The 55,902-nt window shown below is 66.1% G+C and carries 53 protein-coding genes (1 of these 53 only partly in view); 25 read left to right on the forward strand and 28 right to left on the reverse strand.

Annotation, left to right across the window (positions count from 1 at the left end):
• Window positions 1–95 precede the first annotated feature (95 nt).
• Complete coding sequence (locus tag ACNSTU_RS13550; RefSeq protein WP_418212476.1) at window positions 96–302, reverse strand: hypothetical protein; 207 nt, start codon at window positions 300–302, stop codon at window positions 96–98.
• Window positions 303–424: 122 nt separating this feature from the next.
• Between ACNSTU_RS13550 and ACNSTU_RS13555 the strand changes: the two genes are divergently transcribed.
• Complete coding sequence (locus ACNSTU_RS13555; RefSeq protein WP_418212477.1) at window positions 425–1,498, forward strand: hypothetical protein; 1,074 nt, start codon at window positions 425–427, stop codon at window positions 1,496–1,498.
• 55 nt (window positions 1,499–1,553) lie between these two features.
• On the opposite strand, the gene rfaH is transcribed toward ACNSTU_RS13555, so the two are convergent.
• From rfaH to rraA, 4 genes are all read right to left on the reverse strand, one after another.
• Complete coding sequence (rfaH, locus tag ACNSTU_RS13560) at window positions 1,554–2,057, reverse strand: transcription/translation regulatory transformer protein RfaH (RefSeq protein WP_418212478.1); 504 nt, start codon at window positions 2,055–2,057, stop codon at window positions 1,554–1,556.
• A gap of 221 nt (window positions 2,058–2,278) precedes the next feature.
• On the reverse strand, window positions 2,279–2,668 hold the full coding sequence (locus ACNSTU_RS13565) for an RNA-binding S4 domain-containing protein (protein ID WP_418212479.1): 390 nt from the start codon (window positions 2,666–2,668) through the stop codon (window positions 2,279–2,281).
• A complete protein-coding gene (locus ACNSTU_RS13570) occupies window positions 2,665–3,126 on the reverse strand; it encodes a CBS domain-containing protein (RefSeq protein ID WP_418212480.1) in 462 nt (153 codons plus the stop codon). The genes ACNSTU_RS13565 and ACNSTU_RS13570 overlap by 4 nt, the downstream gene beginning before the upstream one ends.
• A 50-nt stretch (window positions 3,127–3,176) precedes the next feature.
• Window positions 3,177–3,662: a ribonuclease E activity regulator RraA gene (gene rraA, locus ACNSTU_RS13575; RefSeq protein WP_091642274.1), complete on the reverse strand. Its 486-nt coding sequence runs from the start codon at window positions 3,660–3,662 to the stop codon at window positions 3,177–3,179.
• A 204-nt stretch (window positions 3,663–3,866) separates the two neighbouring features.
• Here rraA and ACNSTU_RS13580 point away from each other — a divergent pair, with 204 nt between their 5' ends.
• From ACNSTU_RS13580 to ACNSTU_RS13605, 6 genes are read left to right on the forward strand one after another with little or no spacing between them, the layout of a single operon-like run.
• A complete protein-coding gene (locus ACNSTU_RS13580; RefSeq protein ID WP_418212481.1) occupies window positions 3,867–4,892 on the forward strand; it encodes a phosphoribulokinase in 1,026 nt (341 codons plus the stop codon).
• Between the two features lie 2 nt (window positions 4,893–4,894).
• Window positions 4,895–5,137, forward strand: a complete 243-nt coding sequence (locus ACNSTU_RS13585; protein WP_418212482.1) for a hypothetical protein — start codon at window positions 4,895–4,897, stop codon at window positions 5,135–5,137.
• Window positions 5,134–6,198 (forward strand): GGDEF domain-containing protein, encoded by a 1,065-nt coding sequence (locus ACNSTU_RS13590; protein ID WP_418212483.1) that lies wholly within the window; start codon window positions 5,134–5,136, stop codon window positions 6,196–6,198. The genes ACNSTU_RS13585 and ACNSTU_RS13590 overlap by 4 nt, the downstream gene beginning before the upstream one ends.
• 49 nt (window positions 6,199–6,247) lie before the next feature.
• Complete coding sequence (locus ACNSTU_RS13595) at window positions 6,248–7,126, forward strand: DMT family transporter (RefSeq protein WP_418212484.1); 879 nt, start codon at window positions 6,248–6,250, stop codon at window positions 7,124–7,126.
• A gap of 4 nt (window positions 7,127–7,130) precedes the next feature.
• Window positions 7,131–8,237: a RuBisCO large subunit C-terminal-like domain-containing protein gene (locus ACNSTU_RS13600; RefSeq protein WP_418212485.1), complete on the forward strand. Its 1,107-nt coding sequence runs from the start codon at window positions 7,131–7,133 to the stop codon at window positions 8,235–8,237.
• Between the two features lie 16 nt (window positions 8,238–8,253).
• Entirely contained in the window at window positions 8,254–8,700 is a 447-nt protein-coding gene (locus ACNSTU_RS13605) for a cupin domain-containing protein (RefSeq protein WP_418212486.1), read from the forward strand.
• Here the strand turns inward: ACNSTU_RS13605 and ACNSTU_RS13610 are convergent, their stop codons facing one another.
• From ACNSTU_RS13610 to dctP, 3 genes are all read right to left on the reverse strand, one after another.
• Window positions 8,701–9,231: an REP-associated tyrosine transposase gene (locus tag ACNSTU_RS13610; RefSeq protein ID WP_418212487.1), complete on the reverse strand. Its 531-nt coding sequence runs from the start codon at window positions 9,229–9,231 to the stop codon at window positions 8,701–8,703. It abuts the gene before it with no gap.
• An 82-nt stretch (window positions 9,232–9,313) separates the two neighbouring features.
• Window positions 9,314–9,880 carry a thioredoxin family protein gene (locus tag ACNSTU_RS13615; protein WP_418212488.1) on the reverse strand — a complete coding sequence of 189 codons (567 nt, stop codon included), beginning with the start codon at window positions 9,878–9,880 and terminating at the stop codon, window positions 9,314–9,316.
• A 229-nt stretch (window positions 9,881–10,109) separates the two neighbouring features.
• Window positions 10,110–11,147: a TRAP transporter substrate-binding protein DctP gene (gene dctP / locus ACNSTU_RS13620; protein ID WP_418212489.1), complete on the reverse strand. Its 1,038-nt coding sequence runs from the start codon at window positions 11,145–11,147 to the stop codon at window positions 10,110–10,112.
• A gap of 256 nt (window positions 11,148–11,403) precedes the next feature.
• Here dctP and ACNSTU_RS13625 point away from each other — a divergent pair, with 256 nt between their 5' ends.
• Both ACNSTU_RS13625 and ACNSTU_RS13630 read left to right on the forward strand, forming a co-directional pair.
• The gene (locus ACNSTU_RS13625) at window positions 11,404–12,009 is read left to right on the forward strand and encodes a TRAP transporter small permease (RefSeq protein ID WP_290633483.1); all 606 of its coding nucleotides are present in this window, start codon (window positions 11,404–11,406) and stop codon (window positions 12,007–12,009) included.
• A gap of 60 nt (window positions 12,010–12,069) precedes the next feature.
• Entirely contained in the window at window positions 12,070–13,356 is a 1,287-nt protein-coding gene (locus ACNSTU_RS13630) for a TRAP transporter large permease (RefSeq protein WP_290633485.1), read from the forward strand.
• A gap of 139 nt (window positions 13,357–13,495) precedes the next feature.
• Here ACNSTU_RS13630 and ACNSTU_RS13635 read toward each other — a convergent pair whose 3' ends face one another.
• The 5 genes from ACNSTU_RS13635 to ACNSTU_RS13655 all read right to left on the reverse strand — a co-directional run bounded on the left by ACNSTU_RS13635 (window position 13,496) and on the right by ACNSTU_RS13655 (window position 18,130).
• On the reverse strand, window positions 13,496–14,440 hold the full coding sequence (locus tag ACNSTU_RS13635; protein ID WP_290633487.1) for a ketopantoate reductase family protein: 945 nt from the start codon (window positions 14,438–14,440) through the stop codon (window positions 13,496–13,498).
• Between the two features lie 133 nt (window positions 14,441–14,573).
• Complete coding sequence (locus ACNSTU_RS13640) at window positions 14,574–15,029, reverse strand: universal stress protein (protein WP_290633489.1); 456 nt, start codon at window positions 15,027–15,029, stop codon at window positions 14,574–14,576.
• Window positions 15,026–16,573 (reverse strand): DHA2 family efflux MFS transporter permease subunit, encoded by a 1,548-nt coding sequence (locus tag ACNSTU_RS13645; protein ID WP_290637853.1) that lies wholly within the window; start codon window positions 16,571–16,573, stop codon window positions 15,026–15,028. The genes ACNSTU_RS13640 and ACNSTU_RS13645 overlap by 4 nt, the downstream gene beginning before the upstream one ends.
• Complete coding sequence (locus ACNSTU_RS13650) at window positions 16,557–17,669, reverse strand: HlyD family secretion protein (RefSeq protein WP_418212490.1); 1,113 nt, start codon at window positions 17,667–17,669, stop codon at window positions 16,557–16,559. Before ACNSTU_RS13650 ends, ACNSTU_RS13645 begins: the two co-directional genes overlap by 17 nt.
• Entirely contained in the window at window positions 17,666–18,130 is a 465-nt protein-coding gene (locus tag ACNSTU_RS13655; RefSeq protein ID WP_290631049.1) for a MarR family winged helix-turn-helix transcriptional regulator, read from the reverse strand. The genes ACNSTU_RS13650 and ACNSTU_RS13655 overlap by 4 nt, the downstream gene beginning before the upstream one ends.
• 182 nt (window positions 18,131–18,312) lie before the next feature.
• On the opposite strand from ACNSTU_RS13655, the gene ACNSTU_RS13660 reads away from it, so the two are divergent.
• The 4 genes from ACNSTU_RS13660 (at window position 18,313) to ACNSTU_RS13675 (ending at window position 24,885) form a co-directional block, all read left to right on the forward strand.
• On the forward strand, window positions 18,313–19,467 hold the full coding sequence (locus ACNSTU_RS13660; protein ID WP_418212491.1) for an alpha-hydroxy-acid oxidizing protein: 1,155 nt from the start codon (window positions 18,313–18,315) through the stop codon (window positions 19,465–19,467).
• 95 nt (window positions 19,468–19,562) lie between these two features.
• Window positions 19,563–21,539, forward strand: coding sequence for an acetoacetate--CoA ligase (locus ACNSTU_RS13665; protein ID WP_290631045.1), 1,977 nt, complete (start codon window positions 19,563–19,565; stop codon window positions 21,537–21,539).
• Between the two features lie 84 nt (window positions 21,540–21,623).
• Window positions 21,624–22,787 (forward strand): TAXI family TRAP transporter solute-binding subunit, encoded by a 1,164-nt coding sequence (locus ACNSTU_RS13670; protein ID WP_418212492.1) that lies wholly within the window; start codon window positions 21,624–21,626, stop codon window positions 22,785–22,787.
• A gap of 97 nt (window positions 22,788–22,884) precedes the next feature.
• Complete coding sequence (locus tag ACNSTU_RS13675) at window positions 22,885–24,885, forward strand: TRAP transporter permease (RefSeq protein ID WP_418212493.1); 2,001 nt, start codon at window positions 22,885–22,887, stop codon at window positions 24,883–24,885.
• Between the two features lie 87 nt (window positions 24,886–24,972).
• On the opposite strand, the gene ACNSTU_RS13680 is transcribed toward ACNSTU_RS13675, so the two are convergent.
• The 7 genes from ACNSTU_RS13680 to ACNSTU_RS13710 form a co-directional block, all read right to left on the reverse strand.
• The gene (locus ACNSTU_RS13680; RefSeq protein ID WP_418212494.1) at window positions 24,973–25,806 is read right to left on the reverse strand and encodes an alpha/beta hydrolase; all 834 of its coding nucleotides are present in this window, start codon (window positions 25,804–25,806) and stop codon (window positions 24,973–24,975) included.
• Window positions 25,807–25,865: 59 nt separating this feature from the next.
• The gene (locus ACNSTU_RS13685; RefSeq protein ID WP_418212495.1) at window positions 25,866–27,467 is read right to left on the reverse strand and encodes an alpha/beta fold hydrolase; all 1,602 of its coding nucleotides are present in this window, start codon (window positions 27,465–27,467) and stop codon (window positions 25,866–25,868) included.
• A gap of 13 nt (window positions 27,468–27,480) precedes the next feature.
• Window positions 27,481–28,338 (reverse strand): alpha/beta fold hydrolase, encoded by an 858-nt coding sequence (locus tag ACNSTU_RS13690; protein ID WP_418212496.1) that lies wholly within the window; start codon window positions 28,336–28,338, stop codon window positions 27,481–27,483.
• Between the two features lie 142 nt (window positions 28,339–28,480).
• Window positions 28,481–29,887, reverse strand: a complete 1,407-nt coding sequence (locus ACNSTU_RS13695; RefSeq protein WP_418212497.1) for a hypothetical protein — start codon at window positions 29,885–29,887, stop codon at window positions 28,481–28,483.
• A gap of 1 nt (window position 29,888) precedes the next feature.
• Window positions 29,889–30,356, reverse strand: a complete 468-nt coding sequence (locus tag ACNSTU_RS13700) for a PaaI family thioesterase (RefSeq protein ID WP_418212498.1) — start codon at window positions 30,354–30,356, stop codon at window positions 29,889–29,891.
• Between the two features lie 11 nt (window positions 30,357–30,367).
• The gene (locus ACNSTU_RS13705; RefSeq protein ID WP_418212499.1) at window positions 30,368–31,951 is read right to left on the reverse strand and encodes a class I adenylate-forming enzyme family protein; all 1,584 of its coding nucleotides are present in this window, start codon (window positions 31,949–31,951) and stop codon (window positions 30,368–30,370) included.
• 61 nt (window positions 31,952–32,012) lie between these two features.
• Entirely contained in the window at window positions 32,013–33,167 is a 1,155-nt protein-coding gene (locus tag ACNSTU_RS13710; RefSeq protein WP_418212500.1) for an acyl-CoA dehydrogenase family protein, read from the reverse strand.
• Window positions 33,168–33,324: 157 nt separating this feature from the next.
• On the opposite strand from ACNSTU_RS13710, the gene ACNSTU_RS13715 reads away from it, so the two are divergent.
• The 3 genes from ACNSTU_RS13715 (at window position 33,325) to ACNSTU_RS13725 (ending at window position 37,543) form a co-directional block, all read left to right on the forward strand.
• The gene (locus ACNSTU_RS13715) at window positions 33,325–34,533 is read left to right on the forward strand and encodes a 3-oxoadipyl-CoA thiolase (protein ID WP_290635636.1); all 1,209 of its coding nucleotides are present in this window, start codon (window positions 33,325–33,327) and stop codon (window positions 34,531–34,533) included.
• A gap of 82 nt (window positions 34,534–34,615) precedes the next feature.
• Window positions 34,616–35,794 (forward strand): acyl-CoA dehydrogenase, encoded by a 1,179-nt coding sequence (locus tag ACNSTU_RS13720; RefSeq protein WP_290635634.1) that lies wholly within the window; start codon window positions 34,616–34,618, stop codon window positions 35,792–35,794.
• An 87-nt stretch (window positions 35,795–35,881) separates the two neighbouring features.
• Window positions 35,882–37,543 (forward strand): electron transfer flavoprotein-ubiquinone oxidoreductase, encoded by a 1,662-nt coding sequence (locus tag ACNSTU_RS13725; protein ID WP_290635632.1) that lies wholly within the window; start codon window positions 35,882–35,884, stop codon window positions 37,541–37,543.
• A 158-nt stretch (window positions 37,544–37,701) separates the two neighbouring features.
• Here ACNSTU_RS13725 and ACNSTU_RS13730 read toward each other — a convergent pair whose 3' ends face one another.
• From ACNSTU_RS13730 to ACNSTU_RS13745, 4 genes are all read right to left on the reverse strand, one after another.
• Window positions 37,702–38,217, reverse strand: coding sequence for a PaaI family thioesterase (locus tag ACNSTU_RS13730; protein ID WP_290635630.1), 516 nt, complete (start codon window positions 38,215–38,217; stop codon window positions 37,702–37,704).
• A 13-nt stretch (window positions 38,218–38,230) separates the two neighbouring features.
• Window positions 38,231–38,710, reverse strand: coding sequence for a hypothetical protein (locus ACNSTU_RS13735; RefSeq protein ID WP_290635628.1), 480 nt, complete (start codon window positions 38,708–38,710; stop codon window positions 38,231–38,233).
• A gap of 93 nt (window positions 38,711–38,803) precedes the next feature.
• Window positions 38,804–41,125, reverse strand: coding sequence for an EAL domain-containing protein (locus ACNSTU_RS13740; RefSeq protein ID WP_290635626.1), 2,322 nt, complete (start codon window positions 41,123–41,125; stop codon window positions 38,804–38,806).
• Window positions 41,126–41,345: 220 nt separating this feature from the next.
• Window positions 41,346–42,557: an argininosuccinate synthase gene (locus ACNSTU_RS13745; RefSeq protein ID WP_290637133.1), complete on the reverse strand. Its 1,212-nt coding sequence runs from the start codon at window positions 42,555–42,557 to the stop codon at window positions 41,346–41,348.
• A 137-nt stretch (window positions 42,558–42,694) separates the two neighbouring features.
• Between ACNSTU_RS13745 and ACNSTU_RS13750 the strand changes: the two genes are divergently transcribed.
• Window positions 42,695–43,798, forward strand: a complete 1,104-nt coding sequence (locus tag ACNSTU_RS13750) for a Zn-dependent alcohol dehydrogenase (protein WP_290635622.1) — start codon at window positions 42,695–42,697, stop codon at window positions 43,796–43,798.
• A gap of 130 nt (window positions 43,799–43,928) precedes the next feature.
• Here the strand turns inward: ACNSTU_RS13750 and ACNSTU_RS13755 are convergent, their stop codons facing one another.
• The gene (locus ACNSTU_RS13755) at window positions 43,929–44,426 is read right to left on the reverse strand and encodes an acyl-CoA thioesterase (RefSeq protein WP_290635620.1); all 498 of its coding nucleotides are present in this window, start codon (window positions 44,424–44,426) and stop codon (window positions 43,929–43,931) included.
• A gap of 60 nt (window positions 44,427–44,486) precedes the next feature.
• Here ACNSTU_RS13755 and ACNSTU_RS13760 point away from each other — a divergent pair, with 60 nt between their 5' ends.
• The 6 genes from ACNSTU_RS13760 to ACNSTU_RS13785 all read left to right on the forward strand — a co-directional run bounded on the left by ACNSTU_RS13760 (window position 44,487) and on the right by ACNSTU_RS13785 (window position 49,750).
• A complete protein-coding gene (locus ACNSTU_RS13760; RefSeq protein ID WP_290635618.1) occupies window positions 44,487–45,008 on the forward strand; it encodes a gamma carbonic anhydrase family protein in 522 nt (173 codons plus the stop codon).
• Window positions 45,009–45,151: 143 nt separating this feature from the next.
• The gene (gene pyrC / locus ACNSTU_RS13765; protein WP_290635616.1) at window positions 45,152–46,183 is read left to right on the forward strand and encodes a dihydroorotase; all 1,032 of its coding nucleotides are present in this window, start codon (window positions 45,152–45,154) and stop codon (window positions 46,181–46,183) included.
• Window positions 46,184–46,229: 46 nt separating this feature from the next.
• Complete coding sequence (gene rnt, locus ACNSTU_RS13770; protein ID WP_290635614.1) at window positions 46,230–46,880, forward strand: ribonuclease T; 651 nt, start codon at window positions 46,230–46,232, stop codon at window positions 46,878–46,880.
• Between the two features lie 102 nt (window positions 46,881–46,982).
• Complete coding sequence (locus ACNSTU_RS13775; RefSeq protein ID WP_290635612.1) at window positions 46,983–48,212, forward strand: hypothetical protein; 1,230 nt, start codon at window positions 46,983–46,985, stop codon at window positions 48,210–48,212.
• Window positions 48,209–49,327: a hypothetical protein gene (locus ACNSTU_RS13780; protein WP_290635610.1), complete on the forward strand. Its 1,119-nt coding sequence runs from the start codon at window positions 48,209–48,211 to the stop codon at window positions 49,325–49,327. The genes ACNSTU_RS13775 and ACNSTU_RS13780 overlap by 4 nt, the downstream gene beginning before the upstream one ends.
• A 15-nt stretch (window positions 49,328–49,342) precedes the next feature.
• Window positions 49,343–49,750: a hypothetical protein gene (locus tag ACNSTU_RS13785; RefSeq protein ID WP_290635608.1), complete on the forward strand. Its 408-nt coding sequence runs from the start codon at window positions 49,343–49,345 to the stop codon at window positions 49,748–49,750.
• Between the two features lie 218 nt (window positions 49,751–49,968).
• On the opposite strand, the gene ACNSTU_RS13790 is transcribed toward ACNSTU_RS13785, so the two are convergent.
• Both ACNSTU_RS13790 and grxD read right to left on the reverse strand, forming a co-directional pair.
• Window positions 49,969–50,595, reverse strand: a complete 627-nt coding sequence (locus tag ACNSTU_RS13790) for a superoxide dismutase (protein ID WP_290635606.1) — start codon at window positions 50,593–50,595, stop codon at window positions 49,969–49,971.
• 204 nt (window positions 50,596–50,799) lie between these two features.
• Window positions 50,800–51,132, reverse strand: coding sequence for a Grx4 family monothiol glutaredoxin (gene grxD / locus ACNSTU_RS13795; protein ID WP_290635604.1), 333 nt, complete (start codon window positions 51,130–51,132; stop codon window positions 50,800–50,802).
• Window positions 51,133–51,358: 226 nt separating this feature from the next.
• On the opposite strand from grxD, the gene gdhA reads away from it, so the two are divergent.
• On the forward strand, window positions 51,359–52,708 hold the full coding sequence (gene gdhA / locus ACNSTU_RS13800; protein ID WP_290635602.1) for an NADP-specific glutamate dehydrogenase: 1,350 nt from the start codon (window positions 51,359–51,361) through the stop codon (window positions 52,706–52,708).
• Here gdhA and ACNSTU_RS13805 read toward each other — a convergent pair.
• On the reverse strand, window positions 52,701–55,352 hold the full coding sequence (locus tag ACNSTU_RS13805; RefSeq protein ID WP_290637135.1) for a PEP/pyruvate-binding domain-containing protein: 2,652 nt from the start codon (window positions 55,350–55,352) through the stop codon (window positions 52,701–52,703). The genes gdhA and ACNSTU_RS13805 overlap by 8 nt on opposite strands.
• Window positions 55,353–55,546: 194 nt before the next feature.
• Between ACNSTU_RS13805 and ACNSTU_RS13810 the strand changes: the two genes are divergently transcribed.
• On the forward strand, window positions 55,547–55,902 hold the 5' portion of the coding sequence (locus ACNSTU_RS13810) for an aspartate aminotransferase family protein (protein WP_290637137.1). It continues 826 nt past the right edge of the window; the window shows 356 of its 1,182 coding nt (coding positions 1–356); its start codon is at window positions 55,547–55,549; its stop codon lies beyond the right edge, outside the window.

The following is a 55,902-nucleotide window of genomic DNA, read 5'->3' on the forward strand; positions in this document are numbered from 1 at the left end:
GGCTGCCGCGCCTGCTCGACCGCGCCGCGCTTGAACTCTTCGCTGTATCGTCTTCTCTTCGACATGAACACTCCTTTTGCCCAGTATCGGGCTTTTTAGAAGCGTCCGTAAAATCGGGGTAGAACCCGGTTGAGCTTTTCGCCGTTGACCTCGACCGCCCGGTTGCCGAAACGAACCTCCATCGCGCGGTCGTCCGCGTTGACGGCTGTCACGCGGCCGGTGTCGCCGTTCATGACGTCGATGCCGTAGTTGTTCTTGATCTGCATCACTTTGTCGCCTTGCCGGTACACAGTGCTGCTCATCGGGCTCACCCTTTTGTGTCATTGGCCAATCTGGCAAGACGTTAACAGGCCGCAACGAACAACCAATGCCACGAGACCACCCCGTCATTGGCTGTAGAAGTGAGTCACTAAATAATAAGTCCATGGCACAGAAAGCGAACGAAAATGGAAAGGCAACAGCCAAGACACAGGCGGCGTACCGCGACCGCGGCGAGTGGCTGTTGTCGCGCTACGAGCGTGAAAGCGATATGGAGTGGCGCGATAACCCGGATGCTTTCAAGGAGTGGGCGAGTGCGCTTGCAGGGAAAACAAGCCCCTCCACGTGGCGGCTCTACCGCCGGGGACTGGTTGCAATCCTCGGGGATGTCGCTCCGATCGACCTGCTACAGCATCTCGATGCGCTGACTGGCGGCCGCGTTGCAACGAGCGAGCGCGAAGGGACCGCGCATCGCCTCCGAAAGTTGCCGGATGATGATCTACGTGAGTTGCTCCTGTTCCTTGAGAAACAGGAGCTGCGCTTAGAGCGAAAGAACAGCGATCCAATCCGGTCCATCATCATCTGCTGGCTCATCGCAGGTAGGGCGTTCGGGCTGCGCCCATCGGAGTGGTGGGGTGCAAAAATCGACGGCGACTGGATGATGGTCAAGAACAAGAAGTATCGTGCCAGTGATGGCGCGAATGAGTCAGGGCGCCGTGCGTTCGGGCCCTTCCGGCATGTCTTTATCGCGGACATGTCCCAGGAAGAGTTGGACGCGGCAAACCTAATGATCGATGCTGTTGCGGGCACTTTTGAGTACGAATCCATCCGCCAGCGGTGTTCTCGATACCTCCAGGATGCACATAAAAAATTGTGGCCGCGGCGCAAGCAGTTTTACTCGCTCTATAGTGCCCGTCACCAGTTCATCGCCGACGCCAAAGCGAGCGGCCTGTCTCCGCTGGAGATCGCAGCCCTCTCCGGGCATTTATCCATCGAGACTGCCCGCACGCACTACGGGCATCGTAATAGCGGGCGCCGGTACAGGGCGCCCGATGGGCCGGTGGAGATCGCTCTGAATACCGGCGTCGACGCACCGCTGTCGCACTCGATTGCGGGCTTCCGCGTCCTCCCGTCTCAAGACGACATCCGGGCGGTGGCAGCGCACGCCCCGAACCTTCGCCGCTATTCGGAAATGGGGTGGGACCTGCCAGAGCACCTGCACCCCAAACCCTTTGGCTGAATAGGGGTAGAGTCCATCTGCCTCAGCAGCAGCCCAGCACGCCCCCCTTTGAAAGTCAGGAACGACTAATCGCCTGTTCGGGCAACGTGATGCGCTGGGACTGCTGCATGACGTCCAGCAGCACGATGACCCGCTCTTCACCGTTACGCGCCTGGAACAGGCCCTGGTAGCCGGCGAAGGGCCCTTCGGTTATCTGCACGGGCTCGTTGGGTTTGTAATCGGTCGTCTGCGTGAGGTCCACGCAGCCGGTCTCCGGGTCGAGCTGGCGGGTGAGGGTGTCGATGATGCTGGACGGCACCGGGGTGGGATAGGTGCCGAATCGCACCAGCCCCAGCACTCCGCGGGTGGAACGGATCGGCGCCCAGTTGTCGGTGACATCGTCGAGCTCGATAAAGAGATAGCGCGGAAACAGGGACTCTGTCACGGTCGCCATACGGCCGCTGCGTCGGCGGCGTTGCCGAAGCATGGGGCGGAAGACGTGGAAGCCCTGGTTGTTGAGGTGCTCTTCGGCGCGGTGGTCTTCCTTGGCTTTGCATTGGACGGCGTACCAGTGCCGCATGGGTGCCTCTCCTCCCGGGCTGGTTGTTCTGTTTGTTCAGCGGGCTTACTTGAACTGTAGTTTTGCCGGACCTGAAGGTCCAGCCTTCGCGTGAGCGATCGTCGGGGGGACGTTTACGTCCGCCAACGCCGCCAGGGTGCGATGGGATGGTGGACCTGAAGGTCCACCCTACTGGGCTTCTCAAACCATTAGCGTCTGAGCACCATCGTTCCAACACCACATCATTCCGTGTTGCGCTTGAATCGGGCGAGCTGCTTGCGGTCGTGTTTATCGGGGCGGGACTTCGGCAGGGGGAATGCGGCGTTCTGAGCCTTGAGCTGCTCGCGGGTCTCTTCGCGACGGGCGATGCTCTCGGAGGTTTCCTCGTAGAGGCTCTCAGCCACTTTGGCGGGGCCGCGTTTGTCGGAGAGGTCGCGCACGATGATGTGGAATTCGTAGGCGTCCTTGCGCACCCGTAGCTCGTCGCCGGGGCGCACGAGCTTGGCGGGCTTGGCACGGGTGTCGTTCAGCTCGACCTTGCCACCCTGGATGGCCTCGGTGGCCAGGCGGCGGGTCTTGAAGAACCGCGCCGCCCAGAGCCATTTGTCCACACGGACGCCGTCGTCACTCATGCATCGACACGGGCCTGCAGGCCGTAGCCACCATAGATGTAGTCGGTGAGCTCGGCGATGCGGTGTTCCTGGCCGTCCACCACGGCACCGATGAGGTCGCGCACCGAGACCATGCCCACCAGCGTGTCGCCGTCCATCACCGGCAGGTGCCGGCAGTTGCGGGTGTTCACCAGCACCATGGCATGCTGCAGGGTGTCCGACGGGCTAATGACCACCACGTCGCTGGTCATGACGTCCGCGACCGGCGTCTGTGAAGGATCCCGGTGGCTCTCCACGACACGGCGCAGCACGTCGCGCTCGGTGAAGATGCCTGCGAGGCGGCCGTTGTCCATCACGGCCACACAGCCCACGTGGGCCTGGTTCATGGTGCGGACTGCGTCGGCGGCGCTGGCACCCACATCCACGGTGTGGATATCGCCTGGGCGCTTGTCGAGCAGTGTGCTGACGGGCTGATCCATGGACTTCACCTCCCCGGCGGTGCCGGTTGTTGTTGGCTTTTGTTGTTGCTTCAGGCCTGGTGCAGCGCCTCCTGCGCGACGATCAGGCCATCTTCGTCAGCATACAGATACTGACCGGCGCGGATGGTAATCCCGGCAAATGTCACCGACACATCCCGCTCGCCGACGCCCTTTTTGACACTCTTGAGCGGATGGGTGTTCAGTGCCTTGACGCCGATATCCATGGTCGCGATGTCGGCGGAATCGCGAATGCAGCCGTATACCACGACACCGTTCCAGCCGTTGTTTATGGCCAGCTCGGCGATGTTGTCGCCCAGGAGGGCGCAGCGCATGGAGCCGCCGCCGTCCACCACCAGCACCCGGCCCTCGCCGGGCTCGCTCAACGCCTCGCGCACCAGGGAGTTGTCCTCGAAGACCTTGACCGTGCTGATCGGGCCATGAAACTCGCGCCGGCCGCCGAAGTCGCGGAACATGGGGCTGGCGATGCTGAGGTTGTCCGAATGGTCGTCGCACAGGTCGGTTGTTTTCAGGCTCATGAATCCCCCGGGTTTTGCGGTATTCTCTATGGATCAGGCGCAGCGGCCGCGGGTCCTCCCGGCGCTCGCCCATGAGTCTCAGTAAGGTAAGAAACCTGCGCCGAAATGTCACCATCGCGGGAGTGACAGGCGTTTGACAGGCCCTCGGGTCCGTCGCCACTATCCGGCCGCCTGCGGCCCCACTCTGCACGGAGATCCGGCTTCATGACGCTGCCTGCCGACGCCATTCCATCGGACGACCTCCGCACCCTGCTCCAGGGCGCGCGGCGGCCCATTCTGCTTGGTGTGGCGGGGGACAGCGGCAGCGGCAAGACCACCTACACCCACGGCATACGGCGGCTGCTGGGCAACGACATGGTCACCTCCATCCCCCTGGACGGTTACCACCGGGAGGACCGCGCCCAGCGGCGGCGCAGTGGCCGCCTGCCGCTTGATCCCGCCAACAATCACCTGGACCTGGTGGAGGAGCACCTGCGCGCGCTGCGCGCGGGCAAGCCGGTGGAAGTACCAGTGTACAACCACCAGACCGGCTGCTTCGACGCGCCGCAGATCGTGCGCCCGGCGCCGGTGGTGGTGATCGAGGGGCTGCACGCGCTGTATCAGCATCTGCTGCCCCAGCTCGATTTCGCGCTGTACGTGGACACCGACCGGGACGTGAAGTGGCGCTGGAAGTTCGAGCGCGACGTCTCCTACCGCGGCCACGATCCGGCCGAGCTGGAGAGCGAGATCCAGCGGCGCGAGGCCGCCTACAAGCAGTGGATCGATTTCCAGAAGACCAGCGCCGACGTGGTGGTGAAGATCCATGAAAGCGACCTGGGCGAGCTGGCCCACCAGCAATACGACGGGCCGGTGCCGGACAACTGCTACCACATGGAGATCGTGACCGCGCCGGTGGACCTGCATCTGCCGCCGCTGCATCTGCCGATGAACCTCAACGCGGCCATGGAGGCGGACGCACGGCCGTTCATGCTGGCCATGGTGCCAAGCAGTTACTGGGGCAAGCACGTCAACGTCACCCACATCGACGGCGTCACCCCCATTGAGGCGATTCAGCAACTGGAAGATGACATCATGGCACTCACCGGCATCGCCCGGGATCTGGATTCCTGCCTGATCAGCGACGAAGCGCAGAACTCCACCATGCGGCTGGCCCAGTCCCTGGTTGCATGGCCATTCCTCGGCAAGGTGCGCTGCCTGCTCAACGAGTGGCACAACGAGGACCTGAGCTGAGCATGGGCCGATTGCTGCTCGCGGCAGTCGGCGCGGGGCTGGTGGTGGCCGCCTACGTCACGCTGCTGTACGGGTTTTTCGTCTGGATCTGGCCTGTCCTGCCCGACTGGGCGATGCTGATCGCGTTCGTGCTGATCGCCGCCGCCGTGATCGGCTCGCCCATCATGGCGCTGAAGTACTACGGTACGGTACGCTCGGCGGCGCGCAGGGCGCGCGGAGACCACACAGAGGACGACCGGCGATGACGGATGCCAAGGACCCCCGCGATCTGGTCACGCTGCTGGCAGCGGCTGCCGACGCCCAGGCGGAGGCCACAAGACGGCTGGACGAGGCGCGCGCCCGCGAGGCCGACCGCCCGCTAACCGGCGACCCGGCGCTTCTCGCCACCGTTGCTGAAGTCATCACGGCCATCGCCCGGCAAACGGACACGCGGGGTGTGCTTGAGCGCATGGCCGGCGCGGCGCGCCGCATGATGCCCGCGGCTGGCTGCGTCGTGCTGCTGCGCGCACCGGAAGGTGGCGGCGCCAATCTCGCCGCCTACTGGGACGCCGCCACGCTCTGGATCGAAGGCGCCAGCCGCCCGCAGACCATGCCCGATGCGCTGGATCGCATCAGCCGCGGAGACACCTTCCCTGCCCTGCAGCTCGACCTGGCCGGCGCGGGGGTTGCCGTGGGCGAGTTCCGCGTGTGGCTCGACCACAGCAGTGCAACTGAGGCGGACACGGCGTCTGCGCATATTATCGCGGAAGCGGCCGGCCTCGCCCTGGCCGGCCTCGCCCTGCAGACCAACGCCCGCCACCGCTCCGTGCGCGAGCCGTTGACCGGGCTGTTCAACCGTCGTTACCTCGAAGACACCCTGCAGCGGGAGCTCCACCGCTGCAGGCGCGTGAAACGCCCTCTTGGCCTGATCCAGCTGGACCTGGACGGCCTCTCCGGATTCAATCTGGAACACGGCCGCACCGCCGGCGACCGCCTGCTGCAGGCCGTGGGCGGGCTGCTGCAGTCAAGCTTCCGCGGGTCCGACGCCGCGTGCCGCATTGACGATGACACCTTCGTGGTGGTCATGCCGGACGCCGACCTGAACGACACGCGGCTGCGCGCCGAGCATCTGCGCGACCAGATCGCGGCGCTGGAGTTTCCCCTGGGGCAGCAGGTCATCCAGGGGGTGCCCGCCTCCGTCGGCGTCGCCGGCTACCCTGATCTCGCCATTACCGCGGACGAACTGATGCTGGCCGCCGACAGCGCGGTGCAGCTCGCCAGGGGCGCAGGCGGCAACACCGTGGAGATCGCTCAGCGGGCGGGGTGACCCGTTTTGCGGTACACTCGCCGGCCCATTCCGCCGCCGCCTGCCCTCAATGCAACGTAACCTGCTGCTCGGTGCCCTGTTCATCGTCATCTCCGAATTTCTGCTCGCGAGCATGAGCGCGGCGGTAAAGGTGCTGGCGGAGACCATGCCCGAGGCGATGCTGGTGTTCTTCCGCAACCTCTTCGGCCTGGCGGTGCTGATGCCGCTGGTGCTGCGCAACGGCTGGGCAAGCCTGAAAACCACCGTGCCGCACCTGCACTTCATGCGCGCGGCGGTGGGTGTGGCGGCGATGTACTGCTTCTTCTACACCATCGCCCACATGGCGCTGGCGGAGGCGCTGCTGTTCAAGCTGACGGCGCCGTTCTTCATCCCGCTGATCGCGCTGCTGTGGCTCTCCGAGACCATCCCCAACAGTGCCAAGGTGGCCATTGCGGTGGGATTCATCGGCGTCGCGTTCATTCTGCAGCCCGACGCCGACGGCATTCAGCTGGTGGCGGTTGTGGGCCTGCTCGGCGCCGTCCTGGCGGGTCTCGCCAAGGTGACGATCCGCCGCATGAGCCGCACCGAGCCGGCGGTGCGCATCGTGTTCTGGTTCGGCGCGTTCGCCACACTGATCTCCGCCGTGCCACTGCTGTGGACATGGCAGACACCCGAACCACGCGCACTGCTTTGGCTGCTGGGCATGGGGCTTTGCGCCACCACCGCACAGTTACTGCTCACCCGCGCCTACGCGCTGGCGCCCGCCGGACAGATCGGGCCATTCACCTACGTCTCGGTGGTGTTCGGCGCCATCTACGGCTGGCTCTTCTGGGACGAATACCTGGACACGCCCACATTCATTGGCATGCTGCTGGTGGTGCTGGCGGGCGTTCTCACCACCCGCGGTGGCCCAGGAAAACCGGCCACCCGGCCCGCAAAGGAGACCTGACATCATGGCCGACCGCATGCAGGTGGATTACCTGCTCACTTGCCAGGCAGACGAAGACGCCGACACCAAGGCCCGTGACATCGCCCTGGAGCAGACCGTGGAGCTGCCGAAAGACTGTGTCCCCGATGCCATCCGCGACCGGCTTGTGGGCCGCATCGAGCGCCTGGACCCTCTGCCCGACCACCGGTTCCACTGCACCATCAGCTTCGACAGCGCGCTGTTCGACGGCGAACTCACGCAGTTGCTCAACACGCTGTTCGGCAATATCTCCATGAAGGACGGCATCCGGCTCACGGACATCCGCTGGCCCGACAGCGTGCTGGACGCCGTTGGCGGGCCTGCCCACGGCATGGACGGCATCCGCCGGATGGCCGGAGCACCGGCGAACCAGGGGCTGCTGTGTACGGCACTCAAGCCCGTTGGGCTGAGCGCCCGCGCGCTGGCGGAGCGGGCCTACGCGTTCGCCCGCGGTGGCATGGACATCATCAAGGACGACCACGGCGTGGCCAACCAGGTGGACGCCCCCTTCGCCGACCGTCTTGCCGCCTGCCAGGAGGCTGTTACCCGCGCCAACGCGGAAACCGGCGGCAACAGCCTCTACTTCCCCAATGTCACCGCACCGTGGCCGGTGCTGGAAGAGCGCCTGCAGGCGGCGAAGGACGCCGGCTGCCAGGGCGTGCTGATCAGCCCGTGGATTACCGGGCTGGACGCCATGCGCTGGGCACGGGACCGTTTCGGCCTGGCCCTGATGGCGCATCCGGCGCTGACCGGCAGCCATTTCCGGCCGGAGCACGGGATATCGCCGGAGCTGCTGCTGGGTGACCTGTTCCGGCTGGCCGGCGCTGACGCGTCCATCTACCCCAACACGGGCGGCCGGTTCGGCTTCAGCCTGGCCACCTGTGAGGCGATCAACCACCGCCTGCGCTACGCCCTGGGCGGCCTGCCCGCCGCCGCGCCCACGCCGGGCGGAGGCATGGATGCCGCCCGCGCCCGTGGCTGGCTTGACCAGTACGGCACCGATACCATATTGCTGATTGGCGGAAGCCTGTATCAGCAGGGCGACCTCACCGCCGCAACCGAGACGCTGCGGGCAGCGATCGGGCGAACCTGAATCAACCGGAGTCACCATGGCCAGAATCGTTCGCGCAAATGACTACCGCTGGGATGTGCCGGTGAAGGAATACAAGACCGACGGCACCGGCTTTCGGGATATTCACCGGCAAACGCTGCTGGGTGAGGAGGCGGGCGAGGAACGGCTGAATTTCATTACCCGCTATTTCGAGATCCAGCCGGGCGGCTATTCCTCGCTGGAACACCACGAACACCCCCATTCAGTGGTGATCATCCGCGGCGCCGGAGAGGTTGTGCTGCACGATCGTGTGGAATCCATTGGTCTTCACGATTGCGTCTACATTGCGCCCCATCAATGGCATCAATTCCACGCCACCACCGATGAACCATTAGGGTTTCTCTGCATCGTCGACCGGGGGCGGGATCGCCCGCAGGTGCCTGACGAAAGCGACCTGGAGGCGCTGCGGGAGAATCCGGAGATCGCGAAGCGGATCAAGGTCTGATCACTCGAACTCCACGCCAACCACGGTCTGCGGCTCCGATGCACCCCAATCCGGTGGGTACCACCCTCTTTCCACGGCTCGGTGGAAGCTGCTGTGCGGCCATGCGCCGGGGTGGGCGACCAGGCCGTGCTTCACCGGGTTGTAGTGGATGTAGTCCCGATGCCGCCGGAAGTCGGTCTCGTCGCGAATGAGGTGCTCCCGGTACCGGCGCTGCCACACCGGTGCACCGCCTGCGCGGCGGGCGTATTCACCGGGAAGATCCGGCTGCGACTGGGTGAACAGCGCCTTCAGGATCTTCCATCGGCGCGGATAGTCCGCGTCGTCCGCGGGCAGCGTCCAGAGTGCGTGCAAATGGTCGGGCAGAACGACCATGGCGTCGATGCGGAACGGATGTGCCTGGTGGGTACGCCGGAGCGCGGTGCGCAGCCGCTGGACGTTGGCGTCACTGGTGAACAGCGGGAGGCGGTCGTGGGTGACGACGGTGAAGAAATACGTGCCACCCGGCACGCGGGTGCGGCAGTAACGGGACATGATCGGCCTCCTTGCCAATCGATGGTTTTTGTTTGAGGGGGAGAGGTTAGTCGATGGTGGGCGTGAACGTCCACCCGGCGGGTTACGGGGCGTTGCCGGGTTTCCACTTGATGCTGCACCCCATGCTCGGCACCTGCTCCGCATCGACTTCATTACCGGTGAGTGCGGCGGTTACTGCGGCACGCAGGTCATCCCCGGTCACCGGTACGCCATTGCCCGGGCGACTGCCGTCGAACTGACCCTGATAGACCAGTTCGCGCTCACTGTCGAAAAGGAAGAATTCGGGCGTGCAGCGCGCACCGAATGCGTGCGCCACCGACTGATCCTCGTCGTGGAGATAGGGGAAGGGATAGCCCACCCGCGCCTTCTCGCGTTTCATGGCGTCGAAGCTGTCATCGGGGTAGCGCTGGGCATCATTGGCATTGATGCCGACCACCGCCAGACCACGGGGCATGTATTCCCGGGCAAAGCTGGCCAGCTGCTGGCTGAGGTGGCGCACAAACGGGCAGTGATTGCACATGAAGATCACCAGCAGGGCGTCGTCGTCGGCGAAGTCGGTGCTTGCGACGATGTTGCCGTCGGTATCCCGAAGTCGGAACGGGGGTAGCGGCGTACCCAGTGGCATTGTCCCGGACGTCTTGGCAACCATCGTAATGGCTCCTTTGGCGGTTGAGTCGGTGGCTGTCTATGGTGGATCTGAAAGTCCACCCTACGCCGGGGCCGGGCCCAAGCCATCGCCTGTAGGGTGGACGTTTACATCCACCATCATCCACCGTTAAGCATGGCACGGACGGATGGTTTTCGCCGCCGGGAACGAAAACGGCCCGGCCATGAATCATGACCGGGCCGCCGTATTGAGGATGGAACAGCGTAGGGGCTTATTCGTCCTCTTCTTCCAACTGTGCTTCCTGCACAAGGTTGAGAAGCTTGTCGAGCATACGCTCACCACGCTCCCCCGTCATGTCGACGAAGGTCTGACGCACCGGGTGGGCGAGTTCGGCGAACGCGTCGCGCTCGTCCTGGCTCAGCTCAATGATCTCGATGTCGCTGTTTTCCTTGATGGTGTCCAGCCGATCGGTGTTGAGCTCCTGCTGCTTGTCGTGGATGTACTCAACCAGCTCCTGACGGGCTTCGTGGATGATCTCACGCTCTTCGTCAGACAGGCCGTCCCACCAGTCACGGTTGCCCATGAACGTAGCGATGAACTGGGCGTGATTGGCGAAGATCATGTAGTCCTGCACTTCGTAGAAGGCCATCTCTTCGTGGGCGAACACCGGCTGGATGTTGCCTTCGGCCTGCCCGAGCTGCAGGGCGGAGTAGAGTTCGCCGTACTCGACGGTGACCGGGTCCGCGCCATAGGCCTGATACGTCTCACGCAGCAGACGGTTGTCCATGGTGCGAATGGCCAGGCCGCTCATGTCGTCCGGCGTGCGGATTTCCTGGTTGGCCGTCCAGACCTGCCAGCCTTCCGGCACCACGGCGATGGGGTGCAGGTCGCGATTGCGGAACGCCTCCTGGAAGTCCTCGTTCATGAGGAATTCGTCGGAGTTCAGCACCTGCGTGTTGGTCCACTCATCGTCGGTGAGCACGAAGTTCAGGCTAAAGATCTGGCTCTCGGGCACGGTGCCGCCCAGGAAGCCGGAACCGAATGCGAGCTGGATGGCGCCACTTTGCGCGGCGTCGTAGATGTCGGTCAGGCCGCCGAGCTGGCCGTAGGGATAGAGTTCAACGGTGATGGCACCGTCGGATTTTTCGTCCATGAGCTCTGCGAACTTCGCCGCATACTCGTACTGAACGCTGCCCTCGATTTCTTCAAGGCCAAATCGCCAGGTCTGACTCTCGAATGCCGCGGCCTGCGTGCCCGCCGTCGCAAGGCCAAGCGCCACCGCCGCACAGAAACTGTTTCTCCAGAGCATCAGTACCTCCCGTTTCTACGTTAGTGTTGTCTCCAAGGGATTTAGCTGCGATCCACCTGTAACATTAACACAGCGGAAAGGGCTGTCTATCTTCCAGCCGGCAAGGGATTCGACGGCGCAGGCCGCACCACCAAAGGGCTTCAATGCACTCCAATGAGGCGCACGGAAGTTGCGGCCGGGAAAGTGTGCAAAGCCGTTCAAGTGCGTTATTGTCAAAAGGGTGTCACCGCCGAACAACCATATGACGAGGGGCGCCATGGGTGCTGGTTCACCGGGACAGACGCGGCCGCGGTCGCTGGCAGAGAAGGCGATTCGGGTAATCGACCGCACGCTCGAATACATGGAAGTCACCATCGTCGCGGGCTCCATTATTCTCATGGCCGTGCTCATGGTGTCCCACGTACTCGGCCGCATGTTCTTCCGCATCGGCGTCCCCGGCCGAACGGAAGTCACTGAACTGCTCATCGTGCTCATCACCTTCGTGGGGGTGAGCTACGCGGTCCGCCGGGCCCGCCACATCAGCATGTCAGCCATCTACGACACCCTCCGCGGCATTCCCCGCAAGGTGCTGATCATCACCATCTCCCTGGGCACCGGTGCCCTGCTGTTCTACATGGCGTGGGAGGCTGCCGGTTACGTGGAGACCACCTACAATCGCGGTCGTTCCACGTCGGCACTAGGCATCCCGCTGTGGATGATCTACATCTCCATGCCCATCGGCTTCACGCTTGCGGGCATCCAGTACTGGCTCACGGCCTTCCGTAACCTGACGACGCGCGAGTTCTACCGCTCGTTTACGGAGCTTGAGGGCTACGACGAAGTCCCTGACGGCGATCAGGGCGAAGAACAGCAGAAACAGTAGCCAGCGGGCAGGAGCACGGCACATGCGGCCAACCCCCGATTCCACAAGAGGGCACGCGGAATGCTGACTTGGATGGTCATCCTCATGGTAGTCCTGCTGTTGCTGGGCTTCCCCATGATGGTGCCGCTGCTTGCGGCAACCCTGTTCATGATGTTCACCGGCATGACCTTCTTCGGGCCGGACCAGGGAGTGAGCTGGATGTTCTCGGGGGTGGAACAGTGGGTGCTGGCCGCGGTGCCCATGTTCATCTTCGCCGCCGACATCATGACCAAGGGGCATACGGCCAACCGGTTGCTCGACCTGGTCAGCGCTTTCGCCGGGCACCTGCGCGGCGGCCTGCCCATCACCACGGCGGCGAGCTGTACGCTGTTCGGCGCCGTGTCCGGCTCCACCCAGGCGACCGTGGTCGCCATGGGCGGACCCATGCGCCCACGACTGCTGAAGAAGGGCTATTCCGACAACTTCTCACTGGCGCTGATCATCAACGCCAGCGACATCGCGCTGCTGATTCCGCCAAGCATCGGCATGATCGTCTACGGTGTGATCGCGCGCGGCGCCTCCATTGGCGACCTGTTCATCGCCGGCATCCTGCCGGGGCTGATGATTCTGGTGATGATCTCGGCCTACTGTTACGTGTATTCGCGCATTGCGGGCATCGAGCCCGAGGAGCGCACGCCGTGGCGCGGCCGGCTGACGGCGCTCAGGGGCGCGATCCTGCCCCTGGGCTTTCCGATCATCGTGGTGGGCGGCATCTACACCGGCACCTTCAGCCCGGTGGACGCGTCGGCCATGGCCGTGCTCTACGCCTTCATCCTCGAGGTGGTCATCTACCGCAAGGTGAGTCTGAAGGACATCGGCTCCATCGCCCTGTCCACGGGCATGATCACCGCCGTCGTGTTCATCCTCGTGGCCATCGGCTACGCCTTCTCGCAGGCGCTGTCCACGGCCGGCGTGCCGCAGCAGATTCTCACGCCCATCGTGCAGACGTTCGGCGACAACCAGTACGCGGCGCTGGCGCTGATTGCCGTGGCCTTCTTCATCGGCTGCATGTTCGTCGACCCGATCGTGGTGATCCTGATTCTCACCCCGCTGTTCCAGCCGCTGGTGCAGGCCGCCGGCCTGGATCCGGTGCACGTGGGCGTGATCGTCACGCTGCAGGCGGCCATCGGGTCGGCCACACCACCATTCGGCTGTGACATATTCACGGCCATGGCCGTGTTCCGAAGGCCGTACTTTGACGTGATTCGCGGCACGCCGCCGTTCATCTTCATTCTGCTGCTGGCGACGGTCATCCTGATCATGTTCCCGCAGATTTCGCTGTGGCTGCCGTCGATGGGGGCGCAGTAGGCCGGTAAGGTGGTGGGACGGTGGACCTGAAGGTCCACCCTACGCATGACCCAGGCACCACCGTATCATCGACGTAGGGTGATCCGGGTCACACGGCGTGATCCGGCGTAGGGTGGACGTTCACGTCCACCACCCCACTCTACCCCTCGGTGGCCACGCGGTTCTGCAACATCTTGGTGACGCGGTACACGCTCTCGAGATGCGGCACGGACACGCCGTGGCTCTCGGCGGCGCGGATGACGTTGCCGAGGATGGCTTCCACTTCCATGGGCCGGCCGTTGAGGTAATCCAGCGCCATGCTGTTGTGGTACGGCGGCATCTTGCGGGTGCCGCCGATGCTCTTCACGGGCAGGTCCCCGGGCATGGGATGACCGGCGGCGGCGGCCACGTCACAGACCTCCTGCATGAGCGTGACCATGAAGTCCTCACCACCGGGGGCGTCGAGAATGGTGGTGGTGGTGGCGCCGCCGGCAATGACGGACACCGGGTTGAACGCCGCATTCCACACCGCCTTGCGCCAGCGCTCGGTGACCAGATTCTCGGACACGGGGCACTCGATGCCACCGGCGGTCAGCAGTGCTGACAGCCGCTCGGCCGCAGTACCCGCGCCAGAGGGGTATTCGCCGATCACGAGCCGCCCGTAGGCCTTGTGCTCGGCCTGGGCCTTGCCGGTGCGGCTCACCGCAACGAACGCGAGGCCGCTGACCAGCGGATTGTCCGGGAACGCTTCGTGGATGGGGCGTTCGATATCGATGCCGTTTTCCACCAGCACGATGACGGTGTTCGGCCCCACCGCCGGGCGAATCAGGGCCGCACGGTCCAGGTCGTCCAGCACCTTGACGCTCAGCAGCACGAAATCCTGAGCCTCGGCCACATCCTCGACCCGTTCGTGGACGGCGGCGGGCCGGAACGAGAGATCGCCCATGTCGCGGCTGTGCAGCTGGAAGCCGTGTTCGCGGATGGCGTCAGCCTCGGAGCGGCTGACCACCTCCACCTGCGCACCACCGCGGTGCAGGATGGCGCCGTAGAAGCTGCCGATGGCGCCGGCGCCAACGATCAGTACGCGGGGTGTGGTCTCGGGCATTGGGTCCTCCTCATCGAATTTCAGGTGTTGTGTGTTGTTTTATGGTGGACGTGAACGTCCACCCTATGCCGGACGACGCCGTGTGACCCGGATCACACGTAGGGTGGACCTTCAGGTCCACCACCGCACGCCACTACTCCTCGTCCTCTCCTTCTCGCGGCACCACGACGAGAATGCTGCACCGGAGCTCATCAAGCAGAGTCGTGCCCACGGAGCCGTGCCACCATCGGGCGAGCCGACCGCGCGGGGTGTGGCCCACCACCACCAGGTCGGCGTCGAGCTCCTTCGCCAGGTGGCTGATCTCGATCACCGGCTCGCCCTCGCGGCGGTGCCCGGTGACGTCCAGCCCGCAGCCGCGCAGCCGCTCCACCCCCTCGTCGAGACTGGCCTGCACTTCGGCCATCTGCTCGTCGATCCAGTTCTGGGGGTAGCCTTCCTGCATGAATCCCAATGACGCGGGCAACCGCAGGACCGCCAGCAGGTGCACGTGGGCCCCGGTCATCTTCGCCACCTCGGCGCCCTGGTCCAGGGCAAGGCGGCCGGCCTCGGTGCCGTCGTAGGCCATCAGTATCTGTCGATAGAGTGTCATTGCTTGATCAACCTCCCCATGAGCCACGCCGGGATCAGCGCCAGCAGGAACACCACGCCCAGGACCATGAAGCTGTCCTGGAAACCGCGGGCGTAGCCCTGCCGGTACACCATCTCGCCCAGAAAGCGCAGCGCTTCGGGCTCCAGTCGATCCGCACTTACCCCCAGACGCTGCGCCAGCTCCTGGAAGCTGGCCAGCATCTGCCGGGTCATCGGATTGTCCGCCGTCTGCGTCTGCGCCATCACTTCCGTATGAAACCACGTTCGGCGGTCGAGAATCACGGATAACGCGTTAACACCCAGTGCGCCACCCAGTTGTCGGGAGAAGTTCACCGCGCCGGCGCCCTGGGAAACCTGGCTGAAATCCAGTGTGCGCAGGGAGCCGGCGTTGATGGACGGCAGCCCGAGCCCCATCCCGACACGCCCCAGTGTGATCCAGAACACCATCACCCAGAAGGCGGTGTTCACATCGGCCATGCCCAGCGCAAAGCAGGATACGGCAATCAGCACCAGGCCGATGGCAATGGGCACGTGGGGCGGCAACCGGTCGCTGAGGTGCCCGGACAGCGGGAAACTCAGGGCCATGACCAACCCGGCGGGCATGAGCAGTAGCCCGGCCTTGGTGGCCGTGAACTGCTGGATTTCCTGGACAAACAGCGGGATGAGATAGGTGGTGCCGAACAGCGCCGCGCCGAAGCAGAAGCCGATGATGGAGCCCGCGGCAAACCCCGGCACGGCGAAGATGCGCACGTTGATGAGCGGCTCGTCGGAGCGGAGCTGCCAGTAAATGAACGCCAGCAGCGACGCCGCGGCGGCCATGAGCAGGCCATGGATGAGCATGCTGTTCCACCCCAGCCGCTGGCCGTTGGAGGTGGCCCACAGAAGGCATACGAGAAACGCGACCAGGAACGAGAACCCGACCCAGTCGAACACCGGGCGCGGCCCGCGGGACTCCCGGCCGCCCAGGAACAGCATCGCGAAGGCGATGCCGACGAGGCAGGTGGGAATGGGCAGGAAGAACACCGCCCGCCAGGAGAACCAGTCCACCAGGACGCCACCCAGTGCCGGCCCCACCGCCGGGCCGAGGATGACGCCCAGGCCGTAGATGCCCATGCCGAGGCCGCGCTGGCGCTGCGGAAAGACCATGAAGATGATGGTCATGGCCAGCGGCTGGATGATGCCGGCCATGGCGCCCTGCACCACCCGCGAGAGAATCACCATGTTCTCATTCACGCTCAGGCCGCCGGCCACGGCGGAGAGGATGAAGATGATCATGGCGCCGATGTAGGCCGCGCGCATGCCGAAGGCGCTGAGCGCCCAGGCGGAGAGCAGCATGAACGCCGTCATGGCGGCGAGAAAACCGGTGGAGAGCCACTGCGCCTGACTCTGGTCGATGCCGAACACGCCCATGATGTCCGGGATGGCGACGTTGACGATGGTAGTGGCAAGCGTCATGGACAGCGTGCCCAGCATCACCGTGGCCGTGGCCAGCCACTTGTAGGCCGGACCGTAGCGCTGGAAGAGCTGTTCAGTCTCTGACGTCAATCCGCACCTCGACCATCATCCCGGGGCGCAGCCTCGCATCGGGGTCGTCGAAGGCGATGCGCACGGGGATGCGCTGGGTGATCTTGGTGAAGTTGCCACTGGGGTTGGGGTTCGGCAGCAGGGCGAACTCGCTGGTGGCAGCGCTGCCGATCCGCTCGACGCGGCCGCTGAAGTCCTCGCCGCGGTAGCCGTCCACCCGGATGCGCACGGGCTGGCTCTCGACGACCTGGGCGATCTCCGTCTCGCGGATGTTGGCCTTCACCCACACCGCCCCGGGCTCGTGCACCAGGAGCAGGTTCTGCCCCGCCTGGACGTGCTCACCGGCATTGACGAAGGTCTCGGCCACCACGCCGTCGATGGGGCTGCGCACGGTGCGGTCGCTCACCGCCAGCGCGGCCTCCTCGCGCTCGGCGCGGAGCGCGTCGATCCGCGCGTCCAGCGTGGCGGCGGTGGCGGCGAGCACTTGCTGATGCGCCTCCTCGGCCCGGGCCTCGTCCACGGCGGCGCGGGCCTCTTCCAGCCGCGCCCGCGCCGAGCGCAGATCGCTCTCCGCCAGCCGCAGCCCGTGGCGGGCGTCGTCCACCTCCTGCTCGGAGACCATGTCGTCCTGCGCCATGCCGCGCAAGCGCTCCAGATCGGCTTCCGCCTTCTCCCGCTGACTGGTCTGGCGCTCCACGTCCGCCTCGGCCACGCTCACCTGCCGGCGCGTGCGCTCCACCCGGGCGGTGTCACGGGCGCGGGCCAGGGCCAGCTCCGCTTCCACCTGATCCAGCTCCCGGCTCAGCGCCTCCACCCGCGCCTCGTAGACTGCAAGGCGGTGCTCCGCCTCGCGGGCGTCCACGCGCACCAGCACGTCGCCCGCCTGGACGCGGTCGCCCTGGCTGAGGTCCATCTGTTCCAGCCAGCCGGGTAGCCGCGACGCCACGGTGACCATGTCGGCCTCCACACGCGCGTCGATCTCGGTGACGAGCGTGAGCTGCTTGTAGAGCCAGTAGCCGCCCCCCACCACCAGCCCCAGCAGGACCACGGCGGCGATGACGAGTTTGCGGCCGTGGCCCTTGCCCGGCTTGTCCTTGTGTGGCTGCCCGTCGCTCATCCCAGCCGCTCCGCCTGATCACGGACCCGCCGCAGCACGTCCAGGCACTGCCACAGCTCCTGCTCGGGGATGTCGTCGAGAATCTCCCCGCGCAGCTCCGCCGCCACGGTCTCAATCTCCTCCACGGTGGAGCGCGCCTTGTCGGTGAGGTAGATGCGCCGCACCCGGCGGTCGTCACTGCACACCAGCCGCTCGATCCAGCCGTCCGCCGCCAGCCGGTCCAGCAGGCCGACCACCGACGGGCCTTCCACGCCCAGGCGCTCGGTCAGCGCCTTCTGCGTGAGCCCCTCACCACTGCGCCAGACGTTCAGCAGCGCTCGCCACTTGGACTGGCTGAGGCCCAGTGGACGCAGCCGCTCATCCAGGCGCATGCGCAGCACGCGCGCCGTCTCCGCGATGGCGGAGCCGAAGCGGCTGAGGTCGCTGAAGTTGTCTTCGCGGGTGTCGGTATTGTCTGGCATTGTTAGGATCTTAATAGATAGGATCCTAGTAAAACAGCGTTTCGTTTTCGGCGCAATGCGTCGTAGAGTGACACCGTTATCGGTCGCGGCTGAAGCCGCTCCCACGGGATGGAGTGCCACCTGCTGTGGGAGCGGCTTCAGCCGCGACCCCCATCAAGAACACGTTCGACACGGAGGAGCCCATGGCCCACTACGGCGACCACCAGCTGCAGATCTATCAGGCAGGGCTGAAAGGCGCACGCCCGCGGCTGCCCATGCGCATGGAGGATCTGGAAGAAGCCGCCCACGCCGTACTGTCCAAGGAGTCGTACTGGTACGTGGCCGGTGGCGCCGGCGAGATCACAATGGACGCCAACCGCACGGCCTTCGACAAGTACCGGATCCACCCGCGCATGCTCACCGACGTCTCCGAGCGCGACCTGTCCGTGACGCTGTTCGACCGCACCCTGCCCTCGCCCCTGCTACTGGCTCCCATCGGCGTGCAGAGCATCATCCGCCCGGAAGCGGAGCTGGCCGTGGCAAAGGCCGCAGCGGCGACCAACGTGCCGATGATTCTGTCCACGGTCTCTGCCCACAACATGGAGCGCGTGGCCGAGACCATGGGCGACGCGCCGCGCTGGTTCCAGCTCTACTGGCCACGTAGCCCGGAGCTGGCCGCCAGTTTCGTGCAGCGCGCCGAGCAGGCCGGTTACGAGGCGGTAGTGGTCACTCTGGACACGAAGATGATGGCGTGGCGGGCGCGCGACCTGCAGAACGCCTTCCTGCCGTTCCTCAATGGCCAGGGGCTCTCCAACTACACCTCGGACCCGTGGTTCCGCAGCACGCTGGATTGCCCCCCGGAGGAAGACATCCGCCCGTCGGTGAAGCGCTGGTCGGAAGAGTTCGCGGCGCCCTTCAAGACCTGGAAGGACCTGGCCGCACTGCGGGAGGCGACCAACCTGCCCATTCTGGTCAAGGGCGTACTGCACCCGGAAGACGCCCGCCTGGCGCTGGAGCACGGGGTGGACGGCATCGTGGTCTCCAACCACGGCGGCCGTCAGGTGGACGGCAGCATCGCCGCCATCGACGCCCTGCCCGGTGTCGCCACCATGGTCAACGGCCGCGTGCCGGTGCTGTTCGACAGCGGCATTCGCACCGGTTCGGACGTGCTCAAGGCCAAGGCCCTTGGCGCCGACGCGGTGCTCCTTGGCCGGCCGTACATCTGGGGCCTGGCGCTGGACGGGGAAGACGGGGTGCGGGAGGTGATCAAGCGCGTGCTGGCGGATGTGGACCTCACCATGGCGCTGGCGGGCAAGGCGCGGTTCGCGGAGGTGGACGGGAGTCTGCTGGTGGATTAGGGGCTTGTCTGGTGGACCTGAAGGTCCACCACCCCGAACGCGATATTCAACATCAACACCAACTCGCGCCACTGGCGCACATGCGAGACGACACGATGATCGAAGAAGGCACTCTGCTCTGGGAGCCCGATGCCCGGCGCATTGACGAGGCGAACATCACCCGCTTCATGCGCTGGCTGAACGACACGCGCGGCCTCGACCTGTCCGACTACGACGCCCTGTGGCGCTGGTCCACGGAGCACCTGGAGGACTTCTGGGCCGCCGCCTGGGAGTATTTCGACTTCAAGGCCACACCGTACGAGCAGGTGCTCACCACCCGCGAGATGCCCGGCGCCGAGTGGTTCACGGGCAGCCGGCTCAACTGGGCGGAGCATGCCCTGCGCCACGCCGACGGTAACAAGCCGGCGCTTTACCACTGCTCGGAGGTCCGCGAGACCACCGGCACGGTGACCTGGCGCGAGCTGCAGGAGCAGGTAGCGGCAGCCGCCGAGGCCCTGCGGCAGCTCGGTGTCGAGCGCGGGGATCGCGTGGTCGCCTACATGCCGAACATCCCGGAGGCCATCGTCGGCGTCCTCGCCACCGCCAGCATCGGCGCGATCTGGTCGTCCTGCTCGCCCGATTTCGGCACGCCCAGCGTGGTCGACCGCTTCTCGCAGATCGAGCCCAAAGTGCTGCTGGCCGTGGACGGCTATCGGTACAACGGCAAGGCGTTCGACCGCATGGCGGTGGTGGAGCACCTGCAGAGCACCCTGCCCAGCGTGGAGCACACGGTGCTGCTGCCCTACCTGGACGGCAACGCCGATCCGTCCCGCCTGACCCGCACGGAAACCTGGGATCAGTTCCTCGCGCGCGGCGCCGGCGCGGCACTGCGCTTCGAGCCGGTCCCGTTCGATCATCCGCTGTGGGTGCTCTACTCTTCCGGCACCACCGGCATGCCAAAGGCCATTGTGCACGGCCACGGCGGCATTACCGTCCAGCACACCCTGGCGGGCCACCTGCACAGCAACGTCTCTCCCGGTGATGTGTGCTTCTGGTTCACCACCACCGGCTGGATGATGTGGAACGCCCTGACCGGCATGCTGCTCAACGGGGGCACGCTGGTGCTCTACGACGGCAACCCCGCCTACCCGGACATGGACCGCCTGTGGCGTCTGTGCGAAGAGGTGAAGATCACGCAGATGGGCATCAGCGCGGCGTTTCTCACCGCCTGCATGAAGGCGGGCCGCCGCCCGCGGGATCACTACGATCTCACCCACATCCGCGGCATGGGCGCCACCGGCTCGCCCCTGCCGCCGGAAGGCTTCCAGTGGGTGTACGACGCGGTCAACCCGGACGTGCACCTCGCCTCCAGCAGCGGCGGCACGGACGTGTGTGCCGGTTTCGTCGGCGGGGTCTCCACCCTGCCCGTGCGCGCCGGCGAGATGCAGGCGCGGCTGCTCGGCGCCAGCGTCGAGAGCTGGGACGACGACGGCCACGCGCTGATCGACGCCGTGGGCGAGATGGTGATCACCCGGCCCATGCCGTCGATGCCGCTGTTCTTCTGGGGGGATGACGACGGCAGTCGCTACCGGGAGAGCTATTTCGAGATGTTCCCGGGCATCTGGCGCCACGGGGACTTCATCAAGATCACCTCCCGCGGCACGTGCATCATCTACGGCCGCTCCGACTCGACGCTCAACCGCTACGGCGTGCGCATGGGCACGGCGGAGATCTACCGCGTGGTCGAGGACCTGGACGCGGTGCAGGACAGCCTGGTGGTGAACATCGAGCGCGGCGACGGCCAGTTATACATGCCGCTGTTCGTGGTGCTGGCCGACGGCACCGCCCTGGATGAAGCACTTGAGAAGGCGATCCGCGACAAGGTGCGCCGCGATCTGTCACCGCGCCACGTGCCCGACGCCATCGTGGCCGTGGACGGCGTGCCGCGCACGCTCAGTGGCAAGAAGATGGAAGTGCCGGTGAAGAAGCTGTTGCTGGGGTATCCGGAAGAGAAGGCAGTCAGCCGCGACGCCTGCGCCAACCCGGAAACCATCGACGCCTATCTGGCCTTCCGACGCGAGCTGGTCAACTGACAAGGCTGGCGCCGGTTTACCAATCGGCATAAATTGAGAAACGAGAGAATAACAACACCACGTGTGATGATGGAGGAGCAAGACATGAGTATCAGCAGAAAAACCCTGACCGCAGGCGCCCTGGGCGCCGTACTGGCTTGGGCCGGTTCGGCCGGCGCCGACGACATCAACCTGCCCGGCAGCATCGCCATGACCGCCTACGGCACCGGGTCGGCCGGCTACACGCAGATGGCTGCCCTGGGCAATCACCTGCAGAACAACTACGGCACGTCCGTGCGCATTCTCCCCGGTGAGAACGACGTGGCCCGCATGACGCCCCTGAAAACGGGCCGGGTGCCGCTGTGCTCCTGCGGCATCGCCAGCTTCTACGGGGCCGAGGGTGTGTTCATGTTCTCCGGCCCGGACTGGGGCCCGCAGGACATCCGCGTGGTCGGCACATCCATCGCCAACTTCGGTCTCGGGCTCGCTGTGGCCGGTGACATCGGCGTGGAAACGCCGGCCGATCTGGAAGGCAAGCGCATTGCCTACATCCGCGGCGATGACGCACTCAACTTGGGTGCCGAGGCCTTTCTCGCCTTCGGCGGCCTGACGTGGGACGACGTGGAACGGGTCGAGTTCCCGGGCTACGGCCGCTCCTTCGAGGGCATCATCGCCAACCAGGCGGACGCCGCTTTCACCATGACCGTGGCGCCACCGGCGCAGCAGCTCGACGCCAGCCCCCGCGGCATCACCTGGCCCCGGCTGGATCCGGATGACACCGAGGGGTGGGCGCGTTTCCAGGAGGTCGCCCCCTACTTCCAGCCCCATACGGTCACCCTTGCAGCCGGTGGCTATGACGACGACAACCCCTGGGTCGGCTCCAGCTACCCCTACCCGATCCTGGTGGCCAACCGGGACGTGGATGACGCGATGGTCCGAGACCTGCTGCGCGTGCTGATCGAGGACAACGACCAGTACAAGGACGCCGCACCCGGGCTCGCCGGCTGGTCGCTGGATAACCAGAACATGCAGTGGGTCATCCCGTTCCACGATGCGGTGGTGGAGTATTACAAGGAAATCGGCCACTGGACCGACGCGATGCAGGAGCACCAGGACATGCTGGTGGATCGGCACCGCACCATCCGCATCGCCTGGGGCCAGTACGTCTCCGACAATCCGCCCCGTGACGAAGACGCGTTCAAGGAAGGCTGGATGGAAGCCCGCGCGGCGGCACTCGAGGAAAAGGGCCTGGATCCGATCTTCCGCTGATCGTCATCCACATCTGCTCTAACGTGTGGCGGGCACCCCGAGGTGTCCGCCACCTTGACTTCATCGCCTCGACCACACTGCACAGGGCACTTCGGCCATGAGCACTCCGAACGCCGCGACCAACCCTCCCGAGCCGGAACAGATCGCCGGCATCCGCACGCTTCACGGCCCCTGGGCGTGGCTGCCACGGCTGGCGGCGCTGATGCTGAGCCTCACGGCGCTGGATTACCTGCTCAACCTCGGCTACCTCTCGGTGATCACCCGGGTGGAAAGCCAGTTCTTCTACACGGTGGTGGCGCTGATGCTGCCGCTGGTCTACATCCTCTGGCCCATGTGGCCCGGCGCGAGCCGCACCCGCGTGCCCTGGTACGACGTGGTGCTGTTCCTGTTCGCCCTGGGGGTGTGCGGCTATTTTGTCTACAATGCCGAACAGATCCTCGACCGCGGGTGGGAGTACGCCGCCCCGGACCACGCCGTGGTCATGTCGTTCCTGTTCTGGGGGGTGATCCTGGAGGCCACCCGGCGCGCCGGCGGCCTGACCATCGCCATTATCGTGGCGCTCGCCAGCCTCTATCCCCTGGTGGCCGACACCATGCCCGGCCCCATCCAGGGGTTTCCGGCCAGCCCGACGGAGACGGCCATCTACCACGCCATGAGCCGCGAGAGCGTCATGGGCATCCCGCTGCAGGCATTCGCCAACCTGGTGATCGGGTTTCTGCTGTTCGGCGTGGCCCTGCAGCATACCGGCGGCGGCAAGTTCTTCATCAACCTCGCCTTCGGCCTGCTCGGCCACGTGCGCGGCGGCCCCGCCAAGGTGGCCATTTTCTCCAGCGGGCTGATGGGCTCCATGAGCGGCAGTGTCATCACCAACGTGATGACCACCGGCGTGCTCTCCATCCCGGCCATGCGGCGGGTCGGTTTCAGCCGCTCCTATGCCGGCGGTGTGGAGGCCTGCGCCTCCACCGGCGGCGTGCTGATGCCCCCGGTCATGGGCGCCACGGCGTTCATCATGGCCACGTTCCTGAATGTGCCCTACGCCCAGATCGCCCTGGCGGCGGCGGTGCCGTCGGTGCTCTATTTCCTGGGGCTGTTCATCCAGATCGACGCCTACGCCGCGCGCTACGGCCTCAAGGGTCTGCCGAAACCGGAGCTGCCGTCGCTGAAGCGCACCCTCAAGGAGGGGTGGTACTTCATCTTCGTGTTCGTGCTGCTGATCTGGATGCTCTTCTTCCTGCGCCGGGAGGCGATCGCACCTTTCTATGCCACGGCGCTGCTGCTGTTCATCAACCAGGTGCTGCCCTACCAGCGCTGGGGCTGGCAGGACGTGCTCAATTTCTTCTCGTCGGCGGCCAAGCTGTTCGCCGAACTGATCGCCATACTCGCGGGTGTGGGGCTGCTCATCGGTGCCCTGTCCATGACCGGGCTCTCGGGCACCATCGCCAACGACCTCATCTACCTGGCCGGCGGCAGCACACTGGTGCTGCTGCTCATGGGGGCTCTGACCAGCTTCATCATGGGCATCGGCATGACCGTGACCGCGGCCTACATCTTCCTGGCCGTCGCACTCGCCCCGGCGCTGATCCAGGGCGGCGGCATGAACCCCATGGCCGTGCACCTGTTCATTCTCTACTGGGGGATGCTCAGCTTCATCACGCCACCGGTGGCCCTTGGGGCCTTCGCCGCCGCCACCATCGCCGGCTCTCGCTCCATGGAGACCGGGCTGCAGGCCATGCGCCTGGGCAGCGTGATCTACTTCATTCCGTTCCTGTTCGTTCTCAACCCGGCGCTGATTCTCCAGGGCAGCCCCCAGGAGGTCATGCTGGTGCTGGCCCAGGCGCTGTTCGGCGTGCTGGTGATCGCCGGCGCCATGCAGGGATATCTGCTGTTCGTAGGGGATCTGTGCCGCAATGCCGTGCTGCAGTGGCCCATTCGGGGGATGCTGATCGTCGGCGGCATGGCTATCGCCGTGCCCGGCGGCGGGCCGGTGCCGTTAACCAACCTGGAGCTGTCATTCATCAGTGCCGGAATGCTGATCCCGGCGGCGATAATTGCATTCTGGACCAATCGAAACGTGCGGGTCCATCCGGAGAACCCGTGATCCGCGCGGGTTCGGACCCGGATTGCAGGCGAACGCCCGGCAGGTCGCTCGAGCCGGGCCGTGCGGTGTCGTGCGCGGGACGCACTCCTACGGTGCTGTAATCGCGGGCTCGGGTTGATCGCCCACGGCCTTCCGGAACCAGGCGTCCAGCTGGGACGCACACGCCTCCCAGCCGGGCTCGATCATGAACATATGACCGTGCCCCGGGAACTCGAGATACTCGGTGCCGTGATAGTCCGCGATCTCGCGGGCCATCTCCGGCACCGTGGTGCCGTCCTCAGTACCCACGACGGTAAGCAGGGGGCAGGTCACGCGGCTGAGGTCGGCGGCGATCTCGCCCTTAAGCACTTCCACGGCAACCCTGGCGGACTCGGGGGTAAGCCTCTGCCACAGCTCCCGGTGCTGCTCCGGATCGCACTGGTTGAACACCGATTTCGACGCCACCCGGAAGCCCGGCTTGATGGGCTTCTTGCGCAGCATGGCGGGAATGGATTTCAGGCCGTGAAGCGCGAACCACAGATTCATGGGCGGATTGCGGAACTTGACTCCGGCGACCGGGGCGGATGCAGCGAACACGGCAGCCTTCAGCGGCATCTCCTGAGCGAGCACCTGTGCGATGGCGCCGCCCATGGAGTGCCCGACCAGAATCACCTCACCGAGCTCATCGATGACACCGCGCACCTCGTCGACGTAATCCTGCAACGAGATCCGGCCGAGGTCCGGCAGCGTCGGATTCGGACCGTGGCCCCGGAGGTTCAATGCATCGCACTGGTAGCCGCGCTCGGCGAAGTAGCCCATGAACGGGTGCCAGTACCAGGAGCCGCCGCTGGAGCCGTGCACGAACAGGATGCGCGGCCCGTGCTCACCTGCATGGTCGACCGCAAGGCCGTTGATGGTGCGCTGCTGGATGGTCACTGCCATGATTCACCTTCGGTCCGACGTGCTGCCGGGGCCCGCTCGCAGACCCCGGCGTCGCGTTCTCACTGCTGGTTGCCGTACCAGAACCACTGGCCGTCGTCCTGGATGAGCATGGCCCCGGAGGGCAAGGACTGGCTGCCGAAATCCGTGCGGATTGCACCCTCGACAACCGCCTTGTCGCCGTCGCGTTCGAAGGCGGTGAGTTCGATTTCGTAACGGCTCAGCGCGGGGACGACCTGGGAGAGCATGGCACGCTGGTCGGAGCGGTCCCGCCCCTCGTCCCGATAGTCAGGGTGGTAATGCTCCATGATCGCGTCCATGTCGCCGGAGAGTACGGCCTCCTCATCACTCCGCACGAAGGCCTGCACGTCGTCGGGCAGCTCTACCGCGGGCTGCTCGTAGTCGCCGGGATCCTCGGTGCCGTCGATTGTGGCGCCGTAGGCAAACCGCACCACATCCGCGTTGAACGCTTCCGCCTCGTCCACGTGGATGAAGTGCGCGGCATCATCATAGAACTTCACCACCGGCGCAGCGCCCTGTTCGGAGAGCGCTTCCCAGGCGGGGCGAACCACATCCCAGCGCATATCCTCATTGCCGGTGGCGGCCGTTGTGGGCAACAACGGATCCCGCTCCCCCAGTGCCAAGAACACGGGGATGGTCAACTCGTCAAGGCGTTTCACCAGGCTGTCGGCATCGTCGCTGAGACCCTCGATACCCATGGTGTAGATATCGCGAACGAAAGCGATGATCCAGGCCTCGTACTCCTCCTGATTGCCGTCGATCATGCCGACCCGGGTTTCGGTGAGGAACTCGGAATCCTGGGTATCACGCAGGAAGAAGCCGACACTGGCCTCGCGTGTCTCGCCGGTATCCGGGTCCCGCTCACGGAAGGAGTAGAAATCACGAATGTCCTGCTCGGTCTTCGCCCACTCCTGCTCCAGGCGCCCGAGGGGCTCCCACACTGCCTGCCAGTGCTCGAAGTCGCGCTTGTACTCGGGATCCATCCACGGCAGCTCGCCGCCCGGCAGAGTCAGAACCCGCGGGTACTCCTCCAGGCCGGCCGGTGCCGCGAGGATCAAACGGTCCACCTGCTCCGGCCAGTCCAGCGCGTAGCCGAGCGCCCACTGAGCCCCCATGGAATGCCCCATGAAGGTGGCCCCCTGGATGCCGAGCCTGTCCGCCAGCAGCTCGTGAATCGCCTCGCGGGTGTCCTGCAGAGTGCGCGTGTACGTATCGGCGTCGAGATTGCCGGGGATGGACTTGCCATAGTGAGGGATGTCGAACGCAATCACCCGCAGCCCACGCTCGAGCGCATCACGCATCATCAGTGAGAAGCTCCCCGCGTCCGCACCCTTGCCATGCACCAGCACCAGCACGGGGGCGTCCTCCCGGGCGGCATCCCCACCGTACTCATCCATGTACGCGATCTCGTAGGCCATGCCCCGGGCGTCGGTGACGGTCTCGTAGTTCACGGGGAACGGGTAGACCACCTGATCCCGCCAGAAGCTCTCGGCCGGATCGCCAGGCTCCACACGCGGCGTCTCCATGTCGGAGACATCGAACCGTTCCGACGGCACGGGCGAGGTCTGGCATGCTCCCAGCAGGGCCGCCGCCCCCGCAGTGATCAGCAGCCGCCAGCGGAGTTGTTGGCATAAGTCCTTCATGGGGTGTGCTCCTTCAGTCACGATCCAGCGTCAGGAATTCCAGCAGGGAGGCAGCACATGCCTCCGGTGCCTCAACATTCATGGAATGACCGATCCCGTCGATGAGCTGCAACTCGCAGCCCGGCATGCACTCGGCCATTTCCTCCACATCCGCCAACGGAATCCAGGCATCCTCTCGACCGCGCACGATGCGGCGCGGATGCGTCAGCTCCGCCTGGCGCCTCCGCAACTGCCCGGACCGATACGTCTGATCCAGATGATAGGGGGTGCCAAGCCAGACACCGTCGCTCAGCACGCGGGTACGGCCGAGAAGGTGCTCGAACAGGGTACGCTGATCGGCACTGGTCTCGGCGCGGAATCGCGGCTGCCCACCAGAGCCGAGCGATTCAGGCTCGAACAGGCTGGATACGGCCGTGGCAAGGCCCATGCGGGCCACGTCCATGTCATCGCGCATGACACGGAATCCGTCCAGCTGCGACTGCGCGAACGGGAGCCCCATGGGTCCCACCGGCGAGAGACTGAAAATCCTGCCGAAACGCTCCGGCTCGGCGAGCAGCATATGGGTGGCAATGAGGTCACCCGTGGAATGGGTGAACAGATGGCAGCGACCGATCTCCAGGCGATCGAGCAGGGCCAGCATATCGGCGGCGTGGACCGCCATGCCGTAGTTGGCGTAATCGGGCGCCGGCTCGGGTTTGGGAGAGTCACCGCAGCCGCGCCAGTCGGGAGCGATCAGGCGGACGGAAGACGGCAGCTCGCGGGCGACCAGATCGACCCAATCGCCACAGCCGAGATTGCCATGAATGAAGAGAACCGGTGTAGTGCCGCCTCCCTGCTCACGGTAGTGCAGTGATATCGGTGCCGTCGTCACGGGGGCCACGCTCTGCCTCGCGGTGCTTGTTCTTGTGCCACGCTCTACAATGCAGAAAAGTGAACGACCTGTCACCCCCGGTTTCGCCATGGGCCGGGAGCACAGCCGGAAGATGCCCTCGCCGAGGGCGGTACCTCATCCATCAACCGATCACCCACCCCAGCACCAGAAGCCAGCCAGAGGCGAGCACCGCAGTGCCCACGGTAAACCATCCGTTCCAGCGGTAGCCCACAGTGGTGGCCGGCACGTCGGCGACCCGTGCGGTGATGAGCACCGAGGTGGTGAGAGGCGCCATGCCCACGGCCAGCGCCCAGCCGGTCATGACGCTGAGCGCCAGCAGCTCCGGGGCCAGGCCGAACACGGCGGGCTGACTCAGGGAGGTGAGCGCGATGGTGGCGGTAACAATGGGGTTGAGGCCCATCTGAGCGAACAGCAGCATGAGCAGCGTCACGGCCACCGCCACGGGTGGTCCGTACAGGCCGAGCGCCTGCAGGGTCTCGGCAAGCAGCGTCTCCGGCACCGCGGCGGCGATCATGGTGCCCATGATACCGGCGGCACACAGCACGGTGAGTTCGGCACGCAGGCCCGCGAACTGCTCCGGACTGCGCCGGCCTACACGGGCAGCCGTGAGCACCACGGACCGCCCCCAGCCGGCGCGCAGCCACTGCACCCACATCCAGAGAATGGCCGCAACCGGCGCGGCGATCATGATCGCCACGGGCAGGTCCACGTCCAGAAGCTCCTCGAGGGTCACGGCGCCTGCGAAGATGGCCAGCACCAGGGCCAGGAACCGGGCGATGGTTCCCAACGCACCGGGGACATGGTCGCGGTTTGCCATGGAGGCAAGCTGGCGCGGCGCGGTGGCCCGATCCACCACCCAGCCCACGGCCATCAGCAGGAACATGGTGAGCAGGCCGTAGGGAAGCACGTCCTGCCAGCGCAGGTCCGGCATGATGGAGAGAATCACCGCCAGCGTGATAGTGAGCGGCGAACCCAAGGGGCTGACGGCAAAACCGCGCAGCATGGCGGTGAACATGCGCTGGCGGCGCACCTGCTGGATCACGGCGTGGCCGCCGGCGGCGTCCAGGGTGTTGGCCTTGCGGATCATCACGCCAAGCAGGTTGAGCACGCCCATGTTCAGCACCACGCCGATGAGGTACGCCCCGAAACTCAGGGTGGCGTAGCGCTTGGCCGGCGGCTGGTTGATGAGCACGGCGCCGCAGCGGCGCACCAGCGGCGAGCTGTCCGCCGCCTCGCGCAGAAAGGAGAGACAGGCGAGGAAGGTGGCAAAGTAGATGGCGCGGTCCATGGCAAGCCAGAGGGCCTCGCCGGGACGGGCCATGAACCAGGGCAGTGCCACCACGGCTAGCCCGGCGACGCCGAAGAGCAGCTTCGCCACGCCGGGAAGCGCCGGCCATTGCCCCGTCAGATAGACCGCCAGCGCGGCCCCGGCGGTGATTGCCAGGGGCGCCCAGTCGGTGAGCTGATAGCCGATGGTGGCCAGCAGCACCACCGCAAGCCAGCCCCCGGACCGCCAGTGGCGGCCCATGTCAGCGGGAGCCGTCGGGCGCGCCGCCGCCCTCCTCGCCGGAGGGTGTACCACCGGAGCGCAGCCGGAAGGTACCCTCGCCGAGGGCGATCAGCTCGCCGCTCTCACTGAAGACCTCGCCGGTGGCCGCGTAGATACGCCGGCCGCCGGCCCGGCGGCTGCCAACGGCGCGAATGCGGCCGCTATTGACCTGGCCGGTGAAGCTCACGGTCAGCGACAGGGTAATGGCACCGCGCTGCTCGGCAGGGTCGTCGGTGTAGCAGCCGGCGAACCCGCAGACCGCATCCAGCAAAGTGGAGAGCACACCGCCGTGCAGCACGCCGCTGCGGTTCAGATGCTTGGGCTGGACGTCCAGCTCCAGCACCGCTCGATCCTTCTCCCACTCCACGAGCTGGTGCCCCATGAGGCCGTGGAAGCCTTCGGCGGTCTCGCCGGAGTGGTCAGTGTGTTGTGTGTTGTCGTCCGCCAAAACCGTGCTCCCTACACGTCGCCCGCCTGGATCATGTCGTTGAGTTTGCCCTTGAGGATCTTGCCGGTGGGCGTCGCCGGCAGCTGCTCCATGATCACCACTTCCGACGGCCGTTTGTAGGCGGCCAGCCGCTCGCCCGCGAACGCGCGGAGATCTTCGGCGGTGGCGCTGCTGCCCGGTACCAGTTGCACGTAGGCGACCACCTCCTCGTTGCCTTCCACCGCGCGCCCCACCACGGCGGAGAGGGTCACGTCGGGATGGGCGGTGAGCACGGCCTCGACGTCCGGCGGGTAGACATTGAACCCCGAACGGATGATCAGCTCCTTGCTGCGACCGACGATGTGCAGGTTGCCCTTGTCGTCGATGCGGGCCATGTCGCCCGTGTTGAGCCACCCTTCGGCGTCGATCACCTCGGCGGTGGCATCGGGACGACGATAGTAACCCTTCATCACAGTGGGTCCGTGCACCCACAGTTCGCCAACCGCCCCCTCGGGAACGGGTTGCCCGTCCGTGCCCTGCAGGCGGTAGCCCAGCAGCGGGAGCACCGGGCCACAGGAGGTGTCGTCCAGTGCGCCGTCCAGGCGCGTCTGGGAGATGGTGGGGGCGGCCTCGGTGAGACCGTAGCCGTTGTGGAGCTTGAGGTTGAACGCCTCCTCCACGCGCGCTTTCACCGCCGGATCCAGGGGCGCTCCGCCCACGGACATGTAGCGCAGTCTCGGCGCCTGCAGCGCCAGACCCTCCGTTTTCAGGTATTCCAGCAGCCGCTGGAACATGGCCGGCACGCCCTGAAGCACGGTGAGGCCATCGTCGGCCAGGGCCTTTGCCAGTGCCGCCGGGTCGAACCGCGCACTCAGCTGCAGGGTCCCGCCGGCGAACAGGGTGCCGAGAAACATGCTCGAGAGGCCGAAGACGTGGGAGATAGGCAGCACGCCATAGACGCGGTCTTCCTGCGCGAGGCCGCGCAGGCCGCCGGAGAGCGCGGCGACGGTGAGCATGTTGCGGTGGGTGAGCATCACGCCCTTGGGTGTGCCGGTGGTGCCCGAGGTGTAGATGAGTGTTGCCACCTGGCCGGCGCCGTCGGCCTCCACCGGCTCCGGTTCGGCCTCGCGCAGGGGGCTCAGGGCGAATTCGCCCAGCCGGGGCGAGTCAACGCGGGTGGCCTCGTAGCGATCGGCGAGCGCGCCCGCGGCATCGGGGGAGCCCTCGGTGGTGAATACCAGCCGCCGGGGCAGACAGCTCCCGGCAATGGTTTCGATCTCCTGGGGCGACAGCCGCGCACTCACCACGGCGCACCAGACGTCCATTTCGCTGGCGGCGAGGATGAACGCCACCAGCGCCCGGCAGTTCTCGTTGAGCACCATGATGCGGTCGCCGGAGCGCACGCCCGCCCCGCTCAGGTGCTCGCGGGCTTCGTCCACGGCGGCGGCCAGGTCGGCGTAGGTCCAGGCGGTATTGCCATCCACCACGGCCAGGGCGTCGGGGGTCTCCCGCGCCCAGGCCAGCGGGCGGTGGCTGATCCGCTGCGGCAGGTCAGCGAGTATCTCGCTGGCCCAGCGGCCACGGACCTGTTCGTCGGGCATGTGTCGTTGGGTCATGTTAATGATGGCTCCGGTGCATCGCGACTGACGTCGCTCCTACGGGGCATGTCGCCGGTGGTCACTCCTGGAGTTCCTTCGCCATGTTGCGGGCGATGACGATCTGCTGGATCTGGCTCGTGCCTTCGTACAGGCGGAACAGCCGCACGTCGCGGTAGAAGCGCTCCACCGGGTACTCGGAGATATAGCCGGCGCCACCGTGGATCTGCACGGCGCGGTCAGCCACGCGGCCCACCATCTCGGCGCAGAACAGCTTGCAACAGGACGCCTCGGTGCTGACCCGCTCGCCGTTGTCCTTCTTGCGCGCGGCCTCCATGACCATGGAGCGCCCGGCAAAGGCTTCGGCCTTGCTGTCGGCCAGCATGGCCTGGATGAGCTGGTGCTCGGAGAGGTGCTTGCCGAACTGCTTGCGCTCGGTGGCGAAGCGCAGCGCCTCGTCGATCAGCCGCTCGGCCACTCCGACACACACGGCGGAGATGTGCAGCCGCCCCCGGTCGAGCACCTTCATGGCGGTCTTGAAGCCCTGCCCTTCCTTGCCCCCGATCAGAGCGCTGGCCGGCACGCGGGCGTCCTCGAAGATGACGTCGCAGGTGTGCGAGCCGCTCTGGCCCATCTTCTTGTCCGGCTTACCCAGGGAGATGCCAGGCGTATTGGCATCCACCAGGAAGGCGGAGACGCCCGCGGCGCCCTTTTCGTCCGGGTTGGTGCGCGCCATAAGCGTGAACACGCTGGCATACGGGGCATTGGTGATGTAGCGCTTGGTGCCGTTGATGATGTACTCATCGCCGTCACGCACCGCGGAAGTCTTCACCGAGCCCGCGTCGGAGCCCACGTCCGGCTCGGTCAGTGCGAACGAGCCGATGATCTCGCCGGTGGCCATGCGCGGCAGGTACCGCTCCTTCTGCTCGTCGGTGCCATCCATGATGATGCCCTGGGAGCCGATGCCGTTGTTGGTGCCCATGATGGAGCGGAACGCGGGCGAGGTATGGCCGAGCTCGAAGGCCACCAGTGCCTCTTCTTCCATGGTCAGGCCGAGACCGCCGTGCTCTTCGGGGATGGACAGCCCGAACAGGCCGAGCTCCTTCATCTCCTGGACGATCTCGTCGGGGATGCGATCGTTCTCAGCCACCTCCTGCTCACGGGGCACCAGCCGCTCGCGAACAAAGCGGCCGACGGTATCAAGGAGCGAACTCAACGTCTCCTGATCTCTGATCATGGGGTTATCCTCTTTACGACATGCGGGAGGCGGGACGCGCGGCCCGGGAATTTGCATTGAAATCTGGCACGAACTATTCTCTTGGTCAAGTTTTTGAAACAGAATTTCGCCTAGCGAAATCACCTGACAAACGCCCCCTGGCGGGCAGGAGAACGACATGCTCGACGCCTACGTCTACGACGGTATCCGCACACCGATCGGCCGCCATGCCGGCGCCCTGGCCCCGGTGCGGCCGGACGACCTCCTAGCCCACTGCATCCGCCACGTGGTGGAGCGGAACAGCTTCGATCCTGCCATTATCGAGGACGTGGTCGCCGGTTGCACCAACCAGGCCGGGGAAGACGCCCGCAACCTGGCCCGCCACGCAGGGCTGCTGGCCGGGCTGCCCATCGAAGTGGCCGGGCAGACGGTGAACCGCCTGTGCGGTTCGGGCCTGGCTGCTTCCCTGGACGCCGCCCGCGCCGCCAGCGCCGGCGAAGGGCAGCTGTTCATCGCCGGCGGCTCCGAGAGCATGAGCCGGGCACCGTTCGTCATGGCCAAGGCAGAGACGGCTTACAGCCGCGACATGAAGGTGTTCGACTCCACCATCGGCGCCCGCTTCCCGAACCCGAAGATCCTCAAGCAGTTCGGCGGTGACACCATGCCGGAGACGGCCGACAACGTGGCCGCCGACCTGGACATCACCCGGGAGCGGGCCGATGCATTCGCGGCCTGGTCCCAGGAAAAGTACGCGCGCGCGAAGGAGGCCGGCTTCTACGAGCAGGAGCTTCTGCCGGTCGATGTGCCCACCGGGCGCAAGACGCCGCCGGTAACCGTCGCCGAGGACGAGCACCCGCGCGCGGGCAGCACCGCCGAAAAGCTGGCAAAATTGCCCACACTGTTCGAGGGCGGCGTGGTCACCGCCGGTAACGCCTCCGGGATCAACGACGGCGCCGCCGCCATGCTGATCGGCAATCGGGCCGCCGGCGAGCAGGCCGGAGTGAAACCCCGCGCCCGCATTCTCTCGGGCGCCGTAGCCGGCGTGGAGCCGCGCACCATGGGGCTCGGCCCCGTGCCCGCATCGCGCAAGGCGCTGGAGCGCGCCGGCATTGGCCTGGACGATCTGGACGTGATCGAGCTCAACGAGGCATTCGCCTCGCAGGTGCTCGGCTGCACGCAGCTGCTCGGGATCGCCGACGACGATCCCCGGCTCAATCCCAACGGGGGCGCCATCGCCATTGGCCACCCGCTGGGCTGCTCCGGAGCGCGCCTGTTGCTGACCGCCATCCGGCAGCTGGAGGCCATCCAGGGGCGTTATGCACTGGTTACCATGTGCATTGGTGTGGGGCAGGGAGTTGCCGCCATCGTGGAACGCGTCGACGGATGAACGCGGCGCATTGAACAACAATCCGGCCCGCCGGCGATGATGCCGCTGCGGGCCGCTCGACCATCGACTGCGGAGATTCTCCATGACCAACCGATTCCACTGGAACGACGCGCTGCTTCTCGACGGCCAGCTTGCCGATGAAGAGCGCATGGTGCGTGACTCGGCCCACGACTACTGTCAGGAACAGCTGTTCCCGCGGGTGCTCGAGGCCAATCGGCACGAGCGCTTCGACCGCGAGATCATGACCGAAATGGGCGAGTTGGGCTTTCTCGGCCCCACCATCCCGGAAGAGTACGGCGGTGCCGGCGTCAATCACGTGAGCTATGGCCTGATCGCCCGGGAAGTGGAACGGGTTGACTCCGGCTACCGTTCCGCCATGAGCGTGCAGTCGTCGCTGGTGATGCACCCGATCTACAGCTACGGCAGCGAGGAACAGCGGAAGAAGTATCTGCCGAAGCTGGCCACCGGCGAATGGGTGGGCTGCTTCGGCCTCACCGAGCCGGACGCCGGCTCCGACCCGGGCGGCATGAAAACCCACGCCAAGGCGGTCGACGGCGGCTACAAGCTCTCCGGCTCCAAGACCTGGATCACCAACTCCCCCATCGCCGACGTCTTCGTCGTGTGGGCGAAGCTCGACGGCAAGATCCGCGGCTTCATTCTCGAAAAGGGCATGACCGGCCTGTCCGCGCCCAAGCTGGAAGGCAAGTTCTCCCTGCGCGCCTCCATCACGGGCCAGATCGTCATGGACGAGGTGTTCGTGCCGGAGGAGAACCTGCTGCCCAACGTGGAAGGACTCAAGGGGCCGTTCGGCTGCCTGAACAAGGCCCGCTACGGCATCAGCTGGGGTGCCATGGGTGCGGCGGAGTTCTGCATGCATCAGGCCCGTCAGTACACCCTCGACCGCAAGCAGTTCGGTCGGCCGCTGGCCGCCACCCAGCTCATCCAGAAGAAGCTGGCGGACATGCTCACCGAGGTCACCATCGGCCTGCAGGGCTCCCTGCAGCTCGGCCGCCTCATGGACTCGGGCAACTGGGCGCCGGAGATGATCTCCCTGCTCAAGCGCAACAACTGCGGCAAGGCGCTGGACATTGCGCGCACCGCCCGGGACATGCACGGTGGCAATGGCATCTCCGATGAGTACCATGTGATCCGTCACGTGATGAATCTGGAAGCGGTGAACACCTACGAGGGCACCCACGACGTCCACGCCCTCATCCTGGGCCGGTCGATCACCGGCATTCAGGCGTTCACCGGCGAATAACACACGGCCCGGCGACGACCGGGCGCGTGAGGTGCCCGGGCCACCACTGGTGCGCCCGGGCGTCTCATGACACCAGGAGGCATTAGAATGGCAGAGCACGAGGCCGTAGAACGCGAAAGCATGGAATTCGACGTCCTGATCGTCGGCGCCGGGCCCGCGGGACTGTCCGCGGCGATCCGGCTGCGGCAGCTGGCCGAAGAGGCCGGCAAGGACGACTTCGCCGTGTGCGTCGTGGAAAAGGGCTCGGAAGTGGGTGCGCACATCCTCTCCGGTGCTGTGATCGAACCGCGCGCGCTGAACGAACTGATCCCCGACTGGAAGGACAAGGGCGCGCCGCTGAACACGCCGGCCGGCGACGACAGCTTCCTGCTCCTCACCGAGAGTAAGTCGTACAAGCTGCCCACACCGCCGCAGATGCACAACCACGGCAACTACATCGTCAGCCTGGGCAATGTCTGCCGCTGGCTCGCCGAGCAGGCCGAAGGCGCGGGCGCTGAAATCTACCCCGGCTTCGCCGCCGCCGAAGTGCTCTACAACGAGGACTGCTCGGTCAAGGGCGTGGCCACGGGCGACATGGGCATACAGGCCGACGGCACCCCGGGCCCCAACTACGAGCCTGGCGTCGAGCTGCACGCCAAACAGACCTTCTTCGCCGAGGGCTGCCGTGGCTCCGCCAGCAAGGAAGTGATCGGCCGCTTCGAGCTGAACAAGGATTCCGACCCGCAGACCTACGGCATCGGCATCAAGGAACTGTGGGAGATTCCGGCGGAGCAGCATGAGCAGGGCAAGGTGGTGCACTCCGTCGGCTGGCCCGTGGACAGCAAGACCTACGGCGGCGCCTGGATGTACCACCTGGAGGATAACCTGGTCTCCATCGGCTACGTCATCGGCCTGGACTACAAGAACCCCTACCTCTCGCCCTTCGACGAGATGCAGCGGCTGAAGACCCACCCGGCGTTCCGCAAGTACCTGGAAGGTGGCCGGCGCGTGTCCTACGGCGCCCGCGCCCTGGTGGAAGGCGGTTTCCAGTCCATGCCGAAGGTGCACTTCCCCGGCGGCGTGCTGATCGGTGACTCCGCCGGTTTCCTGAACGTGCCCAAGATCAAGGGCACCCACAATGCCATGAAGTCCGGCATGGTGGCCGCCGAGGCGGCGTTCAAGGCGTTGCAGGAAAAGGACGAACCGGGGCTTGAGGTCACCGGCTACCTGGACGGCCTGAAAGCCTCTTGGATCTGGGACGAACTCTACCGCGTGCGCAACATCCGCCCGGCCATGGCCAAGTGGGGCCTGTGGGGCGGCATGGCTTACTCCGCCATCGACACCTATCTGTTCCGGGGCAAGGCGCCGTGGACCCTGCCGAACCACGCCGATCACGAGCAGATTCGGCCGAAGACGGAGTTCCGGCCCATCGAGTACCCGAAGCCGGACGGCAAGCTGACCTTCGACAAGCTCTCGTCGGTGTTCATCTCCAACACCAACCACGAAGAGGACCAGCCGGCCCACCTGACTCTCAAGGACCAGAGCGTGCCGGTGGAGATCAACCTCGAGACCTACGACGCACCGGAGCAGCGCTACTGCCCCGCCGGCGTTTACGAGATCGTCCGGGACGACGACGGCTCCAACCCGCGGCTGCAGATCAACGCGCAGAACTGCGTGCACTGCAAGACCTGCGACATCAAGGATCCGACCCAGAACATCCACTGGGTGGTGCCGCAGGGCGGTGACGGGCCGAATTACCCGAACATGTAGTTCGGGATGGGTGATGGTGGGCGTAAACATCCACCCTACGCGTGCCGACCGTGATGGGCGCGTAGGGTCGACGTTTACGTCCACCGTCACCAACCCTCCAGCACAAGGCGTCGTCGGACGTAGGGTGGACCTTCAGGTCCACCATCCATTCCCGACATTCACCGCCGGAAGCTGCGCCCCAGGGGCACCGGGCCGTTGCGCATGAACGCGCTCACGCTCGTGGCGACCGGGTCATCCGGATCATCGTCGTAGGCAACACACCGCACGAACGCAATGTGCCGAGTGACGTGGTAACACTCCGCGCGCGCCTCCACGTCCTTGCCCGCCGCTGCCGGGCGCAGGTGGTCGATGCGGAGGTCCAGGGTTGCCACAAGCTGCGGCGGGGAACGGCTGAAGAAGGCTGCAGCGCCGCTGGTCTGATCGATCAGGGTCGTGAGCACGCCACCGTGCAGATGCCCGTTGTACGGATTGCCCACGAGTTCGTCACGGTATCCGACCCCGGCGGTGAACGATCGCCTTCCGACGCGCGTGACCCGCAGACCCATGCGCCGACTGTGGGGAATGGAGTTGAAGAAGCGCCGGCCGAAATACCGGCGCGCGGCGGGCACGCTGAAGATCACCCCCCAGATGACGCTTGCCAGAGATCGACGCACCACTCGGAGCCTTCGTGCCACTGGCTTGTCTCCTTCAGGCGCAGTCGGCGAGTTCACGGAGGCGCTGCGCCGCATCTCGGGCAATCCGCCGCTCACCCGTCTGGCACCGGCTGACCACGTCCTCCAGCAGCACCGGGTCGTTCATGAGCGCCACGGCTCGGCGACGCAGGCGGACCACCGAATCATTGAGGGCGACTTCCATCAGCACGCGGTCACTGCCCAGGCGCTCCACCGCCTCCCGGCGCAGGCATTCCTCGCGGGCGCTGCGCGCCACGTAGGCGAGCACGGCCGTGTCGGTGCAGTCCCGCACCGCCGCCACGCGCGTCTCCAGCCGCAGGCTGGCATTGCCGCCTACCAATAGCGCGCGGTAGCGCGCATCGGCGCGCTGGCGTACGGTCCGATCCCGGGCATATCGCCGCAGCCGGTCGAGCCTGGGCAGGTCGTCGCAGGTATTGAGGCGGTCGTCCTGATGATCGCTGCGTGCGGAAAACCGGGCCTTAAGGCTCTGAAACATGAACATCCCCCGCTCCATCACCCACATCACGCCTCTCCGCCAATCCGTGGGTGCGGTGATGCTAACGCAACATGCAAGATCGTGTCGCGGAGGTTACAAAAACTCGGGGCGATGAACTGCGTACCCCTGCGCATAATCAACACCGAGCGCACGCACCTGCTCAAGCACCTGCTCCGACTCCACGAACTCGGCCACGGTGAGCATACCGATGGTGTGCCCCACCTGGTTGATGCAGCGGACCATGCTCTGATCCACGGAGTCGCTGGCCAGGTCACGCACGAACTGCCCGTCCACCTTCAGGTAATCTGCTTTCAGGGCGCGCAGGTAGCCGAACGAGGACAGCCCGCTGCCAAAGTCGTCCAGGGAGAAGCGACAACCGTGCTCGGCGAGCGCGGCGATGAACTCCTGGGCCCGCGCCAGGTTGCTGATCACGGCGGTCTCGGTGATCTCGAAGCACACCCGCGAGGCGTCCACCCCGGTCTCCCGCAACGTTTCCAGAACGAAGCCGAGAAACGTCGGGTCGTTCAGGGATTGTCCGGAAAGATTGATGGCGAACTGGTCCACGTTCCGCAGAGCGGGCGGCGGATCATTGATCACGTCCACAGCAAGCGCCACGACGCGGCGGTCCAGCGCCGGCATCATGCCGAACAGCTCGGCAGCGGGCAGGAACTGGCCCGGGCTCACGATGCCGCCCTCTTCATCCACCATGCTGACCAGCAGCTCGACCTTCTCCGGCAGGTCCGGCTGCAGGGCCAGTAGGCGCTGGAAGCGCAGACAGAACCGGCTGTCGTCCAACGCGGCCTGGACCCGGGTGGCCCACTCCACCTGGCTATTCCGAGTCGCCAGCGCCACATCGTCCGGATAGGCGATATGGAGCTGATTTGGCCCCTGCTCCTTGGCGACATAGCAGGCGGCATCGGCGGCGGCGAGCAGCGTGCCGGCCGGCTCGCCGCGAGCGGCCGGCACGACCCCCGCGCTGGCACCGGGATTGAAGATGCGACCGCCCCAGGCAAAGCGGAAACCGGCGATGTGATCACGGATCGCCCCTGCCAGGGCGGTGGCCTCATCCAGGGAAGTATCCCGCAGCAGCACGGCGAACTCGTCACTACCCACCCTGGCCAGCAGGTCACCCTGGCGCAGGAACGCCACCATCTGTTCCGCCACTTGCCGAAGCAGCTCATCGCCGGCGCTGTGCCCGCAGGAGTCGTTCACAAGCTTGAAGCGGTCCAGATCAAACCAGCACACCACTGGCACCCCGCTGCTCCGGCGATTGAGCTCCGCGTCCAGGTGCGTTTCGAATTCACCACGGTTCGGCAGTCCGGTCAGGCTGTCGAACCGTTTCTGGTGGCGGACCTGGCGCGCCATGCCCCGCAGTTCCGTGACGTCGCGGATGACGGCCACCAGCCCGCGGGTTTCACCCGGCTCTTCCTGGATGGGGGAGACACCCACCTGGACCACCCGTTCGTCACCGCGGCGGCCCGCATGGAGATAGGCGTCACCGGACCGGTGCACTGGCGTGCCGCGCGCGAGGCATGTCTCCACGAGCACATCCAGTGAATGCCCTGGGGATTCATCCGTCAATGCCACCACATCCTGCAGGCGCCGGCCGGCCGCCTCACAGGACGACCAGCCGGTGAGCGACTCGGCGGCGGCGTTCATGTAGTCGATGGCGCCCCCGCCGTCAGTGGTAATCACGGCATCACCGATGGACGCGAGGGTGTACTGGAAGCGCCGTTTCTCAGCCCCCAGCCCTTCGGCCAGGTGCTGTGTCTCGTGACGCCGGCTGACGCTTCGACGAAGATGGCGGCTGCTCTCCACCGCGCTCAGCAGCATGAATGTCGCGGCGAGCCCGAGGGCCGCGATCATGGCGGGGTGACCATCCGGATGCCAAATCAGCCAGGCGCTCACGGCCACCACAATGGGAACCACGTAAGCCCAGTACACCGGGGGATACAGGCCGACGAGCGAGACGATACCGGTAACAAAGAGACCGAGCACCAGCCCCGCCAGCAGCGCCAGCGGCAGCGACCCGTCACCGGCCCCGATGAAAAGCAGCAATGGCGCCCACGCCAGCCCCTGCAACCCGCTGCCGACCACGCTCACCCGGGCCCAGAACCGCAGGGCCCCAGCCCCGTGGACCCGACGCCGCACCACGGCGAAGACCAGCAGCCGCAGGGCACCGATGACCCAAACGGCACCGAGCCAGGCCAGCAACCAGTGATGCGGCACGGCACCGTAAAAGGCTGGCGCCATGGCCGTAGCCACAACCAGGGTGACCAGAACACCGCGATGGCCGACCTGGTGGAAACGGCGGATGCGCTGCAGAAGCTCGGCGCCCGGTTCCCGGGTTGCCGTCGGACTGTACCAGGGCGATTCGGCGGTGGTCCCTTGGGTTGCTTCCGGGGATGCCGTCATACTGGATCCCTGCACCGGTTGGGTGTGACTCCACGTGGTGGACGCTCAGCCCGCCAGCGGCGCAGAAAGCCTCCCTCTGTCGTTGTCGTTATGGGGGTTCTGGCCGTCGCGGACCAGCCCAGTGGTGTGACGGTTGTATCCTTTATGGCCACCCCGTGGCAAGCACGACCTTCAGGGCTGGATGTCCGCCCCTGCTGTCACGCCGGGGCGGACGCAGCCGTCACGACCGGTTGCGCGACTGCAGCTTCAGCCGCAGCGCATTCAGTTTGATGAAGCCTTCGGCGTCCTTCTGATCGTAAGCGCCGGCATCGTCCTCGAAGGTGGCGATGCGCTCGTCGAACAGACTGTTGGTGTCGGACTTGCGCCCCACCACGGACACGCCGCCCTTGTAGAGCTTCACGCGCACCACGCCGTTGACCACCTGCTGGGTGTGGTCGATGGCCGCCTGCAGCGCCTCGCGCTCTGGGCTGAACCAGTAGCCGTTGTAGATGAGCTTGGCATAGCGGGGCATGAGCTCGTCTTTCAGGTGCGCGGCCTCTCGGTCCAGGGTGATGGATTCGATGCCGCGGTGCGCCTTCAGCAGAATGGTGCCACCGGGGGTCTCGTAACAGCCGCGGGATTTCATGCCCACGTAGCGGTTCTCGACGATATCCAGCCGACCGATGCCGTGGGCGGCGCCCAGTTCGTTGAGCTTCGACAGGATGCCGGCCGGGCTCATGGTCTGGCCATCGATGGCGGTGCAGTCACCGCGCTCGAAGGTGAGTTCCACGTACTGCGGCTTGTCCGGCGCGTCTTCCGGCGCCACGGACCACTTCCACATGGACTCCTCGGCCTCGGCCCAGGGATCCTCGAGAACGCCACCCTCGTAGGAGATGTGCAGCATGTTGGCGTCCATGGAGTACGGCGAACCGCCCTCCTGCTTGCCCTCGATGGGAATGCCCTTCTCCTCGGCGTAGGCCAGCAGCTTCTCGCGGGAGAGCAGGTCCCACTCGCGCCAGGGGGCGATTACCTTGATGCCCGGCTCCAGGCCGTAGTAACCCAGCTCGAAGCGCACCTGGTCATTGCCCTTGCCGGTGGCGCCGTGGGCCACGGCGTCGGCGCCGGTCTCGCGGGCGATCTCCACCTGGCGCTTGGCGATCAGTGGCCGGGCAATGGAGGTGCCGAGCAGGTACTCGCCCTCGTAGATGGCGTTGGCGCGGAACATGGGGAAGACGAAATCGCGGGCAAATTCCTCGCGCAGATCGTCGATGTAGATCTCCTTCACGCCGAACTGCTGGGCCTTCTGGCGGGCCGGCTCCAGCTCTTCGCCCTGCCCCAGGTCGGCGGTGAACGTCACCACCTCACAGTTGTAGGTATCCTTCAGCCACTCCAGAATCACTGAAGTATCCAGCCCGCCGGAGTAGGCGAGCACAACTTTGTTGACCTTGCTCATTACAGGGGCTCCCGTGGGTCTTGATCCAAGGCCCGTAATGATCCGGCCTGTCGACAGCAAGTGCAAGCCGCAGCATGCAGGGCGCGGCCAAAGGCTGTTACACTTCCGGAAAATGATACACAACGGAGAACTGACTCATGACCCAGACTGCCCGCGCTGCCGTCTGCCGCGACTGGAACACCCCCATCGGCGTTGAAACCATCCAGGTGGAGGCGCCCCGCCGCAACGAAGTGATGATCCGGCTGCACGCCTGCGGCGTCTGTCACAGCGACCTGTCCGCCGCCACCGGCGTGATCGCGTTTCCGCCGCCGCTGGTGCTGGGCCACGAGGGGGCCGGCGAAGTGGTCGCGCTGGGTGACGGCGTCACGGACTTCAGCATTGGCGACCGGGTGATCACGTCGTTCGTGAGCATGTGCGGCACCTGCCGCTACTGCAACGCCGGCCGCCCGGTGCTCTGCGACACCGTCAACACGGCCCTGACGACCCTGCCCGACGGGACGGTGCGCACGCGGGATGCCGACGGCAACGATCTCAGCATCTTCTCCGGCTGCGGGGTCATGGCCGAGTACGCCACTCTGCACGTGAACAACGTGGTGCCCGTCACCGATGACGTCCCCATGGATCGCGCCGCACTGGTGGGCTGCGCCGTGATGACCGGCGTCGGCGCAGTATTCAACACGGCGCAGCTGGAGCCGGGCAGCACCGCCGTGGTCTTCGGCGCCGGCGGCGTGGGGCTGAACACCATCCAGGGCTGCCGCATCGCCGGGGCGCGGCAGATCGTCGCCGTGGACATGTCCGAGGAGAAGCTGGAGACGGCAAAGCGTTTCGGCGCCACCGATGTGGTGGTCGCGGACGACAAGGTGCACAAGGCGGTGCGCAAGCTCACCGGCGGCGGCGCGGATTACGCCTTCGAGTGCGTCGGCCGCGGCGCGGTGGCCCAGCAGGCCTACAACTGCCTCGGCAAGGGCGGCACGGTCATCATCGTGGGCGTCGCCCCGCAGAGCGACATGACCTCGGTGAACACCCTCTCCCTGCCGGCCCAGGAAAAGGGCATCCGCGGGAGCTGGTTCGGCTCGGCGCGTCCGCGCTACGACTTCCCGAAGCTGTTCGGTCTGTACGCCAGCGGCCAGTTGCTGCTGGATGAGCTGGTCACCCAGACCTACTCCATCGACGAGGCGCCGAAGGCGTTCGCCGACATGGAGGCGGGGCGCAACGCGCGGGGCGTGATCGTTTTCGATTGAGTTGTTGCGTCGCGGCGCCGGTCGGGTGATCCGGTCACGGACTGTCACTGGCCATGGATGGCCAGTGCAAGCGTACAGGGACGTATTCACAGCGTGTCCGTGACCGGATCACCCGATCGGCGCCCCGGGTCTAAGGCCGGGTCTCGGCTGGTGGACCTGAAGGTCCACCCTCCGCGCCCTCTGGTGCTACACGCTCGAACGCGGCCACCACCTGTTTGAAGGCGTCGGGCAGCGGTTTGCTCGACTTGGTCTCCACGTCCGCGTGCACGTACACCATCCGGGCGGTCATCAGGTGGTCGCCGCCCCGGTGGATTTCACCGACCCACTCCACGCTGGTGCGACCGAAACGGCTGATCCGCAGGCCGATCTCCAGCAGATCGTCGAACTCCGCCGGCGCGTGGTAGTCCAGCTCGGTCCGGGCCAGAAAGAAATCGCCGCCGCCCACGGGGAGGTTGCCGTCGAACCCTTCACCGCTCCCACCTGCGGCCTCGTTCAGGGCGCGGAAGTACTCAGTGACACCCACGTCGATGTAAGTCAGGTAGTGGGCGTTGAATACCACGCCCTGCATGTCCGCCTCCCCCCAGCGAACGCGCTCCGTGTGCAGCAAACGAAAGTCTTCCCGTGCCATGATGTGGCCCTCTATTTGGGATCAATGAACTGGAACAGGACCATACGCGAGGAGACGCCCATGCTCTACCAGCTGCAGGATCGAAAAGTCACCCGGCGCGGTGAGTGCTTTGTTGCCGACAACGCCACGGTAATCGGTGACGTGGACATCGGCCATGACGTGAGCATCTGGTTCAACGCCGTGATCCGTGGCGACACCGACCGCATCATCATCGGTGACAACAGCAACATCCAGGACGGCAGTGTGCTGCATACAGACCCGGGCATCGTGCTGGAGATCGGGCGTAACGTAACCGTCGGACACAAGGTGATGCTGCACGGCTGCACCATCGGCGACGGCAGCCTCATCGGCATCAACGCGGTGGTGCTGAACAATGCCAGAATCGGCCGGAACTGCCTGATCGGCGCAAATGCGCTGATCCCGGAGGGCAAGGAGATTCCGGATGGCTCCGTGGTCATGGGCTCCCCCGGCAAGGTGGTGAAACAGCTTACCGAGGAGCAGATGGAGGCCCTGGCCCACGGCGCCGAGCACTACGTGGAGAACGGGCGGCTGTATCGGGAACACCTGCAGCCAATGGAGTGAGCCGGTCGGGGCTGAGGCTCCTCCCACAATTGTCCCCATCACCGTGGGAGGGGCTTCAGCCCCGATATGACAAACCGCCCCACGACGGGGATCGCCCGGCGCGTTATACTTGACGGCTGTTTCCGCAAGGCCGAACTGCAGACATGAACCGCATTACCATCACCCGCCCCGACGACTGGCACCTGCACGTGCGCGACGGCGACGTGCTCGAGCACGTGGTGCCGTTCTCCGCACAGCGTTTCGGCCGCGCGATCATCATGCCGAACCTGAAACCGCCGGTGACCACCGTGGCCCAGGCCCAGGCCTACCGTGAACGCATTCTGGCGGCCACACCGCCCGGGTCGGGGTTCGAGCCGCTGATGACCCTGTATCTCACGGATAATACCCCGCCGGCCGAGATCCGGCGGGCGGCGGCCAGCGGCATCGTCCACGCGGTGAAGCTCTACCCCGCCGGGGCGACCACCAACTCCGACGCGGGCGTCACCGACCTTGCACGCTGCGACGACACGCTCGCCGCCATGGCCGAGGCGGATCTGCCGCTGCTCGTTCACGGCGAGGTGACCACCGACAACGTGGACATCTTCGATCGCGAAGCCCGGTTCCTGGAAGAGCGTCTGGCGCCGCTGCTGGCCCGGCACCCGACCCTGCGCGTGGTATGTGAACACATCACCACCCGGGAAGCGGCGGAGTTCGTGCGGGAGGCACCGGACACGGTGGCGGCGACCATCACCTGCCACCACCTGCTGTTCAACCGCAACCACATGCTGGTGGGCGGCATCCGGCCGCATTACTACTGCCTGCCGATCCTCAAGCGCGAGCGCGACCGCGAGGCGCTGGTGGACGCGGCCACCTCCGGCAACCCGAAGTTTTTCCTCGGCACCGACAGCGCGCCCCACGCCCTGCACGACAAGGAAGCCGCCTGCGGCTGCGCGGGCTGCTTCACGGCACCGGCGGCCATCGAACTGTACGCCATGGCCTTCGACGCCGCCGGCAAGCTGAACCGACTGGAAGGCTTTGCCAGCCACTTCGGCCCCGATTTCTATCGCCTGCCGCGCAACACGGAGACCATCACGCTCTCCCGTGACTCCTGGACGCTGCCGGAGCACTACGCCTTCGGCGAGCACCGGGTCGCGCCCCTGCGCGCCGGCGAGACGCTACCCTGGCGCCTGAGCTGACACCACACTCTCCTCTTACGACGATCACCGCCCGGGAAACGACCCAATGTCCGACAACGAAATCGCCAATGCCCCCGGCACCGCCATCGCCCAGCGCTTCCGAAGCTTTCTGCCGGTGGTGGTGGACGTGGAGACCGGCGGCCTGAACGCGCAGACCGACGCCCTGCTGCAGATCGCCGCGGTCATTCTGCGCATAGATGACCAGGGCCAGATCCACCGGGCCGAGACCCACGCGCTGCACGTGCGGCCGTTCGAGGGCGCCAACATCGACCCCAAATCCCTGGAGATCAACGGCATCGACCCGGATCATCCCCTGCGCATCGCCTACGGCGAGCAGGACGCTCTGGGCCGGGTCTTCAAGCCGATCCGCCAGGAAATCCGCGACACGGGCTGCACCCGCGCCATTCTGGTGGGCCACAATGCCACGTTCGACCTCAATTTCCTCAACGCCGCCGTGGAACGCTCCGGTATCCGGCGCAACCCGTTCCACCCGTTCGGCAGCTTCGATACCGCGACCCTGGCCGGTCTGGCATTCGGCCAGACCGTCCTCGCCAAGGCGCTGAAGACCGCCGGCATGGGCTGGGACGGCAAGGAAGCGCACTCGGCGGTCTACGATGCGGAGAAAACCGCCGATCTCTTCTGCGAAATCGTCAACCTCTGGGACAACCACATCGGCATCCCCAACGGCCACGGTTGAATCGGGCCGGTGGCTTGACAGCCGCCGGCCGGGAATGTCTCCCTGAGGGCAAAAGACCGGCGGCCCGCTCGCCCGTCACTGATATGGGAGCCGCACCGACCCGTGGCCGCTGCTTTTCCCCGACTTCCGTTCCTGATGATTGCCGCAGCCACCATGCTGCTTGGCGGCTGCCTTACCGATTCCCACAGCCCCGAGAGCTGCCGTTACGCCGTCACCCAGGATCTGGATGACGGCCGCTACCAGCGCGTACTGGACCGCGTGGACAGCCGCGCCTGTCAGGCGGCCATGTCGCCCCAGGAGCGGGATCTGAACCGCGCCGCCGCCTATATCGGGCTCGCCGGTTACGATCTCGTGGACATCGTCAACATCGTCATCGGTGCGGACCGACCCCAGGAGGATCAGGACAAGGCCCTGGAGGTCCTGCGCGCACTGCGCGGGCTGGGCACCGAACGACGCGGCCTGCGCTTCCTCGATCTCTCCACGGAATCCCATCAGCGCATGGTGAACGCGTTTCCCGATGGCCTGAATGAGGCGTGCCGGCGCCAGAACCGGCCTCTGCTGAGCGATCTGCAGCAGGACGCCTGTTTCATCAGCGGGCTGGTGGCGTACGCTCGGTTCGTGCGCTCGGTGGTGCTGCTGCTCGGGGATCAGCTGGACGTCTGGCTGGACCGCAGCCGGCTGACCTGCGACAACGACCGCAGTGCCAGCGGCATCCCCGACGACGCCGAGATCACGGCGTGCGCCATCCAGGTGCGCGACGATCTGGATCAGGGCAGCGGCACCTGCCAGGCAGCGGGAACCCATGACGGCCAGGCGACAGGCGCAGTCACCTGGGAAACGCTGGCGGCCCACCCGGAACTGACGTTCCTGGAGTCCGGTGCCTTGTTCGCCAATCTGCAGCCCATCCGCGTCTCGGTCGCTCCCGGAGACGCCTGCCAGGGCCGGTCGTCGCGCGAGGGCCTGCGGCTGATCCAGGAGGAGGCGCCAGACACCTCCGTGGCCATCATGGACGGCTTCTGCGAGGTGGAGACGACCCGCGGGTGCACCGGGCCCGACCCGGACGCCGGCTGCTGGCCCTGCCCGGTGCCGCGCGCCCAACGCTTCGGTGCCATCACCGTCCAGGATACGACCCTGGACACGCTCAACCTCACCGCAGAGCACCTGATCGGCGTGTCGTCCGAACGCGAGCGCGAGCAGGCGCTGGCAACCCTGAACGGCATTCGCGAGGAGATCTGCGAACCGTTGGCCGGTACGGCCAACGCCTGCCCCGAGGATACGGACGGCGTACTGGAAATCACCAAATCAGCGCTACAGGAGTATCTGCGGCGATGAGGTGGCGCCTGCTCACTGGCCTGATAGCGTGCTGCTTTTCTGTCCCTGCCGTGGCGCTGAACCAGTCCTACCCGGTGGTCTACCAGTCCCCGCGCGCCCTGGGCATGGGCGGCACCGACGTGGCCATCGGCGGCGACCCGGACGCCCTGTTCAGCAACCCGGCCGGCCTCGGCGGCATGCAACCCGGCTGGCAAACCCTGCCACTGGTGGCGACGGTGGGCAGTTCCCGTCGCTCGGAGTCGTTCATCCGGGATTTCCGTGCCGCGCTGGACGAAGACACCCCCGAGGAGCAACGCACCGAACTCTCGGACCTGGTTCGCAATTACCGCGGCCGGAACCTGCACGCCGATGGCAACGTGGTCCCCAACATCAGTTGGCGGGGCCGGGAGTGGGCCGTCAGTGCGGCTTGGCTGGGCACCGCCCGGTTCGACGGACGCACCCACCAGGGCTTCGGGGATCAGGGGCTGATCTCCCTGGACGCACGCACGCTGTCCGGCCCCGTGCTGGGTGTCGCCCACCAGTCCGGACGCTGGTCCACCGGCGTTGCAGTCAAGACGCTGCGCAAACGCCGGGTCCGGGAGACGTATTCGGTCCGGGAGCTGGTGGAGCTGACCGAGGAGGGGGGCGACATCAGTGACGACGTGCAGTCGGGCCATGCGTCGGCGATGGATGTGGGCATCCAGTACGACCTGGCGCCCGGGTACCACTGGCAGCCCCGCGTGGGCGCGGTGATCCGCAACGTCGGCGACCTGGACTTCGGCGGCGCCGGGCGCATTCCGCAGTCCGTGGCGGCGGGAATCGCCGTGGAGCCTCCCGCCTCGGGCACGGCGCGGATTCAGCTCAGCGCCGAGTATGCCGACCTGCTGCACGACCTCGGCGACGACAGCGACCACCTCAAACGCCTGCGCCTGGGCGGCCAGTGGTATCTCTGGGAGCGCCGGCGCCATGCGCTCGCACTGCGGGCGGGCCTGTATCAGCGAGCCCTGACCGCCGGCGTCGACCTGCGCGTGCAGATGCTGCGCATCGGCCTGATGACCTACGCCGAGGAACAGGGGGCGTTCGCCGGGCAGGACAGCGACCGACGGTACGTTCTGACCGTTGGCCTGGGACTCTGAAGCGGAGGAAACACGATGGTTCGAATCCTGGTCATGGCCGGGCTCTGTCTGGCCCTCGCGGGCTGCTCCACGGTACCGACGTATGTGTCGTACGACCGCTACGACGCCTACGCGTCCGACCGCGCGGGGAACCGCACCTACAAGGAGGTGGCGCCGATCCGGGTCACACGGCGCGGCCACCTGTGGGAGCGCTGCGGGCAGATCGCCGTGCGGGTCATGGATGAGATGAAGGCCCGCAAGGAGCGCGCCCGCGGGGATGCCCTGGTCCATGTCCGCTGGCGCGACCACCGCACCGCGCAGATGTCCACCATTCCGCGCTGCACCCAGGAGTGGGGATGGGCGGCCCTGGCCGGCGTGGGAGCGCTCGGCCCTTGGGCTCAGGTGGCCCACGCCGAAGCGTTGATCGTGCGCTTCGAGGACTGACGGTGCGCGGAGACCTCAGGGACCTGGTAGACCTGAAGGTCTACCCTACGTCTGCTGAGGGATCTGGTGGGCCTGAAGGTCCACCCTACGGGCCGCATTGCGGAGTTTCATGATGCGTAGGTTGGACCTTCAGGTCCAACACCCCTGCGTCCGCTCCGCCACGCACCCCACTAAAAAACCCCGCCGGAGCGGGGTTTTCGGTCAGAACAAACTGTAGCTTACTTCGCTGCGGCGAACCGCTTGGCCACATCGTCCCAATTCACCACGTTCCAGAACGCCGAGATGTAGTCCGGCCGACGGTTCTGGTAGTTGAGGTAGTAGGCGTGCTCCCACACGTCCAGACCCAGCAGCGGCGTTCCGGGAACCTCGGCGATGTCCTCCATCAGCGGGCTGTCCTGGTTCGGCGTGGAGGTGACGCGCAGCTTGCCGCTGCCGTCCAGCACCAGCCAGGCCCAGCCGGAACCGAACCGGCCCACGGCGGCGTTGCCGAACTCTTCCTTGAACGCATCCAGGCTGCCGAAGGCGCCCTTGATGGCATCGGCCAGCTCACCGGACGGCTCGCCGCCGCCGTTCGGGCTCATCATCTGCCAGAACATGGTGTGGTTGGCGTGACCGCCACCATTGTTACGCACCGGCGTCTGGATGTCTGCCGGCAGGTCCTTGATGCGCTTGATCAGCTCGTTCACGGGCTTGGACGCGAGGTCCGGATGGCTCTCGACGGCCGCATTGAGCTTGGTCACGTAGGTGTTGTGGTGCTTGCCATGGTGGATCTCCATGGTCTTGGCATCAATGTGCGGCTCAAGCGCATTGTGCGCATAAGGGAGATCCGGAAGATCGTAAGCCATTGTGCTGCCTCCTTGGTTGCAAAAACGTCTGCAGCGCGATCGCGATGGCCGCGCCGCAATCGAATGCGGTTGTTATCGGGCGCTACCCAAGCACGTGCGGGCGGGCTCAGTCGTTTTCAACACCCCCGTATAGCACACCGCAACGACAAACGCCCCGACCAAGGAGCCAGGGCGTCAATCGATCGATGCGCACAGACGGCCGTTTCAGGCGTCGCTGCGCGCCGCGCCGGCGTCCTGGACCAGCTTCTCCAGATCGCCGCTCTCATACATCTCGAGGATGATATCGCAGCCGCCCACAAGCTCGCCGTTGACGTAGAGCTGGGGAATGGTGGGCCAGTCGCCGAAATCCTTGATGCCCTGACGGATCCGCTCGTCTTCGAGCACGTTCACGTAGGCGAACTCCGCCTCACAGCCCGCCAGCGCCTGGGACGCCTTCATGGAGAAGCCGCACTGGGGGAACTGGGGCGTTCCCTTCATGAACAGAATCACCGGGTGGCTTTCCACCTGCTTCTTGATGGCTTCCTGAACCTCATCCATTACCTGGAACCTCTTTCGTCGTCGGGGCGCCGCCGGCCGCGTCTGCGCGACGAAGGCGTACGTCGTTAATCATGTATCCAGTATACCCGTTGGTGATAGCCGTTGAAAACGGCGATAAGGCAGTCAAGGGTATGCCCGACACTCTGCGGGAGGTACGCTCACGCCATGCGGAGACCGCGCCACCGCGGCAACCGGATTCCGAACCATAGCAGACGAGACCAACAACATGACACGAAACCTTGACGATACCCTTGAACCCATCTTCCAGGACGTGCTGCGCCGCAACCCCGGCGAGGCGGAGTTCCATCAGGCCGTGCGCGAGGTGCTGGAGTCTCTGGGGCCGGTGCTGGTCAAGCACCCGGAGTTCGCCGAGCACAAGATCATTCAGCGCATCTGCGAGCCGGAGCGTCAGATCATCTTCCGCGTGCCCTGGCAGGACGACAACGGCGAGACCCACATCAACCGGGCATTCCGGGTGCAGTTCAACAGTGCTCTGGGGCCCTACAAAGGGGGCATGCGCTTCCACCCGTCGGTATATCTAGGCATCGTCAAGTTCCTGGGCTTCGAGCAGGTCTTCAAGAACGCCCTCACGGGGCTGCCCATCGGCGGCGGCAAGGGCGGCAGCGACTTCGACCCCAAAGGCCGTTCCGATGCCGAGATCATGCGCTTCTGCCAGAGCCTGATGACGGAGATGTACCGTCATCTGGGGGAGTACACCGATGTGCCCGCCGGCGACATCGGTGTCGGCCAGCGGGAGGTGGGCTACCTGTTCGGCCAGTACAAGCGCATGACCAACCGCTACGAGTCCGGCGTGTTCACCGGCAAGGGGCTGGACTGGGGCGGTAGCCGCGCGCGCAAGGAAGCAACCGGGTTCGGCACGGTGTACTTCACGCGCGAAATGCTGCGCGCCCGCGGCACCGACCTGGAGGGCAAGACCTGCGTGGTCTCCGGCTCAGGGGATGTGGCCATCCACGCCATCGAGAAGCTCCACGCCCTGGGCGCGAAGGTGATCGCCTGCTCCGACTCCACCGGCATGATCGTCGACGAGCACGGGCTGGAGCTCGACCGCATCCGCCGCATCAAGGAGGTGGAGCGCCGGCGCATCCACGTATACGCCGAGGAGCAGACGCGCGCGCGCTACATCAAGGGTGGCAGTGTGTGGTCGGTGCCCTGCGACGTGGCGCTGCCCTGCGCCACCCAGAACGAACTCAACGGGGAGGACGCGCGGCGCCTGGTGGAGAACGGCTGCATCGCGGTGGCCGAGGGCGCCAACATGCCCACCACGCCCGAGGGCATCAAGCTGTTCCGCGATGCCGGCATCGCCTACGGCCCCGGCAAGGCGGCCAACGCCGGCGGCGTTGCCACGAGCGCGCTGGAGATGCAGCAGAACGCCAGCCGCGACTCCTGGACGTTCCACCATACGGAGCAGCGGCTGGAGGAGATCATCTGCAACATCCACGGCAACTGCCACGATACCGCCGCCGAGTTCGGCGCGCCTGGCGACTACGTCACCGGCGCCAACATCGGCGGCTTCCTGAAGGTGGGGCACGCCATGGTGGCGCTGGGTCTCATCTGACGGACTCCGCCGGGCCGCGCGGCGGCTGCTCTGCGGCCCGGCCGCAGAGCAGCTTGCGCGCGGCAACGTCCACCACCAGGCGCACGTCGGCGTCGCTGACGTCAAACACCTCCACGGTGGCGGCCGCTGCCGCACCCACTTCCACATCCCCGGGCAGTGGACACCGGCGGGCACCGGGCAACGCCTCCAGCCATTGCGGCCGGTAGATCACGGTGTCGTCCGCCGCCGCCACCCCGGCGTAGACGATGCCCGCCTCCACCAGATCCTGAAAGAAGTGGGAGCCGTACGAGAGTTCCGGGATTCGGTCGTCGTCCATGTGCGCCAGCTCCACCAACGCCGCAACCCCCTGCAGATCGGCGAATCCCACCGGCACGCCCAGCGCGGGCGTGGAGCTGCCCCAGCGGCCCGGCCCGATTAGCAGCGTGCCCCGCGGTGTCACCGGGGCCTCACGGTTGATCGCCCCCACCAGACGCGCCACCGCGTATTGCCCCTCCGTGTCGAGCTGGCGGTAGCGCTGGCCGTTGACCCGCACGATGCGCGCAATGGGTATGTCTGCCGCCGGCCCCATGAAGTGGCGATCCAGCGCGAGAAAGACATCGTCCACAGCGCGAGCAGCGGCATCCGCGCCCCCTGCGGGCATGGCAGGGACGGCCGGTGACGGGAGTGGGCGGCACTGTACGACGCTGCAGGTCAAGGCCTGCTCATCATCGCAGTGAAGGGTGAACTCGACCTCCACGGGATGCGCGTAGGCTCGCTCCAGCGTCTGCAGCAGCGAGCGCAGCATGGCCGCGAAGGGGGTGCGCCGCAGCAGCGGGTCGAAGGTCAGCCGCCAGACGGCCTGCTCCGCTCCCAGGGCACGCGCGGCCTGCTCCGACTCCCGATCACGCTCGGCCAGCAGCCCCAGGGGCAGCGACGGCGCCTGCACCGCGATGTCCGCGAGCGGGCGGGTGGAGACACCTTCCTCTCCGAGATCGAGCACATCCAGCGCCCGCTGGGTTGCCCCGTACATGGCGTCGCGCTCGGCGAAAGGGTGGCGCTCGGGCTGGTCCAGGGCCACCAGACGCACGTCGTCGTCGGCAACGCGATCAACGGCGCGGGTACCCAGCCCGGCAACCAGGCGCACCATGCCCGCGGCAGGGTCCATGTCGGGGGACCACGGAAACAGGTTGCGCGAGACGGCGACACCGGCTGCGTCGGGGCAATACAGTTGCCCGTGGAAACGTCCGTTGACACGCTGCACCAGCAACGCCATGGGCTCCTCGCGATCCTCCAGGCCGCGCTCGCGGCGGTAACTGCGGGCATCCGGGTGCATGGTCGAGGCGTACACGACGCGAATGGCGTCTTCGAGCTGCGCCAGGCGCTCCTCCGGGCTACCACGGTTGATGCGGAAGACGCTGGCGTACTTACCGGCGAACGCGTTACCGAAGCCATCTTCCAGCAGGCTGCTGGAACGCACCAGAATCGGATACTGGCCGTAGTGGTCCAGCACCCGCTCCAGCTGATGGCGCACCTCTTCCGGAATCTCGCCGTCGCGCAGCGCGTCGTGGAGTGCCCGCGCCTCGGCTTCGTCGCCGAGCCCGTGGCGCTGGCGCATGAGCCGGTGCCACAGGCCGTTGTGCACCACGTAGGCGTAATAGACGTCGGCGCCGACATACCAGGAGTCGTGCGGGTCCAGTGCGGCACCCCACGTCTTCGGCGCCTCCTGCAGCAGAATGGCGCGGGCCAGCAGCATGCCCACTGCCTTGCCACCCAGGCGGCCGCTGCCTACCATGCGATCGCGGATGGACACCAGATCTGCCAGTCCCAGATAGCGGCGGGCCAGAGCCAGGATGCGCGTGTCGCGGCCGACCAGCACAGCCAGCGCCTGCTCCCGAACGGATTCGGCCTCTTCGGCGTAACCGTCGGTGTCCATACAGGCAGCGACACGCAGAAACAGGCGATCCCAGGCATCCAGTACGCGCTGCTGCTCCTGCTGGCGCTGCTCCTGCTCCCACTCTGCCTGTAGCCGCGTCACCTCTCGGCTGTCAGTCACGGGCATGAAGTGCTCGCCGTCCTCCCGGTGCGGCAGAAACAGCGTGGGGGTCCGGCGGCCGCTGACCTTCACCGGCTGCAAATGCACGCCCCCGCAGCCGGTACGCACGTCGATCATTACCTGTGTGGTGCGACGGATTCGCGCCACCGTCGTATGCGAGTGGCGGGCCGGATCCAGCGCGAAGTACGCCACTGTTGCCAGGTCCCGCAACTGCGGGCAGACCACACGGAAGAAAGTGCCGACCATCACGTCGGTTGCCCAAGCGTCGAGCAGATCCGACAGGGGATCGCAGACGTAGAACGCCCCGTGACCGTGGGCATTGATCAGCTCATGCACCTGCCGGGTAAAGGGCTCGAAACCACCACCGGGATCCACTGCGACGGTCTCGACGCCCGTCAGCGCCGGAAGCACCGGTGCCTGTCCACCGTAGCGCAGGTAGAACACGCGCCGGCCTGTCGCGTATCCCGCCTCGGCAAAGGCCAGCGCGTAGCGACGGTAGTCATCCAAACGCGATGTACGCCAGACCACGTTGTCCCCGAGACGCAGCCCGTCCAGCACGCCGTCAAGCCCCACACGCCCGCTGGAAACCCAGTCCCGTGCCCGCTGCTCCATCATCACTCCCCGCAGTCATCGCCCGCCAGGCACCATGCCACATCGGGTCGTATGCACCCACCTGTCACAGCCAGTTCCTTGCCGCAGCGCCGACCCGTTCCTATAATCGGCACCTCAGGCAGTCTCCGTCGGGATGCCGCCGCACATGCGGCTCCTTCGGCGCTGCCTTTTTTCTTTTTTGCGGGACACCTGCCATGAACCATGGACTGATGCAGACCTACGGCCGGCTGCCCGTGCGCTTCCAGCGCGGCAGCGGCGCCTGGCTTTGGGACGACAATGACAACGCCTATCTGGACGCCCTGAGCGGGATCGCCGTGTGCGGCCTGGGCCATGCCCACCCGCGCGTCACAGCTGCCCTGCAGAAGCAGGCGGAGACCCTGCTGCACACCTCCAACCTCTACGGCGTCCCGCTGCAGGAGCAGCTGGCCGAGGCCCTGTGCGCGCGCACGGCCATGAACAGTGTGTTCTTCTGCAATTCCGGCGCCGAAGCCAATGAGGCCGCCATCAAGCTGGCGCGGCTTCACGGGGCGAACCGGCAGATCACCGAACC

Origin of the sequence: Aquisalimonas sp. APHAB1-3, from assembly GCF_048323695.1 — a bacterium.
Lineage (GTDB): Bacteria > Pseudomonadota > Gammaproteobacteria > Nitrococcales > Aquisalimonadaceae > Aquisalimonas.

Coding starts and splice junctions, on each gene's coding strand:
- ACNSTU_RS13785 (WP_290635608.1), top strand. CDS start 49,343: ATGGTTCGAATCCTGGTCATGGCCGGGCTCTGTCTGGCCCTCGCGGGC.
- ACNSTU_RS13580 (WP_418212481.1), top strand. CDS start 3,867: ATGACGCTGCCTGCCGACGCCATTCCATCGGACGACCTCCGCACCCTG.
- ACNSTU_RS13790 (WP_290635606.1), bottom strand. CDS start 50,595: ATGGCTTACGATCTTCCGGATCTCCCTTATGCGCACAATGCGCTTGAG.
- ACNSTU_RS13755 (WP_290635620.1), bottom strand. CDS start 44,426: ATGGCACGGGAAGACTTTCGTTTGCTGCACACGGAGCGCGTTCGCTGG.
- ACNSTU_RS13615 (WP_418212488.1), bottom strand. CDS start 9,880: ATGGTTGCCAAGACGTCCGGGACAATGCCACTGGGTACGCCGCTACCC.
- ACNSTU_RS13665 (WP_290631045.1), top strand. CDS start 19,563: ATGATCGAAGAAGGCACTCTGCTCTGGGAGCCCGATGCCCGGCGCATT.
- dctP (WP_418212489.1), bottom strand. CDS start 11,147: ATGCTCTGGAGAAACAGTTTCTGTGCGGCGGTGGCGCTTGGCCTTGCG.
- ACNSTU_RS13685 (WP_418212495.1), bottom strand. CDS start 27,467: ATGAAGGACTTATGCCAACAACTCCGCTGGCGGCTGCTGATCACTGCG.
- gdhA (WP_290635602.1), top strand. CDS start 51,359: ATGACACGAAACCTTGACGATACCCTTGAACCCATCTTCCAGGACGTG.
- grxD (WP_290635604.1), bottom strand. CDS start 51,132: ATGGATGAGGTTCAGGAAGCCATCAAGAAGCAGGTGGAAAGCCACCCG.
- ACNSTU_RS13630 (WP_290633485.1), top strand. CDS start 12,070: ATGCTGACTTGGATGGTCATCCTCATGGTAGTCCTGCTGTTGCTGGGC.
- ACNSTU_RS13610 (WP_418212487.1), bottom strand. CDS start 9,231: ATGTCCCGTTACTGCCGCACCCGCGTGCCGGGTGGCACGTATTTCTTC.
- ACNSTU_RS13680 (WP_418212494.1), bottom strand. CDS start 25,806: ATGGCAGTGACCATCCAGCAGCGCACCATCAACGGCCTTGCGGTCGAC.
- ACNSTU_RS13735 (WP_290635628.1), bottom strand. CDS start 38,710: ATGTTTCAGAGCCTTAAGGCCCGGTTTTCCGCACGCAGCGATCATCAG.
- ACNSTU_RS13720 (WP_290635634.1), top strand. CDS start 34,616: ATGACCAACCGATTCCACTGGAACGACGCGCTGCTTCTCGACGGCCAG.
- ACNSTU_RS13655 (WP_290631049.1), bottom strand. CDS start 18,130: ATGCCAGACAATACCGACACCCGCGAAGACAACTTCAGCGACCTCAGC.
- ACNSTU_RS13565 (WP_418212479.1), bottom strand. CDS start 2,668: ATGAGTGACGACGGCGTCCGTGTGGACAAATGGCTCTGGGCGGCGCGG.
- ACNSTU_RS13550 (WP_418212476.1), bottom strand. CDS start 302: ATGAGCAGCACTGTGTACCGGCAAGGCGACAAAGTGATGCAGATCAAG.
- ACNSTU_RS13750 (WP_290635622.1), top strand. CDS start 42,695: ATGACCCAGACTGCCCGCGCTGCCGTCTGCCGCGACTGGAACACCCCC.
- ACNSTU_RS13605 (WP_418212486.1), top strand. CDS start 8,254: ATGGCCAGAATCGTTCGCGCAAATGACTACCGCTGGGATGTGCCGGTG.
- rraA (WP_091642274.1), bottom strand. CDS start 3,662: ATGAGCCTGAAAACAACCGACCTGTGCGACGACCATTCGGACAACCTC.
- ACNSTU_RS13660 (WP_418212491.1), top strand. CDS start 18,313: ATGGCCCACTACGGCGACCACCAGCTGCAGATCTATCAGGCAGGGCTG.
- rfaH (WP_418212478.1), bottom strand. CDS start 2,057: ATGCGGCACTGGTACGCCGTCCAATGCAAAGCCAAGGAAGACCACCGC.
- ACNSTU_RS13570 (WP_418212480.1), bottom strand. CDS start 3,126: ATGGATCAGCCCGTCAGCACACTGCTCGACAAGCGCCCAGGCGATATC.
- ACNSTU_RS13715 (WP_290635636.1), top strand. CDS start 33,325: ATGCTCGACGCCTACGTCTACGACGGTATCCGCACACCGATCGGCCGC.
- ACNSTU_RS13585 (WP_418212482.1), top strand. CDS start 4,895: ATGGGCCGATTGCTGCTCGCGGCAGTCGGCGCGGGGCTGGTGGTGGCC.
- pyrC (WP_290635616.1), top strand. CDS start 45,152: ATGAACCGCATTACCATCACCCGCCCCGACGACTGGCACCTGCACGTG.
- ACNSTU_RS13670 (WP_418212492.1), top strand. CDS start 21,624: ATGAGTATCAGCAGAAAAACCCTGACCGCAGGCGCCCTGGGCGCCGTA.
- ACNSTU_RS13695 (WP_418212497.1), bottom strand. CDS start 29,887: ATGGGCCGCCACTGGCGGTCCGGGGGCTGGCTTGCGGTGGTGCTGCTG.
- ACNSTU_RS13640 (WP_290633489.1), bottom strand. CDS start 15,029: ATGACACTCTATCGACAGATACTGATGGCCTACGACGGCACCGAGGCC.
- ACNSTU_RS13625 (WP_290633483.1), top strand. CDS start 11,404: ATGGGTGCTGGTTCACCGGGACAGACGCGGCCGCGGTCGCTGGCAGAG.
- ACNSTU_RS13725 (WP_290635632.1), top strand. CDS start 35,882: ATGGCAGAGCACGAGGCCGTAGAACGCGAAAGCATGGAATTCGACGTC.
- ACNSTU_RS13555 (WP_418212477.1), top strand. CDS start 425: ATGGCACAGAAAGCGAACGAAAATGGAAAGGCAACAGCCAAGACACAG.
- ACNSTU_RS13710 (WP_418212500.1), bottom strand. CDS start 33,167: ATGATCAGAGATCAGGAGACGTTGAGTTCGCTCCTTGATACCGTCGGC.
- rnt (WP_290635614.1), top strand. CDS start 46,230: ATGTCCGACAACGAAATCGCCAATGCCCCCGGCACCGCCATCGCCCAG.
- ACNSTU_RS13590 (WP_418212483.1), top strand. CDS start 5,134: ATGACGGATGCCAAGGACCCCCGCGATCTGGTCACGCTGCTGGCAGCG.
- ACNSTU_RS13760 (WP_290635618.1), top strand. CDS start 44,487: ATGCTCTACCAGCTGCAGGATCGAAAAGTCACCCGGCGCGGTGAGTGC.
- ACNSTU_RS13600 (WP_418212485.1), top strand. CDS start 7,131: ATGGCCGACCGCATGCAGGTGGATTACCTGCTCACTTGCCAGGCAGAC.
- ACNSTU_RS13650 (WP_418212490.1), bottom strand. CDS start 17,669: ATGAGCGACGGGCAGCCACACAAGGACAAGCCGGGCAAGGGCCACGGC.
- ACNSTU_RS13705 (WP_418212499.1), bottom strand. CDS start 31,951: ATGACCCAACGACACATGCCCGACGAACAGGTCCGTGGCCGCTGGGCC.
- ACNSTU_RS13805 (WP_290637135.1), bottom strand. CDS start 55,352: ATGGAGCAGCGGGCACGGGACTGGGTTTCCAGCGGGCGTGTGGGGCTT.
- ACNSTU_RS13635 (WP_290633487.1), bottom strand. CDS start 14,440: ATGCCCGAGACCACACCCCGCGTACTGATCGTTGGCGCCGGCGCCATC.
- ACNSTU_RS13595 (WP_418212484.1), top strand. CDS start 6,248: ATGCAACGTAACCTGCTGCTCGGTGCCCTGTTCATCGTCATCTCCGAA.
- ACNSTU_RS13745 (WP_290637133.1), bottom strand. CDS start 42,557: ATGAGCAAGGTCAACAAAGTTGTGCTCGCCTACTCCGGCGGGCTGGAT.
- ACNSTU_RS13675 (WP_418212493.1), top strand. CDS start 22,885: ATGAGCACTCCGAACGCCGCGACCAACCCTCCCGAGCCGGAACAGATC.
- ACNSTU_RS13780 (WP_290635610.1), top strand. CDS start 48,209: ATGAGGTGGCGCCTGCTCACTGGCCTGATAGCGTGCTGCTTTTCTGTC.
- ACNSTU_RS13740 (WP_290635626.1), bottom strand. CDS start 41,125: ATGACGGCATCCCCGGAAGCAACCCAAGGGACCACCGCCGAATCGCCC.